Source organism: Ruegeria sp. CDSB029 (assembly GCF_059611125.1).
Genome location: NZ_JBXWOX010000009.1, coordinates 1 through 57,671 on the forward strand (window position 1 = coordinate 1; position 57,671 = coordinate 57,671).

The 57,671-nt window shown below is 57.2% G+C and carries 49 protein-coding genes, 1 other RNA gene and 1 riboswitch; of the genes, 16 read left to right on the forward strand and 34 right to left on the reverse strand.

Annotated elements, in window-relative coordinates:
• Nucleotides 1–137 precede the first annotated feature (137 nt).
• Genes fusA through rpsL form a run of 3 tightly spaced genes read right to left on the reverse strand, consistent with a single transcriptional unit; the run spans nucleotide 138 to nucleotide 3,131 of the window.
• Nucleotides 138–2,255, reverse strand: coding sequence for an elongation factor G (fusA, locus tag AC2FI8_RS12335; protein WP_496768421.1), 2,118 nt, complete (start codon nucleotides 2,253–2,255; stop codon nucleotides 138–140).
• 18 nt (nucleotides 2,256–2,273) lie between these two features.
• Nucleotides 2,274–2,744: a 30S ribosomal protein S7 gene (rpsG, locus tag AC2FI8_RS12340; protein ID WP_008756926.1), complete on the reverse strand. Its 471-nt coding sequence runs from the start codon at nucleotides 2,742–2,744 to the stop codon at nucleotides 2,274–2,276.
• 15 nt (nucleotides 2,745–2,759) lie between these two features.
• The gene (rpsL, locus tag AC2FI8_RS12345) at nucleotides 2,760–3,131 is read right to left on the reverse strand and encodes a 30S ribosomal protein S12 (RefSeq protein ID WP_005621086.1); all 372 of its coding nucleotides are present in this window, start codon (nucleotides 3,129–3,131) and stop codon (nucleotides 2,760–2,762) included.
• 385 nt (nucleotides 3,132–3,516) lie between these two features.
• Between rpsL and AC2FI8_RS12350 the strand changes: the two genes are divergently transcribed.
• Nucleotides 3,517–4,323 carry a putative rhamnosyl transferase gene (locus AC2FI8_RS12350; RefSeq protein ID WP_496768423.1) on the forward strand — a complete coding sequence of 269 codons (807 nt, stop codon included), beginning with the start codon at nucleotides 3,517–3,519 and terminating at the stop codon, nucleotides 4,321–4,323.
• On the opposite strand, the gene AC2FI8_RS12355 is transcribed toward AC2FI8_RS12350, so the two are convergent.
• The 6 genes from AC2FI8_RS12355 to rplJ all read right to left on the reverse strand — a co-directional run bounded on the left by AC2FI8_RS12355 (nucleotide 4,308) and on the right by rplJ (nucleotide 15,505).
• On the reverse strand, nucleotides 4,308–5,177 hold the full coding sequence (locus AC2FI8_RS12355; protein ID WP_496739454.1) for a DMT family transporter: 870 nt from the start codon (nucleotides 5,175–5,177) through the stop codon (nucleotides 4,308–4,310). The two genes, AC2FI8_RS12350 and AC2FI8_RS12355, sit on opposite strands and share 16 nt — an antisense overlap.
• A gap of 87 nt (nucleotides 5,178–5,264) precedes the next feature.
• On the reverse strand, nucleotides 5,265–5,720 hold the full coding sequence (locus AC2FI8_RS12360; protein ID WP_496768425.1) for a macro domain-containing protein: 456 nt from the start codon (nucleotides 5,718–5,720) through the stop codon (nucleotides 5,265–5,267).
• Nucleotides 5,721–5,855: 135 nt separating this feature from the next.
• The gene (rpoC, locus tag AC2FI8_RS12365) at nucleotides 5,856–10,097 is read right to left on the reverse strand and encodes a DNA-directed RNA polymerase subunit beta' (protein WP_496779300.1); all 4,242 of its coding nucleotides are present in this window, start codon (nucleotides 10,095–10,097) and stop codon (nucleotides 5,856–5,858) included.
• A 49-nt stretch (nucleotides 10,098–10,146) separates the two neighbouring features.
• Nucleotides 10,147–14,280: a DNA-directed RNA polymerase subunit beta gene (rpoB, locus tag AC2FI8_RS12370; RefSeq protein WP_496735725.1), complete on the reverse strand. Its 4,134-nt coding sequence runs from the start codon at nucleotides 14,278–14,280 to the stop codon at nucleotides 10,147–10,149.
• Nucleotides 14,281–14,532: 252 nt separating this feature from the next.
• Entirely contained in the window at nucleotides 14,533–14,907 is a 375-nt protein-coding gene (gene rplL, locus AC2FI8_RS12375; protein WP_037314964.1) for a 50S ribosomal protein L7/L12, read from the reverse strand.
• A gap of 79 nt (nucleotides 14,908–14,986) precedes the next feature.
• Nucleotides 14,987–15,505, reverse strand: a complete 519-nt coding sequence (gene rplJ / locus AC2FI8_RS12380) for a 50S ribosomal protein L10 (protein ID WP_170417030.1) — start codon at nucleotides 15,503–15,505, stop codon at nucleotides 14,987–14,989.
• Between the two features lie 481 nt (nucleotides 15,506–15,986).
• Between rplJ and AC2FI8_RS12385 the strand changes: the two genes are divergently transcribed.
• The gene (locus tag AC2FI8_RS12385; protein ID WP_496779302.1) at nucleotides 15,987–16,961 is read left to right on the forward strand and encodes a phosphotransferase; all 975 of its coding nucleotides are present in this window, start codon (nucleotides 15,987–15,989) and stop codon (nucleotides 16,959–16,961) included.
• A 160-nt stretch (nucleotides 16,962–17,121) separates the two neighbouring features.
• Entirely contained in the window at nucleotides 17,122–18,162 is a 1,041-nt protein-coding gene (locus tag AC2FI8_RS12390) for a Hint domain-containing protein (protein WP_496779304.1), read from the forward strand.
• Nucleotides 18,163–18,325: 163 nt separating this feature from the next.
• Here the strand turns inward: AC2FI8_RS12390 and rplA are convergent, their stop codons facing one another.
• Together rplA and rplK are read right to left on the reverse strand one after the other, a co-directional pair.
• Nucleotides 18,326–19,024: a 50S ribosomal protein L1 gene (gene rplA / locus AC2FI8_RS12395; RefSeq protein WP_496726637.1), complete on the reverse strand. Its 699-nt coding sequence runs from the start codon at nucleotides 19,022–19,024 to the stop codon at nucleotides 18,326–18,328.
• 1 nt (nucleotide 19,025) lies between these two features.
• A complete protein-coding gene (gene rplK, locus AC2FI8_RS12400; RefSeq protein ID WP_037314971.1) occupies nucleotides 19,026–19,475 on the reverse strand; it encodes a 50S ribosomal protein L11 in 450 nt (149 codons plus the stop codon).
• A 270-nt stretch (nucleotides 19,476–19,745) separates the two neighbouring features.
• Here rplK and AC2FI8_RS12405 point away from each other — a divergent pair, with 270 nt between their 5' ends.
• The 4 genes from AC2FI8_RS12405 to AC2FI8_RS12420 all read left to right on the forward strand — a co-directional run bounded on the left by AC2FI8_RS12405 (nucleotide 19,746) and on the right by AC2FI8_RS12420 (nucleotide 24,623).
• The gene (locus AC2FI8_RS12405; RefSeq protein ID WP_496726636.1) at nucleotides 19,746–20,936 is read left to right on the forward strand and encodes an adenylate/guanylate cyclase domain-containing protein; all 1,191 of its coding nucleotides are present in this window, start codon (nucleotides 19,746–19,748) and stop codon (nucleotides 20,934–20,936) included.
• Between the two features lie 380 nt (nucleotides 20,937–21,316).
• Nucleotides 21,317–22,537: a peptidoglycan-binding domain-containing protein gene (locus tag AC2FI8_RS12410; RefSeq protein WP_496768436.1), complete on the forward strand. Its 1,221-nt coding sequence runs from the start codon at nucleotides 21,317–21,319 to the stop codon at nucleotides 22,535–22,537.
• A 464-nt stretch (nucleotides 22,538–23,001) separates the two neighbouring features.
• Complete coding sequence (locus tag AC2FI8_RS12415; RefSeq protein ID WP_496779306.1) at nucleotides 23,002–23,862, forward strand: hypothetical protein; 861 nt, start codon at nucleotides 23,002–23,004, stop codon at nucleotides 23,860–23,862.
• The gene (locus AC2FI8_RS12420; protein ID WP_496779308.1) at nucleotides 23,859–24,623 is read left to right on the forward strand and encodes a hypothetical protein; all 765 of its coding nucleotides are present in this window, start codon (nucleotides 23,859–23,861) and stop codon (nucleotides 24,621–24,623) included. The genes AC2FI8_RS12415 and AC2FI8_RS12420 overlap by 4 nt, the downstream gene beginning before the upstream one ends.
• 131 nt (nucleotides 24,624–24,754) lie before the next feature.
• Here AC2FI8_RS12420 and nusG read toward each other — a convergent pair whose 3' ends face one another.
• From nusG to ccoN, 11 genes are all read right to left on the reverse strand, one after another.
• Nucleotides 24,755–25,288 carry a transcription termination/antitermination protein NusG gene (nusG, locus tag AC2FI8_RS12425; protein WP_058272488.1) on the reverse strand — a complete coding sequence of 178 codons (534 nt, stop codon included), beginning with the start codon at nucleotides 25,286–25,288 and terminating at the stop codon, nucleotides 24,755–24,757.
• A 200-nt stretch (nucleotides 25,289–25,488) separates the two neighbouring features.
• Nucleotides 25,489–25,686, reverse strand: a complete 198-nt coding sequence (secE, locus tag AC2FI8_RS12430; protein ID WP_058279820.1) for a preprotein translocase subunit SecE — start codon at nucleotides 25,684–25,686, stop codon at nucleotides 25,489–25,491.
• A 68-nt stretch (nucleotides 25,687–25,754) separates the two neighbouring features.
• Entirely contained in the window at nucleotides 25,755–25,913 is a 159-nt protein-coding gene (gene ccoS, locus AC2FI8_RS12435) for a cbb3-type cytochrome oxidase assembly protein CcoS (protein ID WP_058272490.1), read from the reverse strand.
• A 5-nt stretch (nucleotides 25,914–25,918) separates the two neighbouring features.
• Nucleotides 25,919–28,096, reverse strand: a complete 2,178-nt coding sequence (locus AC2FI8_RS12440) for a heavy metal translocating P-type ATPase (protein WP_496768442.1) — start codon at nucleotides 28,094–28,096, stop codon at nucleotides 25,919–25,921.
• Nucleotides 28,097–28,099: 3 nt separating this feature from the next.
• Nucleotides 28,100–28,558, reverse strand: a complete 459-nt coding sequence (locus AC2FI8_RS12445; protein ID WP_496726646.1) for a FixH family protein — start codon at nucleotides 28,556–28,558, stop codon at nucleotides 28,100–28,102.
• A gap of 1 nt (nucleotide 28,559) precedes the next feature.
• Nucleotides 28,560–29,987 (reverse strand): cytochrome c oxidase accessory protein CcoG, encoded by a 1,428-nt coding sequence (gene ccoG, locus AC2FI8_RS12450; RefSeq protein ID WP_496722131.1) that lies wholly within the window; start codon nucleotides 29,985–29,987, stop codon nucleotides 28,560–28,562.
• A gap of 100 nt (nucleotides 29,988–30,087) precedes the next feature.
• The gene (locus tag AC2FI8_RS12455; protein ID WP_496779310.1) at nucleotides 30,088–30,963 is read right to left on the reverse strand and encodes a LysR family transcriptional regulator; all 876 of its coding nucleotides are present in this window, start codon (nucleotides 30,961–30,963) and stop codon (nucleotides 30,088–30,090) included.
• Between the two features lie 408 nt (nucleotides 30,964–31,371).
• Nucleotides 31,372–32,235 (reverse strand): cytochrome-c oxidase, cbb3-type subunit III, encoded by an 864-nt coding sequence (gene ccoP, locus AC2FI8_RS12460; protein ID WP_496779312.1) that lies wholly within the window; start codon nucleotides 32,233–32,235, stop codon nucleotides 31,372–31,374.
• Nucleotides 32,232–32,468 (reverse strand): cbb3-type cytochrome oxidase subunit 3, encoded by a 237-nt coding sequence (locus tag AC2FI8_RS12465; protein WP_472724514.1) that lies wholly within the window; start codon nucleotides 32,466–32,468, stop codon nucleotides 32,232–32,234. The genes ccoP and AC2FI8_RS12465 overlap by 4 nt, the downstream gene beginning before the upstream one ends.
• An 11-nt stretch (nucleotides 32,469–32,479) precedes the next feature.
• A complete protein-coding gene (gene ccoO, locus AC2FI8_RS12470; protein WP_496739443.1) occupies nucleotides 32,480–33,208 on the reverse strand; it encodes a cytochrome-c oxidase, cbb3-type subunit II in 729 nt (242 codons plus the stop codon).
• A 13-nt stretch (nucleotides 33,209–33,221) separates the two neighbouring features.
• Nucleotides 33,222–34,829 carry a cytochrome-c oxidase, cbb3-type subunit I gene (gene ccoN, locus AC2FI8_RS12475; protein WP_472724515.1) on the reverse strand — a complete coding sequence of 536 codons (1,608 nt, stop codon included), beginning with the start codon at nucleotides 34,827–34,829 and terminating at the stop codon, nucleotides 33,222–33,224.
• Between the two features lie 195 nt (nucleotides 34,830–35,024).
• Between ccoN and AC2FI8_RS12480 the strand changes: the two genes are divergently transcribed.
• Nucleotides 35,025–35,864, forward strand: coding sequence for a universal stress protein (locus AC2FI8_RS12480; RefSeq protein ID WP_496779315.1), 840 nt, complete (start codon nucleotides 35,025–35,027; stop codon nucleotides 35,862–35,864).
• Nucleotides 35,865–35,908: 44 nt separating this feature from the next.
• On the opposite strand, the gene AC2FI8_RS12485 is transcribed toward AC2FI8_RS12480, so the two are convergent.
• Together AC2FI8_RS12485 and fnrL are read right to left on the reverse strand one after the other, a co-directional pair.
• Nucleotides 35,909–36,163 carry a GlsB/YeaQ/YmgE family stress response membrane protein gene (locus AC2FI8_RS12485; RefSeq protein WP_170417060.1) on the reverse strand — a complete coding sequence of 85 codons (255 nt, stop codon included), beginning with the start codon at nucleotides 36,161–36,163 and terminating at the stop codon, nucleotides 35,909–35,911.
• 64 nt (nucleotides 36,164–36,227) lie between these two features.
• Entirely contained in the window at nucleotides 36,228–36,968 is a 741-nt protein-coding gene (gene fnrL, locus AC2FI8_RS12490; RefSeq protein WP_496726626.1) for a transcriptional regulator FnrL, read from the reverse strand.
• A 64-nt stretch (nucleotides 36,969–37,032) separates the two neighbouring features.
• Here fnrL and hemN point away from each other — a divergent pair, with 64 nt between their 5' ends.
• Both hemN and AC2FI8_RS12500 read left to right on the forward strand, forming a co-directional pair.
• Nucleotides 37,033–38,388 (forward strand): oxygen-independent coproporphyrinogen III oxidase, encoded by a 1,356-nt coding sequence (gene hemN / locus AC2FI8_RS12495; protein WP_496779317.1) that lies wholly within the window; start codon nucleotides 37,033–37,035, stop codon nucleotides 38,386–38,388.
• Between the two features lie 177 nt (nucleotides 38,389–38,565).
• The gene (locus tag AC2FI8_RS12500) at nucleotides 38,566–40,494 is read left to right on the forward strand and encodes an elongation factor G (protein ID WP_496779319.1); all 1,929 of its coding nucleotides are present in this window, start codon (nucleotides 38,566–38,568) and stop codon (nucleotides 40,492–40,494) included.
• A gap of 20 nt (nucleotides 40,495–40,514) precedes the next feature.
• Here AC2FI8_RS12500 and AC2FI8_RS12505 read toward each other — a convergent pair whose 3' ends face one another.
• From AC2FI8_RS12505 to AC2FI8_RS12525, 5 genes are all read right to left on the reverse strand, one after another.
• Nucleotides 40,515–42,092 (reverse strand): ABC transporter ATP-binding protein, encoded by a 1,578-nt coding sequence (locus AC2FI8_RS12505; protein WP_282170449.1) that lies wholly within the window; start codon nucleotides 42,090–42,092, stop codon nucleotides 40,515–40,517.
• The gene (locus tag AC2FI8_RS12510) at nucleotides 42,089–43,195 is read right to left on the reverse strand and encodes an ABC transporter permease (protein ID WP_108861177.1); all 1,107 of its coding nucleotides are present in this window, start codon (nucleotides 43,193–43,195) and stop codon (nucleotides 42,089–42,091) included. The genes AC2FI8_RS12505 and AC2FI8_RS12510 overlap by 4 nt, the downstream gene beginning before the upstream one ends.
• Nucleotides 43,196–44,281, reverse strand: a complete 1,086-nt coding sequence (locus AC2FI8_RS12515; RefSeq protein ID WP_496768457.1) for a microcin C ABC transporter permease YejB — start codon at nucleotides 44,279–44,281, stop codon at nucleotides 43,196–43,198.
• 9 nt (nucleotides 44,282–44,290) lie between these two features.
• Nucleotides 44,291–46,195, reverse strand: coding sequence for an extracellular solute-binding protein (locus AC2FI8_RS12520; protein ID WP_496779321.1), 1,905 nt, complete (start codon nucleotides 46,193–46,195; stop codon nucleotides 44,291–44,293).
• A 174-nt stretch (nucleotides 46,196–46,369) separates the two neighbouring features.
• The gene (locus AC2FI8_RS12525; protein ID WP_058272647.1) at nucleotides 46,370–46,876 is read right to left on the reverse strand and encodes a c-type cytochrome; all 507 of its coding nucleotides are present in this window, start codon (nucleotides 46,874–46,876) and stop codon (nucleotides 46,370–46,372) included.
• A gap of 119 nt (nucleotides 46,877–46,995) precedes the next feature.
• Here AC2FI8_RS12525 and AC2FI8_RS12530 point away from each other — a divergent pair, with 119 nt between their 5' ends.
• On the forward strand, nucleotides 46,996–47,829 hold the full coding sequence (locus AC2FI8_RS12530; RefSeq protein ID WP_496779323.1) for a prephenate dehydratase: 834 nt from the start codon (nucleotides 46,996–46,998) through the stop codon (nucleotides 47,827–47,829).
• Nucleotides 47,830–47,841: 12 nt separating this feature from the next.
• Here AC2FI8_RS12530 and AC2FI8_RS12535 read toward each other — a convergent pair whose 3' ends face one another.
• The 3 genes from AC2FI8_RS12535 to nudC are packed head-to-tail and all read right to left on the reverse strand — an operon-like array spanning nucleotide 47,842 to nucleotide 49,824.
• On the reverse strand, nucleotides 47,842–48,309 hold the full coding sequence (locus AC2FI8_RS12535; RefSeq protein ID WP_496768460.1) for a GNAT family N-acetyltransferase: 468 nt from the start codon (nucleotides 48,307–48,309) through the stop codon (nucleotides 47,842–47,844).
• A gap of 26 nt (nucleotides 48,310–48,335) precedes the next feature.
• The gene (locus AC2FI8_RS12540; protein ID WP_496726619.1) at nucleotides 48,336–48,803 is read right to left on the reverse strand and encodes an SRPBCC family protein; all 468 of its coding nucleotides are present in this window, start codon (nucleotides 48,801–48,803) and stop codon (nucleotides 48,336–48,338) included.
• 40 nt (nucleotides 48,804–48,843) lie between these two features.
• On the reverse strand, nucleotides 48,844–49,824 hold the full coding sequence (nudC, locus tag AC2FI8_RS12545; protein WP_496768462.1) for an NAD(+) diphosphatase: 981 nt from the start codon (nucleotides 49,822–49,824) through the stop codon (nucleotides 48,844–48,846).
• Nucleotides 49,825–50,032: 208 nt separating this feature from the next.
• On the opposite strand from nudC, the gene AC2FI8_RS12550 reads away from it, so the two are divergent.
• The 3 genes from AC2FI8_RS12550 to rsgA all read left to right on the forward strand — a co-directional run bounded on the left by AC2FI8_RS12550 (nucleotide 50,033) and on the right by rsgA (nucleotide 53,187).
• Complete coding sequence (locus AC2FI8_RS12550; RefSeq protein WP_496779488.1) at nucleotides 50,033–51,862, forward strand: bifunctional 2',3'-cyclic-nucleotide 2'-phosphodiesterase/3'-nucleotidase; 1,830 nt, start codon at nucleotides 50,033–50,035, stop codon at nucleotides 51,860–51,862.
• A gap of 39 nt (nucleotides 51,863–51,901) precedes the next feature.
• An RNA gene (ffs, locus tag AC2FI8_RS12555) (signal recognition particle sRNA small type) lies at nucleotides 51,902–52,000 on the forward strand.
• 158 nt (nucleotides 52,001–52,158) lie between these two features.
• Nucleotides 52,159–53,187, forward strand: coding sequence for a ribosome small subunit-dependent GTPase A (rsgA, locus tag AC2FI8_RS12560; protein ID WP_496768466.1), 1,029 nt, complete (start codon nucleotides 52,159–52,161; stop codon nucleotides 53,185–53,187).
• Nucleotides 53,188–53,195: 8 nt separating this feature from the next.
• On the opposite strand, the gene AC2FI8_RS12565 is transcribed toward rsgA, so the two are convergent.
• Nucleotides 53,196–54,053 carry an alpha/beta hydrolase family protein gene (locus tag AC2FI8_RS12565; protein WP_496768469.1) on the reverse strand — a complete coding sequence of 286 codons (858 nt, stop codon included), beginning with the start codon at nucleotides 54,051–54,053 and terminating at the stop codon, nucleotides 53,196–53,198.
• Nucleotides 54,054–54,197: 144 nt separating this feature from the next.
• Nucleotides 54,198–54,417: riboswitch (cobalamin riboswitch) on the forward strand.
• A gap of 84 nt (nucleotides 54,418–54,501) precedes the next feature.
• Between AC2FI8_RS12565 and AC2FI8_RS12570 the strand changes: the two genes are divergently transcribed.
• Complete coding sequence (locus AC2FI8_RS12570; protein ID WP_282120274.1) at nucleotides 54,502–54,909, forward strand: hypothetical protein; 408 nt, start codon at nucleotides 54,502–54,504, stop codon at nucleotides 54,907–54,909.
• Between the two features lie 7 nt (nucleotides 54,910–54,916).
• On the opposite strand, the gene AC2FI8_RS12575 is transcribed toward AC2FI8_RS12570, so the two are convergent.
• Nucleotides 54,917–55,414: a protein-tyrosine phosphatase family protein gene (locus AC2FI8_RS12575; protein ID WP_496779324.1), complete on the reverse strand. Its 498-nt coding sequence runs from the start codon at nucleotides 55,412–55,414 to the stop codon at nucleotides 54,917–54,919.
• Nucleotides 55,415–55,571: 157 nt separating this feature from the next.
• On the opposite strand from AC2FI8_RS12575, the gene AC2FI8_RS12580 reads away from it, so the two are divergent.
• Nucleotides 55,572–57,323, forward strand: a complete 1,752-nt coding sequence (locus AC2FI8_RS12580; protein WP_496768474.1) for a DNA polymerase III subunit gamma/tau — start codon at nucleotides 55,572–55,574, stop codon at nucleotides 57,321–57,323.
• The last annotated feature ends 348 nt before the right edge of the window (nucleotides 57,324–57,671 follow it).

The window sequence follows — 57,671 nt, forward strand, 5'->3', positions numbered from 1 at the left end:
GTCTTGCCGTGGTCAACGTGGCCAATCGTGCCGATGTTGACGTGCGGCTTATTACGCTCAAACTTTTCCTTTGCCATGATGGCCTCCTTTTTCGGTAATGAAGGGAGCCCCTGAACAGAGCTCCCTCAAATCTTCGCTTATGCGTATTTCGCCTGGATCTCGTCCGAGATGTTCTGCGGAACCGGATCGTAGTGATCGAACTGCATGGTGAACTGGGCACGGCCCGACGACATCGAACGCAGAGTGTTGATGTAGCCGAACATGTTCGCCAGCGGAACGAACGCGTCGATCGCGATGGCGTTGCCACGGTTTTCCTGACCGGAAACCTGACCCCGACGTGATGTCAGGTCGCCGATGATGCCGCCGGTGTATTCTTCCGGGGTGATCACTTCGACCTTCATGATCGGCTCAAGCAGTTTCGCACCGGCTTTGCGCATGCCTTCACGCATACCCATACGAGCCGCGATTTCAAACGCCAGAACCGAGGAGTCCACGTCGTGGTATTTACCTTCGATCAGGGCAACCTTGAAGTCGATCACGGGGAAGCCAGCCAGCGGGCCGCTATCCATGACGGATCTGATGCCTTTTTCGACACCCGGGATATATTCCTTGGGCACCGAACCACCAACAACGCGGGATTCGAACGAATAGCCTTCACCCGGCTCTGTCGGCGAGATGATCATCTTCACCTCAGCGAACTGACCCGAACCACCCGACTGTTTCTTGTGGGTGTAAACGATCTCGGCTTCGTGACCGATGGTTTCGCGATAGGCAACCTGCGGCGCACCAATGTTCGCTTCAACCTTGAATTCACGCTTGAGACGGTCAATCAGGATGTCCAGGTGAAGTTCGCCCATGCCCTTCATGATGGTCTGACCAGATTCCAGGTCAGTTTCCACGCGGAAGGATGGGTCTTCTGCGGCCAAACGGCCCAGACCCTGGCTCATTTTTTCCTGGTCAGCCTTGGTTTTCGGCTCAACCGCGATCTCGATCACCGGATCGGGGAAGGTCATCGTTTCCAGAACCACCGGATCGCCGGTCGCACACAGAGTGTCGCCGGTGGTGGTGTCTTTCAGACCTGCCAGTGCGATAATGTCACCTGCGAATGCTTCCGTGATTTCCTCACGATCATTCGAGTGCATCATCATCATCCGGCCGATACGCTCTTTCTTGCCCTTGGTCGAGTTCAGAAGCGTGTCGCCCTTGGCCAGAGTACCCGAGTAGATGCGGGTAAAGGTCAGCGAGCCAACAAAGGGGTCGTTCATGATTTTGAACGCCAGGCCCGAGAACGCCATGTCATCATCCGCGCGGCGGGCAATGTTACGGGTTTCTTCTTCGTCACCGGGTTTGAAGCCCATGTAATCGACAACGTCCAGCGGGCTGGGCAGATAGTCGATCACAGCATTCAACAGCGGCTGAACGCCTTTGTTCTTGAACGCCGAACCACCCAGAACCGGAACAAACGCGATTTCCAGAGTACCTTTGCGCAGCAGGGCGCGCAGGGTCGGAACGTCGGGCTCATTGCCTTCCAGGTATTCCATCATCGCGTCGTCGTCCATTTCGACGGCCGCTTCGACCATTTTACCGCGCCATTCGTCAGCCATGTCTTTCAGGCTGTCACGGATCGGTGCTTTTACCCAGCTTGCGCCCAGGTCTTCGCCCTGCCACAGCCATTCTTCCATGGTGACCAGGTCGATCAGGCCTTCCAGCTCGGTTTCTGCGCCGATTGGAATACCAACTGGAACAGCACGTGCGCCGGTACGATCTTCGATCATTGCAACGCAGTTGAAGAAGTCGGCGCCGATCTTGTCCATCTTGTTGACGAACACCATACGCGGAACCTTGTAGCGGTCAGCCTGACGCCACACGGTTTCGGTCTGGGGCTCAACACCGGCGTTTGCGTCCAGAACGCAGACGGCACCGTCGAGAACCGCCAGCGAACGTTCAACTTCAATGGTGAAGTCAACGTGGCCGGGGGTGTCGATGATGTTCAGGCGGTGCTTGGGCGAGTCAGCAGTTACACCGTCTTCGGTGCGTTCCCAAAACGTGGTGGTCGCCGCCGAAGTGATGGTGATGCCGCGTTCCTGCTCCTGCTCCATCCAGTCCATGGTGGCTGCACCATCGTGCACCTCACCGATGTTGTGGGATTTGCCTGTGTAATACAGGATGCGTTCCGAGCAGGTGGTTTTACCTGCATCGATGTGCGCCATGATACCGAAGTTACGGTAATGGTTGAGTGTATATTCGCGTGCCATTTTGATAAGCCTCTGGAATTACCAACGGTAATGGCTGAAGGCTTTGTTCGCCTCGGCCATCTTGTGGGTGTCTTCGCGCTTTTTCACGGCAGTACCGCGGGACTGTACGGCGTCCAGCAGTTCGCCCGCAAGGCGCTCTTCCATGGTGTTTTCGTTACGGCCACGCGCAGCAGTGATCAGCCAGCGGATGGCCAGTGCTTCGCGGCGCTCGGGGCGCACTTCGACCGGAACCTGATAGGTTGCACCACCAACCCGGCGCGAGCGAACCTCGACCGACGGTTTGATGTTGTCGAGTGCTTCGTGGAACACTTCGACAGGAGCGCGCTTGATCTTGCCTTCAACGCGGTCAAAGGCGTTGTAAACGATGCGCTCTGCGACCGACTTCTTGCCGTCGATCATCAGGTTGTTCATGAATTTGGTCAGTACCTTGTCGCCAAATTTGGCGTCAGGCAGGACTTCGCGTTTTTCGGCGGCGTGACGACGTGACATATCAGCCTCTCCTTCTTACTTGGGACGCTTCGCGCCGTATTTCGAACGACGTTGCTTACGGTCTTTGACGCCCTGGGTATCCAGAACACCGCGCAGGATGTGGTAACGGACACCGGGAAGGTCTTTTACACGGCCGCCACGGATCAGAACAACCGAGTGTTCCTGCAGGTTGTGGCTTTCACCGGGGATGTACGAGATGACCTCGAACCCGTTGGTCAGGCGCACTTTGGCAACCTTACGCATAGCGGAGTTCGGCTTTTTCGGTGTGGTCGTATACACACGAGTACAGACGCCGCGCTTCTGCGGGCACTGCTCCAGGTGCATGGACTTCGAGCGTTTTACTTTGGGCTGACGCGGCTTGCGGATCAGCTGTTGAATAGTTGGCATTCCGGTTTCTTCCCCGTTTTGCAACACACATGACATGCACGCGCATTGCGTGCGGCTAAACTTGCTGCGTTCGTGCGTCCACAAGCGCAAAACCCGCGAGCGTTCCCATTCCGAGGTGAACGTCGCGGTTTGTTATCAGAGGGCGCGAACGATAAAAGTGTCCGGGCCTTGACCAGTTCATTACTGGAATCGGTTGTGGGGCGGCCCCCGGCACCGAGATGACGCGCGTATATGGGGAGTCGGCCCGAGTGTCAACAGCACATACCCGACAAGCCGATTGGCAGCGTTTTATCAAGACTTAGCTGCAGCTTTCAGCGCTACTCGCCCGTTGCCGGCAATTGCGGATTTCTGCATAGTGGCCACGAAACTTTTTGATGGACGAAACATGCAAGTCATTGGCCTGTGCCGCTTTTCCTACCCCGCGATCGGCGGCTATCAGGTAGAACACGAAACTGTCGAAGAGCGTCGTCAATACCTGTACAATCCAGAGCGGCTGGAAGAACGGTTTCGTCTGTTCGAAACCACCACCATGCCCGGTTTTCGGGAACAGACAGACGAGGACTTTGAACTGGTGGTGCTAACCGGTGAATGCCTTCCCCAAAAGTCCATGGACCGACTGTATGATCTCACTTCGGGCATCAGGCAGATCCGCATCGTCAAGCGCACACCAGCCCGGCATCGCCCAGTTGTCAAAGAGGTTCTGCACAGCGCCCGCACCGACCCGGATCAGCCGTGCCTCCAGTTCCGGCATGATGACGATGACGCCGTCTCGGTCGACTTTGTCGAACGTCTGCGCCTTGCGGCGATTGACGCTAAAGGACTGACCAGGAATAGCCAAACGGTCGGGCTGGATTTCAACAGCGGGTTTCTGGCGCGTTTTGGACCGGATGGCATTCGCGCCACCCAGGTGTTCCGGTCCCTTTTGGGCGTAGGGTTGGGGATGTATATTGCCGGCGGCTGCAAACACACGATCATGAGCTTCACGCACCATAAGATCGGTCGTTTCATGCCCGTGATCAGCTATCCCGACGCGCCCATGTGGGTGCGTACGCTGAACAACTTCAACGACTCCCCCCATGCCCGCGCCAGCAAGACCGGGCTGTCCCCACTGACACCGGAACAAGAAGGCGAGTTCATTGCGCGATTTGCCATTGAACAGGACAAGGTGCGGCGGGCTCACTCGGCAGGTTGAGACTGCCGTTCCCGGAACAGCGTGAACAGCCCCGCACCCACGACCAGAACAGCGCCCAACATCGTGATCGTATCAGGCCAATCGCCAAAAATGACCCAACCCAGCCCCAAAGCCCAGATCAGGCTGGAATACCGGAACGGCGCGATAAAACCGACGTCGCCTTCGCGCATGACCATGACGCTGCAAAGATATCCGGTCAGAACAAAGACCGCGGCTGAGGCCACCATTATGCCTGCGCCCGGCGTTACCGGCTCCCACCCTGTGACTGCAGTTGCGATCCCTGCGGCCACTGTAATGGAAACCGTCGTCGCCAATGTGACCGTCAAGGACGGAACATGGGTGGACATACGCCTGGTAATCAGGTCGCGTGCGGTGACGGATGCCACGGCAATCAGAGCGTAAATCGCGTAAAGACTGAACCCATCAGGCCCCGGCCGTACAATCAGCAACATTCCTGCAAAGCCCATCCCGATCGCTAGAATGCGGCGCCAGCCGATATGTTCACCAAAGAACAAAACAGCCCCCAATGTCACCGTAAGTGGCAACGCCTGAAGAACGGCCGTTACATTTGCAAGCGGCATATGCAAAAGCGCTGTCAGAAAGAAGAATGTGGCCGACAACTCGGCCAGGCAGCGTGCAGCAACAAGCCACTTGTCGTGGCGCGGAAAGTTCAGGTGCAGCGCCCCAAGATGACGCGCCATCAGAAACACCAATAACGTCGCCAAGAGGCCACGCATCGCAACCATCTGAAACAGCGGCAAGTCTGCCCCCGCAACTTTGATCAATGCATCATTAACGGTAAAGGCTGCCATGCTGCCCATCATCAGCATAGCGCCCTTCACATTCGGGTTCATAGTCGCAGAATCCAATACTCAAAAGAAACACGGATCATTGGCCGTAAGTCCTTGTGAGATGTCAATATGCAACCACGGACCCGTCGGTCAGTCGGGCAAGATCACCAGTGTGTGGTCTATACCGGCAAGGGCCGCGTCTATGCGCTGGGCAATCTCAACCCAATCACCCCCAGCCAATCCTGCGCCAATCATCGGATAGCCGATCCGCGATGCGGGAAATGTGCGTGCAATCTTCGAAAAACAACCCGAGATCGCGTCATATTCCACAAGCGGCCCCGGCCCCTCCCAATGAAACTGGGTATAGGCATTAACCACCGCAAACTCGGTCGTACCCCGCGTGATCTGGACCGAAGAAATCGTTCCGAGTTTTGATCGGGACCCAAGGTCCGTCTGCTTGTCGGCCTCAAGCGCATCAGGGAATTCCACCGCAATCGCCCGTGCTATCCCGGCCCCCATCGCATGGAAGCAATTGCAACCGTGAACGATGACATCAAACTCACCATTCAGTGCAAGCTGTATCAAATCACCTTTGATTGTATGCATCATGCATCCCTTGGTCAGTGGGTCGCTGTCTTCGAGACTATTCAGTTGTATCACGATTGGGCGAAAGCGCACCAAGGGCAAAAGAAAAGGCCCCGCAAAATCGCAGGGCCTTTCCGTATTTCTATGATGAGGAAGTTACTCGCGGCTTTCCGGTGTTTCCACCAGAACGTCCAGCTCGTCACCGACCATATCGTCATCCATGACCGGCGCGGCCAGAGCAGCGGCCGCTTCGGCCTCTTCCCGGCGGGCTTCGATCACGACGTTGTCGCGGCCTTGCGCAACCTGGCGCACGGCCTGAGTGGCCCCACCGGTACCGGCTGGGATCAGGCGACCAACGATGACGTTCTCTTTCAGGCCAACCAGTTTGTCCTTCTTGCCCTGAACCGAAGCTTCGGTCAGCACGCGGGTGGTTTCCTGGAACGACGCCGCCGAGATGAACGAACGTGTCTGCAGCGAGGCTTTGGTGATCCCCAGAAGGATCGGTTCGCCCTGAGCCGGACGTCCGCCGCGGGCCAACGTCTTTTCGTTGGCTGCGTCAAACTCCTGCTTGTCGACATGTTCGCCTTTCAGCAGGGTGGTGTCGCCCGAATCCAGGATCTCCCACTTCTGCAGCATCTGGCGCACGATGACCTCGATGTGCTTGTCGTTGATCTTCACGCCCTGCAGACGATAAACGTCCTGCACTTCGTCGATCATGTAATCCGCCAGCGCTTCAACACCCATGATGGACAGGATGTCATGCGGAGCCGGGTTACCGTCCATCAGGTATTCACCCTTCTGGATGAAGTCCCCTTCGGCGACCGGGATGTGCTTGCCCTTGGGTACCATGTACTCGATGGTCTCCATGGACTCGTCAGCCGGCTCGATGCTGATGCGGCGCTTGTTCTTGTAGTCGCGGCCAAAGCGCACGTAACCATCGGCTTCTGCGATGATCGCGTGATCTTTCGGACGACGGGCTTCGAACAGTTCGGCCACACGTGGCAGACCACCGGTGATGTCCTTGGTCTTGGCGCCTTCACGCGGGATACGCGCAACGACTTCACCAGCCTCGATTTTTTCACCGTCTTCGATCGACAGGATAGCATCCACCGACATCGGATAGTGAACCGGGTTGCCCGCATCATTGCGGACCGGCTCGCCATCTTCACCAACCAGAATGATCTCGGGCTTGAGGTCGCTGCCTTTGGGGGCGGCGCGCCAGTCGATCACGATTTTCTGGGTCATGCCGGTTGCATCGTCGGTCTCATCGCGGACAGCAATGCCCGAAACAAGGTCAACATACTTCGCGGTACCGGCTTTCTCGGCGATGATCGGCAGGGTGTAGGGGTCCCACTCGTACAGCTTGTCGCCACGGGCAACCTTGGCGCCGTCCTTGACGAACAGCTTGGAGCCGTAGCCCAGCTTGTGGCTGGCACGTTCCTCGCCGTGTTCGTCCTTGATCACCAACTTCATGTTCCGACCCATGACCAGGATTTCGCCTACGGAATTGGCCAGAACCTGCGGGTTCTCGAACGACACCACACCGTCTTGGCTGGCTTCCTGGAACGACTGCTGACCACCTTGGGCAACACCGCCGATGTGGAAGGTCCGCATCGTCAGCTGTGTACCAGGTTCACCGATGGACTGGGCGGCGATGATGCCGACAGCCTCACCCGTGTTGACCCGCGTACCACGTGCAAGGTCACGACCATAGCAGGTGGCACAAACGCCTTCCTCGGACTCACAGGTCAGAGGCGAGCGGATGCGCATCGAAGCAACACCGGCCTCGTCAATGGTGTCGGCCATGCGTTCGTCGATCAACTGACCCGCAGCGACCAGAACCTCTTCCGTACCCGGACGCAGAACGTCATCGGCCGAAACACGACCCAGCACACGTTCGGCCAGCGATGCAACAACCTCACCATCGTTGACCGCGGCTTCGGCGGTGATCGCACGTTCAGTACCACAGTCGATCTCACGAACGATGCAGTCCTGAGCCACGTCCACCAGACGACGGGTCAGGTAACCCGAGTTCGCCGTCTTCAGAGCGGTATCCGACAGACCTTTACGGGCACCGTGGGTCGAGTTGAAGTACTCGAGAACGGTCAGACCTTCTTTAAAGTTCGAGATGATCGGCGTCTCGATGATGTCACCGTTCGGCTTGGCCATCAGACCACGCATACCGCCCAGCTGTTTCATCTGAGTGACCGAGCCACGCGCACCCGAGTGGGCCATCATGTAGACCGAGTTTGGTTCTTGTTCGGAGCCATCCTCTGCCCGATCCGAAGACGAGATCGTGCCCATCATCGCATCGGTTACGCGGTCGTTACACTTTGACCAGGCGTCGACAACTTTGTTGTACTTTTCGCCCTGCGTGATCAGGCCGTCCATGTACTGCTGTTCAAAGTCTTTTACCTGACTGCGGGTCTCATCAACGATGCCCCACTTGTCATCAGGGATGACCATGTCGTCCTTGCCGAACGAGATGCCCGCCTTGAACGCTTCTTTGAAGCCCATCGACATGATCTGGTCACAGAAGATAACCGACTCTTTCTGACCGCAGTAACGGTAGACGGTGTCGATCACCTGCTGCACTTCTTTTTTCCGCAGCAGACGGTTGACCAGTTCGAACGGTGCCTTGTTGTTCATCGGCAGCAAGGCACCCAGACGCAAACGGCCCGGAGTGGTCTCGAAACGCTTCTGAACTTCGTTGCCTTCGTCGTCGATCTGCGTGATCCGCGCGGTAATCTTGGTGTGCAGGTGAACTTCGCCTGCATCCAGCGCGTGCTGAACTTCGTCGATCGAACCAAAGACCTTGCCTTCGCCCGGCATGCCTTCGCGTTCCAGGGTCACATAGTACAGACCCAGGATCATATCCTGCGACGGAACGATGATCGGCGCACCGTTTGCAGGCGACAGAACGTTGTTCGTCGACATCATCAGAACACGGGCTTCCAGCTGGGCCTCAAGGCTCAGCGGGACGTGCACAGCCATCTGGTCACCGTCGAAGTCGGCGTTAAAGGCCGAACAGACCAGCGGGTGCAGCTGGATGGCTTTACCTTCGATAAGGACCGGCTCAAACGCCTGAATGCCCAATCGGTGCAGCGTCGGCGCACGGTTCAGCATGACAGGGTGTTCGCGGATCACCTCGTCGAGGATATCCCACACTTCGGGACGCTCTTTCTCGACCAGTTTCTTCGCCTGCTTCACGGTCGAAGACAGACCCTTGGCTTCAAGGCGCGAGTAGATGAACGGCTTGAACAGCTCCAGCGCCATCTTCTTGGGCAGACCACACTGGTGCAGCTTGAGTTCCGGACCGGTCACGATGACCGAACGGCCCGAGAAGTCGACGCGCTTACCCAAAAGGTTCTGACGGAAGCGACCCTGCTTACCTTTCAGCATGTCCGACAGCGATTTCAGCGGACGCTTGTTGGCACCGGTAATCACGCGCCCACGACGGCCATTGTCGAACAGAGCGTCCACGGATTCCTGCAACATCCGCTTTTCGTTGCGGACGATGATGTCAGGCGCGCGCAGTTCGATCAGACGCTTCAGACGGTTGTTCCGGTTGATGACGCGGCGATACAGATCGTTCAGATCCGAAGTCGCGAAACGGCCACCATCCAGCGGAACCAACGGACGCAGTTCCGGCGGAATGACCGGGATCACGGTCATCACCATCCACTCAGGCCGGTTGCCCGACTCGAGGAATGATTCAACAACCTTCAGACGCTTGATGATCTTCTTGGGCTTCAGCTCGCCGGTTGCTTCTGCCAGATCAGCGCGCAGCTGCTCGGCTTCGGCTTCCAGATCGATCTGGGCCAGCATCTCACGGATAGCTTCGGCACCGATGTTCGCGGTGAACGCGTCCATGCCATAGGCATCCTGCGCGTCCATGAACTCTTCTTCGGTCAGCATCTGGCCATAAGACAGGTCGGTCAGACCAGGCTCGATGACGACATAGTTTTCAAAGTACAGAACACGTTCCAGATCGCGCAGCGTCATGTCCAGCATCAGGCCGATGCGGGACGGCAGCGATTTCAGGAACCAGATGTGCGCAACGGGTGCTGCCAGTTCGATGTGGCCCATACGCTCGCGGCGGACTTTCTGCAGGGTGACTTCCACACCGCATTTCTCGCAGACAACGCCGCGATATTTCATCCGCTTATATTTGCCGCACAGACATTCGTAATCTTTGATCGGGCCAAAGATACGCGCGCAGAACAGACCGTCACGCTCGGGCTTGAACGTCCGGTAGTTGATGGTTTCGGGTTTCTTGATCTCGCCATAGGACCAAGACAGAATCCGCTCGGGCGACGCCAAAGAGACTTTGATCTCGTCAAAGACTTTCGGCGGCGTCAGCGGGTTGAACGGGTTATTGGTGATTTCCTGGTTCATTTTGCGTCCTTACAAATTGGGATGGGATGAGTGTGGGGCGTTGCCGCCCCTACTCTTCCTCCGCATCCAGGAGTTCCATATTCAGGCCGAGGCCACGGACTTCTTTAACCAGAACGTTGAACGATTCCGGTACGCCCGCTTCAAAGTTATCCTCGCCCTTGACGATCGACTCATAGACCTTGGTCCGGCCGGCGACGTCATCCGATTTCACGGTGAGCATCTCCTGCAGGGTGTAGGCGGCGCCGTAAGCTTCCAGAGCCCAGACTTCCATCTCACCAAAGCGCTGACCACCGAACTGCGCCTTGCCACCCAGCGGCTGCTGGGTAACCAGGCTGTACGGCCCGGTCGAACGCGCGTGGATTTTGTCATCCACAAGGTGGTGCAGTTTCAGCAGGTACTTGATGCCAACGGTCACAGGACGCGCGAATTGCTCACCGGTACGACCGTCGAACAGAACCGACTGACCGCTTTCCGAGAAGCCCGCACGCACCAGCGCATCGTTGACGTCAGCCTCTTTGGCACCGTCAAAGACCGGGGTCGCGATCGGAACACCGCGGGTCACGTTGCCCGCCGCCTCGATCAGGTGACCTTCGTCCATGCCGGCAATGCCTTCTTCATAGACATTCTCGCCATAGGCCAGCTTCATCGCTTCGCGAACCGGGGTCAGGTCGCCGGAGCGGCGGTATTCACCCAGTGCCTCGTCGATGTTCAAACCCAGACCGCGTGCGGCCCAACCCATGTGGGTTTCAAGGATCTGACCAACGTTCATACGCGAAGGCACACCCAGCGGGTTCAGACAGAAGTCAACCGGCGTACCATCCGCCAGGAACGGCATGTCTTCCATTGGAACAACTTTGGAAATCACACCTTTGTTCCCGTGACGACCGGCCATCTTGTCGCCCGGCTGCAGCTTACGCTTCACGGCGATGAAGACTTTGACCATCTTCATCACACCCGGCGGCAGATCGTCACCACGACGGACTTTTTCGACCTTGTCTTCGAAACGGGCATCCAGAGCGCGCTTGAGTACTTCGTACTGCTCGTTCAGCGCTTCGACGATCTGGGCGTCCTTCTCGTCTTCCAGTGCCAGCTGCCACCACTGACCACGGGTCAGCATGTCCAGCAGTTCCTCGGTGATCACCGATCCTGCCTTGACGCCTTTCGGGCCTTTGACAGCGGTTTTACCCAGGATCAGACCTTGCAGACGCGCATAGATGTTGCGGTCAAGGATCGCCAGCTCGTCATCCCGGTCACGGGCCAGACGTTCGACTTCCTCACGCTCGATCTGCAGCGCACGCTCGTCTTTTTCCACACCATGACGGTTGAAGACGCGGACTTCCACGACCGTACCGTAATCACCCGGCTTCACGCGCAACGAGGTATCGCGCACGTCAGATGCTTTTTCACCAAAGATGGCGCGCAGCAGCTTTTCTTCCGGGGTCATCGGGCTTTCGCCCTTCGGAGTGATCTTGCCGACCAGAATATCGCCCGGCTCAACATCCGCGCCGATGTAAACGATGCCAGCCTCGTCGAGGTTGCGCAGCGCTTCTTCACCGACGTTCGGGATGTCGCGGGTGATCTCTTCCGGGCCCAGCTTTGTATCACGGGCGGCGACTTCGAATTCCTCGATATGGACCGAGGTAAAGACGTCATCACGCGCGATACGTTCGCTGATCAGGATCGAGTCTTCGTAGTTGTAGCCATTCCAAGGCATGAACGCGACGACCACGTTCTTACCCAGTGCCAGTTCACCGATATCGGTGGACGGACCATCAGCGACAACCTCGCCTTTCGTGACAGTGTCACCCACTTTCACCAGCGGACGCTGGTTGATGCAGGTGTTCTGGTTCGAACGTTGGAATTTGCGCAGACGGTAGATGTCCACACCCGCGTCGCCCAGTTCCAGATCTTCGGTAGCACGAATAACGATACGCTGGGCATCGACCTGGTCGATGATACCGGCACGTTTCGCCTGAATCGCAGCACCCGAGTCGATCGCAACCTTTTCCTCGATACCGGTGCCGACCAGCGGCGCCTCGGCCCGCAGCAGCGGAACCGCCTGACGTTGCATGTTCGAACCCATCAAGGCCCGGTTGGCGTCGTCATTTTCAAGGAATGGGATCAGCGACGCGGCGACCGATACCAACTGTTTCGGGCTGACGTCGATCAGGTCCACATTCTCGCGCGGGGCCAGAGTGTAGTCGCCCGACTGACGGGTCGAAACCAGATCGTTGATGAACTTGCCATCCGCATCCAGCGTCGCGTTCGCCTGCGCCACTGTGTGACGCATTTCCTCGGTCGCGGACATGTAGTGAACCTCATCGGTCACCTCGGCATCTTTGACGACGCGGTACGGTGTTTCGATGAAGCCATACTTGTTCACGCGGGCGAAGGTGGCCAGCGAGTTGATCAGACCGATGTTCGGGCCTTCCGGCGTTTCAATCGGGCACATCCGGCCATAGTGAGTCGGGTGTACGTCGCGCACCTCAAAGCCCGCACGCTCACGCGTCAGACCACCGGGGCCAAGCGCCGAAAGACGGCGTTTGTGGGTGACTTCCGACAGCGGGTTGGTCTGGTCCATGAACTGCGACAGCTGCGACGAGCCGAAGAATTCGCGAACAGCAGCAGCGGCCGGTTTTGCGTTGATCAGGTCCTGCGGCATGACGGTGTCGATCTCAACCGACGACATACGCTCTTTGATCGCGCGCTCCATGCGCAGCAGACCGACGCGGTACTGGTTTTCCATCAGTTCGCCGACCGAACGGACACGACGGTTACCAAGGTGGTCGATATCGTCGATGTCACCTTTGCCGTCGCGCAGCTCCACCAACGCCTTGATGCAGGCCACGATGTCTTCGCGACGCAGGGTGCGCAGTGTATCCGGCGCATCCAGAGCCAGACGCATGTTCATCTTCACGCGGCCAACGGCGGACAGGTCATAGCGCTCGCTGTCGAAAAACAGCGTGTCGAACAGGGCCGAGGCCGCTTCGACGGTGGGCGGTTCACCCGGGCGCATAACACGGTAGATATCCATCAGCGCGGTGTCCCGGCCCATGTTCTTATCTGCCGCCATGGTGTTGCGCATGTACGGACCGACGTTGATGTTGTCGATGTCCAGAACCGGAATCTCGGTGACGCCGGCATCGATCAGCTCTTTGACAGTGCCGCCGATCAGATCGCCGTCCTTATCATATTCAAGCGTCAGCTCATCACCGGCTTCGACGTAGATCGCACCGGTTTCTTCATTGATGACGTCTTTGGCGACGAATTTGCCAACGATATGATCGAATGGAACAAGCAGGTTGGTGACAGTGCCTTCGTCGATCAGTTTCTTGACAGCGCGCGGTGTGACCTTCTTGCCTGCTTCAGCAATCACTTCACCCGATTTCGCATCAATCAGATCATAAGTCGGACGGGTACCGCGCACACGTTCCGGGAAGAACGGAGCGATCCAACCCTTCTTCTTGTCCAGCTTGTAGGACACAGTGTTGTAGTACGCGTCCATGATCGCTTCCTGATCCAGACCCAGCGCATAAAGCAGGGTCGTCACAGGCAGTTTGCGGCGACGGTCGATACGGGCGAACACGATGTCCTTGGCGTCGAACTCAAAGTCCAGCCAGCTGCCGCGATACGGGATGATGCGGCAAGCAAAGAGCAGTTTACCCGAAGAGTGGGTCTTGCCCTTGTCGTGGTCAAAGAACACGCCGGGCGAACGGTGCATCTGGGACACGATCACACGCTCGGTGCCGTTCACGATGAACGTACCATTGGGCGTCATCAGGGGCATGTCGCCCATGAATACGTCCTGTTCCTTGATGTCTTTGACGGATTTGGCGCCGGTGTCCTCATCGACATCGAACACGATCAGACGCAGAGTGACCTTCAGCGGCGCGCTGTAGGTCATGTCGCGCTGCATGCACTCTTCGACGTCATATTTAGGTTTTTCCAGATCGTATTTCACGAACTCCAGAACGGAGGTTTCGTTGAAATCCTTGATCGGGAAGACCGATTGGAACACGCCTTTGATGCCTTCGCCGTCTGTGGGCACATCTGCATCGCCGGAGCGCAGGAATAGATCATAAGAGGATTTCTGGACCTCAATGAGGTTCGGCATCTCCAGCACTTCGCGGATTTTGCCGTAATATTTACGAAGACGTTTCTGGCCAAGGAACGTTTGAGCCATGTCAGATGTCACCTTTCGATGTTCTCAGCGGACAAAGACACCGTCGGGCCCCGGTGCCTTGCACATTAGAGACGACACGTCCGGATCAATTCGTGGCCACCGTCCCGAATGGCAGCCTCCCGATCCGCGAACCGCGTCTTAGAAAACACCCCAATTATCAGAGGCCCTTTCTAAGACAGGTTCGGCTGGACCCGGATTTCTCCGGATCCAGCCAAATTCTGCGGCGCATCAGCGATGCACCTGTCGAATGGCTTAGGCCAGCTCGACTTCGGCGCCAGCTGCTTCCAGCTTGCCTTTGACTTCTTCGGCTTCGTCTTTCGACACGCCTTCTTTGATCTTGCCGCCAGCTTCGACCAGTTCTTTGGCTTCTTTCAGGCCCAGACCGGTGATGCCGCGAACTTCTTTGATCACGTTGATTTTCGAAGCGCCGGCGTTCTTCAGAACGACGTCGAATTCGGTTTTTTCTTCCTCAGCTGCGCCACCGGCGTCGCCACCGGCTGCCATGACAACTGCACCGCCAGCTGCGGGCTCGATGCCATATTCGTCTTTGAGGATGGTTTTCAGTTCTTGTGCTTCCAGCAGGGTCAGACCCACGATGCTTTCTGCGAGTGCTTTCAGATCAGCCATTTTATCAGCTCTTTCCGTTTACAGTGTGTGTTCCAACGTCAGGGTGGTTACCCTACGCAGATCATTCAGTGCCAACCGCTTACGCAGCTTCCGCCTTCTCTTCGATGGTGGAAAGGATGCTTGCGATGTTGCTTGCAGGTGCGCCAATTGCGCCAGCGATGTTCGAAGCAGGTGCGCCAAGCATGCCCGCGATAGTAGCAATAAGCTCCTCGCGCGAAGGCATTTTCGACACGGCTTCGACGCCGGCACGATCCAGAGCGTTCTCACCCATTGCACCGCCAAGAATTTCGAACTTTTGGTTCTCTTTGGCGTAGTCCTGGGCCACTTTGGCTGCTGCCACAGGGTCCTCGGAATAGGTCAGAACGGTCATCCCTGTCAGCAGGTCGGCCATGCTTTCACACGGCTTACCCTCAAGGGCGATTTTGGCGAGCCTGTTCTTGGCAACACGCACGGAGCCACCCGCGTCACGAGCACGTGCGCGAAGGTCCTGCATCTCGGCAACTGTCAGACCGGCGTAGTGAGCAACCACTACAACGCCAGAGCTTTCGAAGATTTGGCCGAGTTCCTCGACCACTTTCTCTTTCTGGGCTCTATCCACAGTTCTCTCCAAGTTTGGGGCGATATCTCACCCCGGCTCATATTTGCCGCAGCTTTCGCTCCGGCGTTCAGGTCCGTTGTTACGGGATTGGCCAAAATTCGCCCGAGGGTTGGACCCCCCAGAATTCTTTGGTCTTACCCGTCTCAGGCAGGGAATTAAGGGGCCGCATGGCACCACCCACCGTCTTGGACGAAACAAAATAAAGCGCACGACGAATCGCACGCTTTACTTCGTAGCCCTACTTAGGGCAGATGGGGCCGGTTTCCAAGGGGTAAATTGCGGTTTCCGCAGGTTCGCAACAGCACCTGTCGAAAACGATTTCCACCCCGTTTGGGGCTTAGCGTGTATATAGGCGCGGATTTGCGCAGCACAACGCGCAAACGCCAATTCAAGCAGCTCCAAGCATCGACTTTCCGTTGACACGGACATCGCACTGTTATCCTGTCCGGAGACTGGACAATAGCACTCAGGACTTGGCTCGTTGGCTGGAACGCTGCCCCTTTCAGACGAAGAAAATGCCCGCGTCGCCTTGTATATCGACGAGTTTTCAAATCAGTTCCTGAAAGAACCCATCCGCCGTTATGAATGTATCTACCGATCGCACGCATTCGACGACACGCGATCCGTCGTGATCCTGCATACCGCAGCGCAGGCTTTCGCCCTAAAGATCGATACGCAATCGCCAAGCACCGGGCGATTGAAGAACGAGTATGACCTGCTCGTCGAACTGTACCGATTTTTTGAGGGCAATGAGACCTCGCGCGTTGTCCGACCCGTTTACCTCTCGCCAGGTGGTGCTTTTCTGGTGACCGAATACATCAATCGGCCAACCGCCGTTGATCTGATCTACAACAGCAAGGACGATGATCAGGTCGCCCAGGTGTACCGTCGCGCGGGGTCGTGGCTGAACGATCTCCACAGTCGCAACCCGCCTGTTCGCTACGCCTTTCGCCCTAGGTGGATGACAGGCAGCTTGAAAGAGCTGATGACGGTCGTTCCCAATAATATCGCAAACCAAAGCCGGACAATGGTGAACCTGATGCTGTCCGAAGGGACCCGTCTGAAGGGCACCGAGGACCTGCGCGTGTTTTCACATGGCGATTATCACGGGCAGAACTTGATTGTGGGACAGGGGAAAACGATCGGACTGGATTTCACCGAAGCCCGCGACAAGCTGGCGGTCTACGATATCGTCGATTTTCTGAAGGCGGATATCTTTCGGAATGGCGGCACATTGGGTGTCGACCGAAGCGGTATCCTTAAAAGAAACAAAGACATGTTCTTTCGCCTTTACCGACATCCTGTCAATGTTGAAATCTTGGATTATTGTCTCCGCGGACGGCTATTGAAAGACTGGTTGGCCTTGTGGCGGAACGACCACGAATGCAGCGATTTCGAAAAAGACAAGCGGCAAAGACTGGGCGATCGCCTGCAGGTCGCGTTCCAACACCGTTGAGCTGGATGGATGGTCAGCGTAAATGACGAGATTGTGAGCGACATCGCGCAAATCTTAGTTGACCGAACCATCCCAAGAAACGTTATCCCAAACCATAACCCACGCGGCGTTTGTCAGTTTAGGCCGACAAAAACCGCCACACAGAAGGTAAGTCGCTTACATGGTTCTCCGCAGTTTTTTTGCTCAGGACAGCTCCAGCCTGGTCGCTACATTCGTCCCGGATACAGCTGACGCGAACGATATCGTGGTCGGAGGCTCGATCATCAACAATTCGGACACACCGGATGGCACGATCTTTACCTACTCGGGCGGCACCGGTACCACCATAACACTGGATGACACTGCTGGCGGCCCTGACGTTTTCAACGATGACCTGCCAGCTGGCCACGTTATCACGGATGGTGGCGGCATAGTGACAAACGGCATGCAGGTAGAATCCGAGTCAATTATCACTGTGCGAGCCCTGGATGACGATCTCAACCCGACCGGTCCAGAAATCACCATCTATGTGTTTTCCCAAGGCGGCGTGACGCAGGACGTTTGGGGCTATGCTACATCTGCCCCGCTAGATCCCGGAACGTCGTATGTCAAAACCGGCGGTTCGAATGCCGGGTCGTCGGCTTATGCTGACTATGTTACCTGCTTTGGGCCGGGAACCCTTATCGAGACTGCAGACGGTATCGTCGAGGTTCAAGACCTCATCAAAGGTCAACGCGTCTGGACACGGGACAGCGGATTTCAACCGATCCTCTGGATCGGAACGACCGAGGTTCATGGTCATGGGTCATTTGCTCCGGTGGTGATCGAGGCCGGCGCTATCGGGAACACGAAAGAGCTGGTGGTTTCGCAACAGCATCGAATTCTGATCGGCTCTCCTGCCACTGACATGCTTTTTGGATCATCCGAAGTGTTCGTGGCCGCCAAGCACCTGTGTGGCATTCCAGGGGTTTCGATCTGCCCAACGGATCGCATCACCTACACTCACTTCATGTTCGACCGACACCACATTGTCCGATCCAACGGCGCGCTGACAGAAAGCTACTATTTTGGCGAAAGCGCAAAATACGCACTGTCGTCCCCGCAACGATCTGAAATCCTGGCGCTATTCCCATCAATCGAAGATGTCAGCGATGCGTTTCGACTCACCGCAGCCCCAACGATCAGCGCGCGTGAGGCCGGTGTATTGCGCGCATACATCTAAGCCGTAGAGGTCAGACACGCGCAGTCTTAATCCGCAGCTTCCGCCTGGCGCAGGCCACTTGAATGCGGCCTTCACGCGGACAGCCTGATCATATTTAAGAATAAAAAAATCCCGGGCGGTTCGCACCACCCGGGATTTCATCTTCGCGTTGCAACAATAGGGCTTATTCGCCCGAAGCAGCGGCAACATCCAGAGTCACGCCAGGGCCCATGGTCGAGCTCAGCGCGATTTTCTTCATGTAGGTGCCTTTGGCGCCTGTCGGCTTGGCCTTGGCCACGGCCGAGATAAAGGCACGGACGTTTTCGACCAGCTTGGCTTCGTCGAACGACGCTTTGCCAACACCGGCGTGCACGACGCCGCCTTTTTCCGCCTTGAACTGAACTTCACCGCCCTTGGCTGCTTCCACGGCCGCTTTCACGTCCATGGTCACGGTGCCAACCTTGGGGTTCGGCATCAGGTTGCGCGGGCCCAGAACTTTACCCAGACGGCCAACGATCGGCATCATGTCAGGGGTTGCAATGCAGCGATCGAATTCGATGGTGCCGCCCTGAATGGTTTCCATCAGGTCTTCTGCGCCAACGATATCCGCGCCTGCTTCTTTCGCTTCGTCAGCCTTGGGGCCACGAGCAAATACAGCAACGCGCATCGCTTTACCGGTGCCGTTGGGCAGGCCAACAACGCCACGAACCATCTGGTCTGCGTGACGAGTGTCAACGCCCAGGTTCAGAGCGATTTCGATGGTCTCGTCGAATTTCGAAGTTGCGTTGGCTTTGACCAGGGCAACTGCTTCGTCCACCGACAGGTTTTCCTTGCCAGCGACAGCTTCGCGCGCGGCGCGCGTACGTTTACCGAGTTTTGCCATCTTACTTCACCTCGATGCCCATAGAGCGGGCCGAGCCCAGGATGATCTGCATTGCGCCTTCGACATCGTTGGCGTTCAGATCTTTCATTTTGGCTTCGGCGATTTCGCGAACCTGCTTCGAGGTCACGGTTGCCACGGTCTCACGACCTGGGTTTTCCGCGCCACGGGGGCGGTTACGCTTACCAACCGGCTTCAGACCAGCTGCTTTTTTCAGGTAATAAGACGCGGGCGGCGTCTTGATGTCCATGGTGAAGGACTTGTCCTGATAATAGGTGATCACGGTCGGGCAAGGTGCGCCTTGCTCCATGTCTGCGGTCTTGGCGTTGAACGCCTTGCAGAATTCCATGATGTTGATGCCGCGCTGACCCAGCGCCGGACCAACTGGCGGCGACGGGTTCGCCTGACCTGCAGGAACCTGCAGTTTCATCGTACCAGCAAGCTTCTTAGCCATTTGGTTTCTCCTTTTTCAACACCCCTCTGACGCGTCATCAGGGCTATTCAGTTGTGTGGTCTGGTCCGCGAATCGCGATACGCTCGCCTTCCACAGTGCTTGTCGCTTTCAACGACAGAGCTGCGCCTTACTCGCCTGCACGTCCAATTGCAAGCCGAATTTCTGATCGCCGATCTGCCTGACGTACGAATCTTGCAGTTTCAGCCCAAGACAGTCAGAGTTTCATGATACCGGTCTATACGCTACAGCACGCAGCCTAACGAGAAACGCATGTTGCCCGCATCGCAAAAACCCAGCCCGCAACAAACTAAAGTTGACGCCCTGATCGAATGGATGGTCGATGGGGCCCGCTCGGCAGGAAATGCCATAGGCATCATTGAGGGTATTTGTACGAGTCTAGTGGATGCTGGCGTAGCAATCGACCGGTTCGGGTTGTTCATCTGGACGCTTCACCCCAATCTGACAGGCCGCCGGTTCTTATGGAAGGCGGGTGAGGGAGTGGACAGGGTTGATGCCCCGCTGCAGTTGTTTACGACCGAAATTTACACGAACAATCCCTTGCCCCATGTGATCGAGCGTAAGGAAACTATTCGTCGGCACTTGGAAGACCCCGATTGCCCGGAAGATTACATCATCATAGGCGAATTGCGCGAACAAGGGTTTACAGACTATCTTGCGCAGCCACTGATCTACCTCAACGGCGATACCCACGTGTGCACGTGGTCGAGCGCATCGCCGGGCGGATTCTCAGAACGGGACTTGAATATTCTGGAGAGGGTCCGTGGACCGCTCGCACGCCTGACCGAGTCCTATATGCTGCGACTGGATGCAACCTATCTTTTGTCGACCTATGTGGGCCGGAACAGTGGCGCACAAATTCTGGATGGCAAGATACACCGCGGCGACGGAGGAGAAATCGACGCCGTCATTCTTTTCGCAGATCTTAAGGGGTTCACACAACTCTCGAATTCAGTTTCCGGAGACGCGTTAGTCAAGCTTCTGAATAATACTTTCGACTGCCTGGCCCCATCCGTGATGGATCAGGGCGGTGAAATATTGAAATTTATGGGTGACGGATTTTTTGCCATTTTCCCAACTCGGGAAAACATGCCCCCAGACGCACAGGTCAAAGCCGCAATTGCGGCGGTTCAAGAAGGTTGGCAAGCGCTGGACACGGCAAGCTTCGATCATAAACTGGGCGTCCGCACAGCTATCCACTATGGTCGGTTTCATTATGGCAACATCGGAGGTGGCGACCGGCTGGATTTTACAGCGATTGGGCCTGACGTGAATCTAACCGCCCGATTGCTTACAGCGGCGACAGAGTTAGATTCTGATCACGTCCTCTCTGACGCGGCTGCGGCAATTCTGCCAGAACTGTGCGAACAGATCGGAACGGCGTCCCTAAAAGGGTTTGGCGAGGATCAATCTGTCTGGAAAGTTCGCACAGCAAATTCATAAAAAGGGTGCCCAACAGGTCACCTCAACATAAACTTTCTGCGAAGCCCAAGTATCCCTGCTTCGTAACCTGCGTGAAGTCCAGCTCGGCCGACATCTCGCAGCCAAAGATCGAAACCAAGACCTTCGCTTCTGGTTCTCGTCGTCCACGCCGTCGCCCATACCGACGAATTCCTCGAACGGACCATAATTGACCCGCTCGTCCACATTTCGTGAGTTAGAAGACTTTTATACCCATCGGAAAATAGCCTGAAATTGGCAAAAGTCCGCCAACCAACCGCGCTAAGACTGGGATTCGAGCGTCACTGCAATGTCCAGGTCCGCGTTGAGCAATGAATGTGGTATACTCATCAAATTCAGGCGTTTTGTTTTGGAGGTAAGTTATGTTTTTTCGTTTGATAGTTACGCTCGGACTCGCCCTATCCTTTGCTGCAACCGCTCCTCAGGTGGCGCGGGCCGACGCCGGTGACTTCCTCGGCGGCGCTGTCGTTGGTGGGGTCTTAGGTTACGCGATAGGCCAGGACCAGCAGAAGAAAAAAGCCCAGAGAACGACGCGGTCAACTCGGACCTACCGTCCCGGCATACCGTCGACAACACAAGGTGCGCAAACTCAGACCGCACTCAACTACTTTGGTTACAATGCCGGAAGGGTCGATGGACAGGTCGGCCGCGGAACCCGGTCTGCGATCGAACGTTATCAGGTTTCAATGGGCTACCCTATCAATGGCTATGATTTTCAGCCCTATCAGCGCGACTTCCTTATGCAGGCCTACTATTGGGCGACAAGCGGAGGACAGGCATCGACTCAACTGTCCGGACAGCCTCTTTTGTTAGCGTACCGTCAGCAAGTGCATAGCGGCACCGCGCTGGCGGCGGCTCCGCAGCCACCGGCAGTGGCCGCCCCGGTCGCAACCGCGCAAGAGGTCGAACCCACGACAGACGTTGCCGAAGCACCATCCACTACCCTACCGACCTTGTTTTCTGGCGGCACAACAGGCCCGTCACTCGCCAATCGCTGCAGCGCGGTTATGCTTCAGACGTCGACCAATGGCGGCTACACGACTTTGGCCAATATGTCCGATCCTGATTTTGCACTCAGCGAACAGTTTTGCCTGGCTCGAAGCTATGCCATGGCCCGGGGCGAGGATCTGATGCAGGACATTCAGGGACTGACACCAGACCAGGTCGCAGCTCAGTGTGACGCATTTGGTGAAATGTTGGAGCCGCAAGTTGTTGCGTTGTCTCTAAACTCAAAAACAGAGTCGGAAACTCAGATGCGCAAGCTTGCTTTGGATTCTGGGCTCAGCCCTGAAGATCTTGCCGCGACAAGCAAAGTCTGCCTGGCAATGGGTTACCTGCAGGACAACATGGATACCGCTGTTGGTTCTGCACTGATGTTGGTCGCTATGGGCGAGCCAGCCTATGGAGAGTTGGTTGGGCACCACCTGCGCGAAGGCTTTGGTGTACAAGAACGCCGCGATCTTGCGATGCAATGGTACGATGCGAGCCTTTCTGCGCTGGATGCCGGATCGCAGGCTGTCTTCCTGCCATCCCAATCAGACCGCCCGCAACTCTTGCGTGCGGCTATGGTGCAGGCGAGATAAGTCGATAAACTAAACGCTATCGGCGTCTACCAAGCTGAAACAAAAAAGCGCCGCGTTGCGTGTTGCATCGCGGCGTTATCAATGTAGCCAGAAAACAACCTAGCTCTACTTCGCAAGTTGCTAGAAACCTAGTTCGACCGTGACTTCACCGCCAAAAGTTAGAACAGCAGCTTGACCGGCACGCCCCACCCGACTTGTTTCGCGCGGTCAGATACGAGACCGCGATCCCAGCAACCTCCCACGAGAGAATCTCGCCCGAAAACGGTAAAGGCGGCATGAATAGGGGAATGGTGGGGTTGGCAAGTAGCTCACACCTTGTTTCCAAAGGGCGTGTTTGTGTCCTGAACGAGCCTCTGTGACAGTTGGAAACAGCGAAACAAAAAAAATAAATTGAATGCATAAGTTGCTTAAGAAACGCAGGCGGGTATCTTGGTACGGCTTGGACACAGAAGAGGTGGTCAGGGATGGCATCATCTCGACTGAACAAGGGACTATTGGTCTGCATTCTTTTTGCTATGCTGCCGGGCTGTGGTAGCAAGGCTCAGGATCAGGGCACAGAGCCGAAGGCGGTCACCCAAACCGGCGGGTCCAACAGTTCTTCTTCATACTCCTCGACGGGAATTGATCCTGCCACCTATGCCGGTCGGTTTCAGATCAAATTGACTAAAGAAGTTCCACTGCGCGATATTCCGGTTCCCTTCACTGTCTATGGTGGCCTTGAAGAAGCCAGCCCAACCCGTTTGCAACTGCGCGCCTTTGTGGATTTGCGCGGATTGCAGGAAAAAGCGCCTCAAATCCTGACCGGTCCCCTGGAAGAAAGCTGTAAACGCCAGATCTATCTTGAGGTTCGGGACGTCACCGCCATAGACGACACCGTAAAGATTGAAGGTTCAGCCCGTGCGCAGTTTACGAGATGTAACCGCCATGAAGAACCGGGCTTTCGGTATTTTGGGGCCACGGTAGACGCGGTCGCGGTCGCCAAGGCCGAGGTGAAGGGCCAATGCCTGACATTCAGCATCGAAGGCGTTGATCTAAATCCGCGCGGTTTTATTGGCGCTGTCTCCAATCTTTTCGGACTGACCAACCGCATCAACGAAGCCGTCCTCGAAAAAGGCGGGGAATTTTTGGCTGCGCACCCGGTCTGCCCGCCATTGCCCGCGGAGTTCACTGTACTCGACCCGATTTACGAGTCCGGGGGCACTCGGGAAATTGCGCCAGGCGGGATGGGTGCTGCCATTGTCGGGTCTGCCGATGTCAGCGCTGAGACAATTGTCGAAGTCCTTGGAGGATTGAAGGAGCTTGGCGTATTGGAGTTTGCTGAATGAGACTTTGGTTGATTTTTCCAGTCTTAATGGCAGTAGTTCTGGGAGCCCGAGCACCCGTCGCGCAACAGGTAGATTTTGTCATCGACGCGACACTGCCAGTTCGTGATACGGAATTGCCTTATACGCTTGATCTGAACCTCTCCGCTGTTGCCCCTACCCGGATCGGTGTGGGTGCCCTTCTTGATCTGCGCGAAGTACAGAAAACTGTACCTGAGCGACTGGCGGAAAACGCAATAGTCGACAATTGCGGCCTGCAAGTCCGACTGGATGAATTCGGCTTTAAGGCTCAAGACGACGCGATCGATCTGGATGGGCAAGTGACCATCACAATCTTTGAATGCAGCCGAACCAGTGAGCGCGACTTTCAGCGGGGTGAACAAAAAAACTCTATCCAGGCAAACATGTCCACCGAAGCGACTGTAGAGTTGCGGGACAACTGTGCCTATTTCGAACTTATCGACCTCGTACTCACGGCTCCCGAAGCGCAGCGCGAAAAACTCCTTGAGGACGATACGCTCGAGTCCGTCAAGAAGCTGATGTTGGCTGCCGTAGACCTTGTTTTGAACGAAACCCCTTTGTGTCCGGTACTGCCGGCAGAGCTCGCGTCTCTTGATCCGGTTTATGACTCTGGTGGCCCACGAGAGATCGGAGAAGGTGGACTTGGTGTATTTTTGGACGGTTCGGTGGATGTCAGCCCGTCGACAATTCTGGACATCCTAACAGTTCTTCAACAACAAGAACTAATTCCCGGTCCGCCCTAGCTGCAAAGCTCTTACTTTCCGGTCGATTTCTTCTGCCTTTTGCCTGCGAACTTGAAAAGCTGATGCCATAAAAGCAAAAGCGCCGCGTTGCTCCTAGCATCGCGGCGCTCCAAAATTCGCTGAAGTGGGTTTTAGCCCTGCTTCGTAACCTGCGTAAAGTCCAGCTCGACCGGGGTTTCGCGACCAAAGATCGAAACCGAGACTTTCAGCTTCTGGGCTTCGTCGTCCACACCTTCGACCATACCGTCGAAATCCTCGAACGGGCCGTCGTTGACCTTGACCTTCTCGCCCACTTCGAACGAGATCATCAGTTTCGGCGCGTCTTCACCTTCCTGAACACGGTTGAGGATCTGGTTCACCTCGGCGTCGCGCATCGGCATCGGGCGGCCCTGCGGGCCCAAGAAGCCGGTAACCCGGTTGATCGAGTTGACCAAGTGATAGCCCTGATCCGACATTTCCATATGCACCAGCACGTAGCCGGGCATAAAGCGGCGTTCGGTCGTGACCTTCTTGCCCCGGCGCACTTCGATCACCTCTTCGGTGGGCACCAGTACTTCGTCGATATCGTCCTCAAGGCCTTGCTCAGCCACGGACGTGCGGATCTGCTCTGCGATCTTCTTTTCGAAGTTCGAAAGAACGCTGACCGAGTACCACCGTTTCGCCATGAACCTGTCGTCCTTGTTTGCCTTCGGTGCGTTCGGAATGCCGCAAGCACCGTCATTGAAATTCTGCCACGTCACCCGGAATAAAAAGCGGCGCACAGCCCGAATCGCCGCACGCCCATTCCGAATAGTACTGTGTCAACTACTCTGACATCCCGCGCTGTGCAAGGGGGCTGTGGCGTTTCCGCCCGGCCCAATCCGGTTTAACCGAATGCGCCCAGGATCAGTTGCAGACCGCCGCGAATACCCAGATCGACCAGCGCAAAGAACACAGCGGTCAGTGCCGCCATGATGAACACCATGACCGTGGTCAGCAGAACCTCGCGCCGGGTCGGCCAGACGACCTTCGAGACTTCGGCACGGACTTGCTGAATGAACTGGATCGGATTCATAGTTGCCATTTGGCTCGGTTCTCTCTGCTAGCGGATGGGTCGGACATAACCGGGCATTGCGGCAATTTCAAGAGTGGTCAGGACTTGGGCTTGTCATCCCATTCATCGCTGAGGATACGCCGCGCGTCACCCTCGGGATCATCATACTGGTTCGACCGCACCGTGTAGATAAACGCCACAAGGCCAACCCCGCCCAAAAACAGGGAAATCGGTATGAGATAGGCCAGAACTTCCATATCAACTACCTCAGGCGCAGGGCATTCAGGGACACGGTAATCGACGACGTCGACATCGCCAATGCCGCGATCAGTGGCGTGGCAAACCCGGCCACGGCCAAGGGTACCGCGATGATATTGTAAACCGTGGCGATGCGAAAGTTCTCGCGAATCCTTTTGGTCGCCTTCACTGCTGTGTCACAGGCATCTGCAATCGGGGACAAATCGTTGCCCAGTAATACGATATCCGACGCCACCCGCGCTGCGTCCAGCGCCGAGGCAGGTGAAATTGACACATGCGCCGCGGCAAGCGCGGCTGTATCGTTTAGCCCGTCACCAACCATCAGGACGTGGCGGCCCTGGTCGCTGAGCTCCTGTACATGGGTGGCTTTATCCTGAGGCAGCGCCTCGGCAATCCATGTTTCAATCCCAAGCTTGTCTGCCAGCGTTTGAACCGCGCCTCGTGTATCACCCGAGATGAGAACGACACTCTTTCCGCCGTCACGGAACGCCTGCACAGCCTCGGCCGCGCCCGGACGCAGAGAATCCGAGAACAGAAACGCAACCGGTGACTGCCCCGTGACCGCCAACCAAGCTGCCGTCTGATCACCTTCGGTCGCGCCGGTCCAACCGGCGCGCCCAAGGCGCACACGCTGATCACGGTAGGTTCCTTCGGTGCCATAACCCGGAACCTCGACCACATCCTCAAGTCTGGCAGGCTTGATCCCGGCATCTCTGGCGAACTTGGCAAGCGACACCGACAACGGATGCGAAGACGCCTCGGCCAGTGCCAGTGCAATCTCAAGATCCGCGCGGGAATGATCCTCAAGATTGGTCAATTCCGGAGTGCCGGATGTAAGTGTGCCGGTTTTATCAAAAACGACCGTATCAACCTCGGCCAGACGTTCCAGCGCAGTAGAATGTTTGATTAGCATCCCCTTGTGAAACAATCGCCCCGAGGCCGCCGTCGTCACAGCGGGCACAGCAAGCCCCAGCGCACAGGGGCAGGTGATGATCAGAACCGCCGCAGCGATGTTCAGCGCGGTTCGGATATCGCCGGAATAGATGTACCACCCAAGGAAACTGAGCGCGGACAGAATATGCACCCCCGGCGCGTATAGCTTGGCCGCCTTGTCAGCCAGCGACGTATAGCGCGATCGACCGGATTCTGCGATGGCCACCAGATCCGCCATACGGTGCAGTGACGTATCCTCACCGACCGCTGTGGTCCGGATCGTCAGCGGGCCCGTCAGGTTAACCTCACCCGCGCTGACGGCAAGACCGGCTTCGGCAAAGACAGGCAACGTCTCGCCCGTCAACAATGACCTGTCGAGCTCCGATTTGCCCGATACAATCTCACCATCCACAGGCATACGCCCGCCCGGGCGAACAATTATCAGATCACCAACGGCCAGGCTTGCGACGGACACCTCTTCTTCCGCCCCGTCCACCAAGCGAATTGCACGCGGCACTTCCAGGGCCGTCAGTTCTTCGGCTGCTGATCGGGCCGCAGCGCGGGTGCGATAGTCCAGATACCGGCCTGCGAGCAGGAAGAAGGTCAACGTCAGTGCGGCGTCGAAATAGGCATGCTCTCCGCTAAGCGCGGTTTCCCAAAGCGACGTGACAAGTGCCAGTAGGATCGCCAACACAATTGGCACATCCATGTTCAATCGTTTGACTCGCAGTGCACTCCAGGCGTTGGCAAAGAAGGGCTGCGCGGAAAAGGCAATCGCAGGCAGAGCAATGGCCGCTGAAATCCAGTGAAACAGATCCCGCGTCGCATCCGTAGCCCCTGACCAGACCGACACAGACAACAGCATCACGTTCATCGACGCGAAACCAGCCACCGCCAATCGCATCAGCAGATCACGCCCGGCCTTGTCGGATTGGGTTGCCGACAAAGCGCCCGGGTCCAGCTCATGCGCCTCGTACCCGGCGCGCTCCAAAACGGGGATCAGGTCGGCAGCGTGTGTCTCAGCGGCTGCTTTGACCATTGCACGCTTGAGCGTCAGATTGACCCGCGCGTCCTCGACACCCGGATGGGCGTTCAGCGCGCGTTCAACATTCGCAATACAGGCCGAGCAGCGAATGCCGGGCAGGGATAGGGCAATCTGCACATCTTCAGGAACGGGTCGCGCTGGTTCTGCCGGTGCTGCGATGCAACCGGGGCATGCCGCCGTACCTGAGCTGAGCTGAGCGGTCATCCCCTACCCTTTCACATACAACGGAACCCGCTGCGCAAATTCGGCACCGCTGTTGTCTTTGGCCACCAGACGGATGTTCCAGTTCCCCTTGCCCAGCGCTGCGGGCGTGGAATAGGCGGTCCCGTCAAAAGTGAAATCCGGGGTGAAATCCTCTTTCACATGCGTCGCCCGGCCAACAACTGCCTGCAGCTCGGCCACCTGGACCGGCGCGCCGGTTTGGTCGGTGATGTGCAGGATCAAAAGACCGCCATTGGTCTCAGCCCGGATTTCCCAACCCAAGGCCTGTTGCACTTTCAGGCGCTCGTTGAACTCCTGACTGGCGACGTAAGAGTTTTTGACCTCGAGCCCGGGAAAGGTTTGGACAGCTTTGTAGGCCAGCACGAGATTCACGGAAATGATCACCCCGAAAGCAGCGACAAAGATCGCCAGAAAGTGCTTTCCAGTAAATTGACGCTCGGCCATCTCAGTTTCCTCGTCCATTGAACGTCGTGTCCTTGTAGGCGCGCTCACCGCTTTCGATATCCTCGATCCAGATCCGAACCGGTGTCGCGTCCGCCGCTGCCGGATCCGTGTCTTTCGAGGCGATAATATAAACCCGCTGCAATTGCGCAGTATCCGCCGTGACATTCACCGTATCAAGTGGCGTGCCTTCGATCACGATCCGCATCGCCGGATCACCGGACAGAGACAGCTTGAACAGCCGTTCCTCGCCATGTTTGTTCCGCACGCGCACGTCATAAGTATTGCGGATCGTGCCGTCGGACAGGGTGACAAAGGTCGGGTTGCGAACCGGGGCCACGGTAACTTCGATGTCGGACCGGATGAACAGGGCAAACAGCAGCCCAAAGCCGACAAGTGACCAAAGGGCCGTATACAGGATGGTCCGGGGCCGCAGGATATGTTTCCAGACATTTTTGGGCGGCTTACCTGCCCGCTCGTTGGCTTCGTCGCTCAGCGCCATATAGTCGATCAAGCCACGCGGCTTGCCGATCTTGGCCATCATGTCGTCACAGGCGTCGATACACAGCGCACAGGTAATGCATTCCAACTGCTGTCCGTCGCGAATGTCGATCCCAACCGGGCAGACATTGACGCAGGCCATACAGTCGATGCAGTCGCCCAGCTCGGAGTCCGCAGTTCGTTTGCCCTTGCCGCGCGGCTCACCACGCCATTCACGGTACCCGACGACGAGTGTATCCTCGTCCATCATCGCCGCCTGAATCCGCGGCCATGGACAGGCATAGATACAAATCTGTTCACGCGCGAAGCCACCGAACAGGAAGGTCGTTCCCGTCAAAATCAGTATTGTCGTATAGGCAACCGGATGGGCGTTCCCGGTCACAAGGTCCCGCAGAAGCGTCGGCGCATCGGCGAAATAGAACACCCAGGCACCACCGGTCGCCAGACCGATCAAAAGCCAGGCAGCCCATTTCGTCAGCCGCAACCGCGCTTTGCGAAAGTCTAGCTTTTCCTGACGATGCAGACGTAACCGGGCGTTGCGATCTCCTTCGATCCAGCGTTCGACAAGGATGAACAGGTCAGTCCAAACCGTCTGTGGGCAGGCATAACCGCACCACACGCGCCCCAGCGCCGAGGTGAAAAGGAACAACCCCAACCCGGCCATGATCAACAAACCGGCAACAAAATAGAATTCATGCGGCCAGATCTCGATCCAGAAGAAATAGAACCTGCGGTTGGCCAAATCCAGCAACACCGCCTGATCCGGCAGGCTGGGCCCCCGGTCCCATCTGATCCACGGGGTGATGTAATAGATCCCCAGCGTGACCGCGAGAATGATCCATTTCAGATTGCGAAACGGCCCGGACACGCGACGCGGAAATATGGGTTCTCGTGCGGCGTAAAGGCTGGGTGCGGGGTCGGAATCGCTCACGGGCTGGCTCCAGATGTGGCTATATCACGGTGTCTTTTTCCAGAACACAAAGGTAGCCACTTTGACATGGGTCAAAAGCGCATCGTGCAGACACCTTTTGTCACATCTTACCAGCTTGCCGCCTGAGCCATGCAATAAAAGTTTTTGCCGCCGGACGCAGAGGGAAATCACCAGTAACAAGGTGATATCCGCTGTTTTCGGGCTCGCGAAACAGTTCGATGATTTGGCCCGACGTGATTTCTGCTTCGACAAAATGCCGCGCCGTGACGGTTACGCCCTGCCCCGCGCGCAACCCTTCCAAAAGCAGATTGCCGGGCAATGAGATTCGCCCTGCATTTGGCCCGTGCCCGACACCACGTCGGGCCAGCCAGTTGGTTGCCTCGGTGGTGCCGAACTCTTCAAGCCAAGGCAGTTCGCTGAGCTCGTCTGGCGTCCACAACGTTTTTTCCCCCACCAGATTGTGGGCCGCGACGATCACCATAGGGCTTTGCAGCAACATTTCTGTACGGACACCGGGCCATGTGCCTGCACCATAGCGGATGGCCACATCGACACCGCCGGGATCTAGGCTGACCAGTGCAGGTGACGGATCAAGCGCCAATTGGATATCCGGGTGTTCGGCCTGAAATGCTGGCAGGCGGGGCATCAGCCATGACGCGGCAAATGACGACGTCAAAGAAACATGAACCGGACGATCCTGTTTGGATTGGGTCAGTTCGACCAAGGCATCGCCAATCGCACCGAACCCAAGATGCACGGCGCGCGCCAACCTTTCACCTTCAGGCGTCAAGGTCATGGATTTGCCGGACCGATCCAACAGCGCAACTCCAAGAAATTTCTCAAGCACGCGCAATTGCTGGCTGATGGCAGCGTGGCTGACATTCAGTGAGTTGCCCGCTTCCACAACATTCCGTGTCGCCGCAAAAGCGGAAAAAGCTCTGAGCGATGCGAGCGGCGGCATTTCCATCCAGTTCATATGTAAGCCCTGATTACATATAGAAATGCTAATTGAGTCGCATTTTGCAGTCTGAAAATCAATCCTGATGACAGAAGAACCAAAACTCAGGAGATGTCAGATGCTCTCAATTCTTGCAAAGTCATTCATGATTGCCACCCAGACACATGAGCTGGATGAACCAAAATCATCGGATCGGCCTGACAGACAAAAGCAACGCTGGTTGCCGGAAAGTCATTGGTGGAGGCAACACAAACGCGCCAGTTTTTCGCAATGCAAATAGCAAACCGAAGCCCGCGTCTGGACCGCCTCGCTGGTGGTTTGTAAGGTAGAGAGGCAGCACCGGCTGTTCAGGAAACGCGCGAACAGATGGAACAGCCGGTGCCTCAACCTTCGGACGGCGAACCGTCCGAAGGTATTCTTTTGCGGTTACTGACCGCCACCCAACTGGTGGACATAGGCGGTGACAGCGCGGATTTGCGCTTCGGTCAGGCGGTTTTCCCACGGGGGCATCACGCCAAAGCGGCTATACTGTACCGTTTCGGTCAAAGCCTCTTCGCTGCCACTATAAAGCCAGATCGCATCCGTAAGGTTCGGTGCACCTTGAGTGACGTCACCCTTGCCGTCTTCGCCATGGCAAACCGAGCAGTTGTCCTCAAAGACAACCTTGCCTGCCTGTGCCGCCGCGTCGTCTGTCTGCGCATTGGTCAGCGACATGACGTACTGTACGACCTGCGTGATCTCCTCTTTCTCTAGGATTTCGCCAAAGGCTGGCATTTCGGAATAACGTGCATCGTCGCTTTCTTCATTCCGAATACCATAGGCAATGGTGGTCTCGATATCTTCCAGCGAACCGCCCCAGAGCCATGCGTCGTCCAGCAGGTTCGGGAAGCCCGGCGCACCCTGCGCGCCCGAACCGTGGCACTGCGCGCACCATGTCCGGAATACCGCGCCGCCCGCATTGACCGCATATTGCTGCAGCTCCGGATCTTTCGAGACATCTTCAAGCGAGGTTTCAACCAGTTTGGCGTTCCACGGCGCATTGGCCTCTTCGAAGGAAACGATCTCTTCCTGCACCAATTCTCGTGAAGACCAGCCAAGGACGCCCGCAGTTGCGGATTGAACAAGCGGCCAGGCCGGATACATGATCGTGTAGATCACACCCCAGATGATCGTGACGTAAAAGGTCCACAGCCACCAACGTGGCATCGGATTGTCGAATTCCTCGATGCCGTCCCAGCTGTGGCCCGTGGTATTCGGATCGCCCGGCTGTTTTTCAGGTATCTTGCTCATTGCCGCGCCTCCTTGGATGTGGCGGGTTTGTCGCCCCCACGGGGCGCAGCTGTTTCATCACCCTTGAGGGGCGCAGGGGCATCTTCGTGCCGGAACGGGATGTTGGCGGTGTCCTTGTATTCTTTGCTGGCTCCGGGACGGAAAACCCAGATCACGATGCCAACAAAGAAGACAAACAGTACCAACAGCATCCAGCTATCCGCGAATTGCCTCAGGATTGTGTATTCTTCCATCACACCCTCCTTTAGCGGCTCGGATCCGGGGTGAAGGTCGAGAAATCGACCAGCGTTCCCAGCATCTGCAGATAAGCTACCAACGCATCAGCCTCGGTCAGCTCGGGCTGGCCGTCGAAGTTGCGAACGCTGACCTTGTCACCGTACCGTTCCAGCAAACCGTCATAGTCGCTGTCCGGGTCGGCCTGCGCTCGGAAATCCGCCTGCGCATTTGCCAGCATCTCTTCCGTATAGGGCGTGCCCACGACGGCATTCGCCGACATGACATCACCGATATACTTGCCGTCGATCTTGCGATGCTCGAGGAAGCCGTACTTCGGCATCACCGATTCCGGAACCACCGACTGCGGGTCACGCAAGTGATCAACATGCCACTGGTCGGAATAGCGGCCACCAACACGCGCCAGATCTGGTCCAGTACGCTTGGACCCCCATTGGAACGGGTGGTCGTACATCGACTCGGCCGCCAGCGAGTAGTGGCCATAGCGTTCGACCTCGTCCCGCATCGGGCGGATCATCTGGCTGTGGCAGGTATAGCAGCCTTCGCGGATGTAGATGTCACGGCCCGCCATTTCGAGAGGGGTGTAAGGGCGCATGCCCTCCACCTTCTCGATGGTGTTCTCAAGATAGAACAGCGGGGTGATCTGCACGATGCCACCGATGGTCACGACCAAAAAGCTGAAGATCAGCAGGAGGGTCGCGTTGGTCTCGAGGATCTTATGTTTGTCGAGAATTGCCATTGCTCCGGCCCTCCTATTCAGCCGGGACCGCGACGGTCAGGCTGGCCTCTTTGGCCGGCGCTTTCCGCACAGTCATCCACAGGTTGTAGCACATGATCAACGCACCCGCGACGAACATCACGCCACCCAAAGCACGCACCACATACATCGGGAATTTGGCAGCCACGGTGTCAGCGAACGAGTTCACCAGGAAGCCGTTTGCATCCACTTCACGCCACATCAGGCCTTCCATGATACCGGTCACCCACATCGACGCGGCGTAGAGCACGATGCCGATAGTGGCGAGCCAGAAGTGCCAGCTGACCATCTGCAGCGAGTACAGACGCTCACGCTTCCACAGGACCGGCACCAGGAAGTACAGCGCACCAAAGGTGATCATGCCGTTCCAGCCCAGCGCGCCCGAGTGCACGTGACCGATGGTCCAGTCGGTGTAGTGGCTGAGGCTGTTGACCGCGCGGATCGACATCATTGGCCCCTCGAACGTGGACATGCCGTAGAAGCCGACCGAGATCACCATCATCCGGATCACCGGGTCAGTACGCAGCTTGTCCCACGCGCCCGACAGGGTCATCAGGCCGTTGATCATGCCACCCCAGGACGGCATCCACAGGATGATCGAGAACACCATGCCCAGCGTCGACGCCCAATCCGGCAGCGCGGTATAATGCAGGTGGTGCGGACCGGCCCAGATATACAGGAAGATCAGCGCCCAGAAGTGGATGATTGACAGCTTGTAGCTGAATACCGGACGCTCGGCCTGTTTCGGGATGAAGTAGTACATCATGCCCAGGAAGCCTGCGGTCAGAAAGAAGCCCACGGCGTTGTGGCCGTACCACCACTGGATCATGGCGTCTTGAACGCCCGACCAGACGATGACTGACTTCGAACCCCAAACGCTGACCGGGATGGTCATGTTGTTGACCAAGTGCAACATGGCGACGGTCACGATGAACGCCAGATAGAACCAGTTCGCCACGTAGATGTGGGGCTCTTTCCGCCGGACGATCGTACCCAGGAATACGGCCAGATAGGCCACCCAGACGATGGTCAGCCACAGGTCAACGTACCATTCGGGTTCCGCGTATTCCTTGGACTGCGTTCCACCCAGCACATAGCCGGTTGCTGCCAGAACGATGAACAGCTGATAGCCCCAGAACACGAACCACGCCAGATTGCCGCCCCATAGGCGCGCAGCGCTTGTGCGCTGGACCACATAGAAAGACGTCGCGATCAGCGCGTTACCACCAAAGGCAAAAATCACAGCCGAGGTGTGCAACGGACGCAAACGGCCAAAGTTCAGATAGCCTTGTGCCCACTCGAAGTTCAGCACCGGAAAGGCCAACTGAAAGGCGATAAAGGTCCCCGCAAGGAACCCGACCACCCCCCAGAAGGCAGTTGCGATCACGCCATAGCGGATCACGTCATCCATGTACTCGGCCGAACGGTCGACGAGGATATCTGGCTCATCCGTATTTCTCAGCGTCCAGATGAACAATCCACCGGCGATCAGCATCACCAGAATTGCATGCACCTGATACGCCAAATCGCGTGCGTAATTGGTTCCGATCGCCGCGAATATCGCGATCAGACCAAGCACGATCAGCTTGATGTAATTTGACATATTGCGTCCCTTTGCCATGCCCCGCGCGATTCTTATTTGTCGCGGAACCCTTTTGACTGGCCGTTGTTTTGTCGGACAGCGGCCAACCTCGCTTTGATCTGTATCAAGACAATAGCCCGAAATCTGTGACAATCCTAAGCCTTAGACTGAGTTGCATGGCCGCATGCCACTTAGCCCTGAAGACAAGAGGTCAAAATGGCGTACAAATCTCTTCTCACAGTCGTAACGGACTCGGGACAATCACAATCAGCCTTGGCGCAAATGGTTGCACTGGCAAATGCACAGGATGCGCATGCCGAAGCGCTATGCCTTGGCGTCGATCGCAGCCAAGCGGGTTATTATTACGCGGGTGCAAATGCTCTGGTCCTGCAAGAAACGCTGAGCCGGGCCAACGCAGACGCCGACGAACTGCTGACGCAAACTCAGGAATATCTGGGCAAATCCGATATTCGCTGGTCTGCCGAAAGCGGGGTCGCTCAGATCGCCGATATTGGTCGGCACGTAGCGCATCGTGCCCGGTTCTCGGATCTGGTTGTCCTGCCTAAACCTTATGGCAAAGACCGCAGCGCCGAGGCCGAACCAATTGTCGAAGCCGCCATGTTCGAGGGTCACGCGCCAATTCTGGTCACGCCTGATAGCTCAGCGCCCTTTGAGCGTCCTAGTACTGTGCTGATCGGGTGGAATGAAAGTGTCGAAGCCATGCGCGCCATCCGGTGCGCCCTGCCTTTCCTGACGCAAGCTGATCTGGTCCGAATTGTCATTATCGACCCGCCGCGCCACGGCCCCGACCGCTCTGACCCCGGTGGACTACTGTCTCAGATGTTGGCTCGTCATGGGGCCAAATGTGAAATTGATGTGCTCAGCAAAACCATGACCCGTGTCTCAGACATCCTGAACAGGCACGCCGAAGATAGTGAGGCGGACATGATCGTTATGGGTGCATATGGTCATTCAAGGTTCCGCGAAGCCATCCTGGGCGGGGCGACTCGCAACATGCTGGAACAAGCTTCGGTCCCAGTGTTTCTGGCACACTGATCAGGCGTGTTTCCTATTCAGGGCCTTCCGTTCGGACGGATGGCCTAGACGCGTTTTATGAGACCAATCACAAACAACAGTATGACCGCGCCGATGGTTGCGAAGAGTATTGACGAAAACACGCCGCCGCCAACCGAAAAGCCCAGCGCCGGGAAAATCAGACCTGCAAGAAAGGCGCCCACGATCCCGACTATGATGTTTCCGATCAGGCCGAACCCGCGGCCTTCCATAATTTTTCCCGAAAGCCACCCGGCGATCGCACCGATGACCAGCATTGCCAAAATGCTACTGAATTCCATGCCTTACTCCTGCGTGGTTCATTCACGGATTCAGTAAATCACGGCTGAAGGCAGCAGGATAGGCTTAAATCAGAAAGCCGCCATCCGAGTCGTCGCCAGCCTCGTCCATCAGACGCCGCATATCGGGGATTGTCACGTGGCGTTTGCCTTCCAACTCGATGACCCCCTCTTTCTTCAGGGCCGAAATCTGGCGACTTACGGTTTCAAGGGTCAATCCCAGATAATCTGCCATAGCCTCGCGTGTCAGCGGCAGGTCAAAGACAATCGGGCCAGGTTTTTGCTTGGGCGCAATTGAAGCGTCCCGCCGGGCAATGATTGACAGCAAGCTTGCAATCTTCTCGCGCGCCGTCTTGCGCCCCAGCACCAGCATCCACTCGCGCGCGGCATCCAGTTCATCCAGCGTCATCTGAAGCAGCCGGTGCGCAATATGGGGCGTGTCGTTCATCAGTTGTTCGAATGGCTTCTTGCGAAAACAGCACATGACCAGATCAGTTGTGGCCTGCACATCATAAGGCGCAGAATCACGGCCCGGCCGACCGACGAAATCGCTGGGCAGCAACAAGCCAACCATCTGGGTTCGCCCATCTTCCATCGTCTGGGTCAACGAGGCAATTCCTGACACGACAGAGCCCACAAAGTTCATCTGATCGCCCGACCAGATGACTGTCTGACCAGCTTCGAAGCTACGGTAATACTTAATGCCTTCAAGCTCTTCCAACTCATCAGCATCACAATGCGCACAGACGGCGCGATGCCGAATGGGGCATTCGGAACAATTGGTATGATCAATCTGTGCTTTTAGCATCGTTCGCGCTTTCACTTGATCTCAGTCAAGGTTTCGTAGACGGCCGTGCCTTAACGGTATCGCTATGATAGTGAAACCGCAATTATCAAAGCTTGGACTATTTGACGCGAAAGTCCCGCGTTACACAAGCTATCCCACCGCCCCGCATTTCAGCAACGATGTGGGGCCAAGTCTTTTTGGCGACTGGATTTCCGGGATCAAGCCGGGCAGTTCTGTGTCGCTGTACGTCCACGTCCCGTTCTGTCGCAGACTGTGCTGGTTCTGCGCCTGCCGGACGCAAGGCACCCAAACCGACAACCCGGTGATCGCCTATGTAGATGTCCTCAAGGCCGAGTTGGACCTGCTGGCCGCTCACCTACCTGCGGGAGTAACCCTTTCGCGCCTGCATTGGGGCGGTGGTACACCCACCCTGCTGAACCCCGATCTGATTCGCGATCTGGCCGCCCGGATTCTTGAAATTGTCCCGCTGGGGCCGGATGCAGAGTTCTCGGTCGAAATCGACCCGAATGAGATTGACGAGGGTCGGCTCGATGCATTGGCCGAGGCCGGCATGAACCGTGCGTCTATCGGCGTGCAGGATTTCGACGACGAAATCCAGAAAACCATCGGACGCATCCAAAGTTACGACACCACCCGCAACGCCATCGAAATGATCCGTGCGCGCGGTATCGCCAGCCTGAATGCCGATATTCTGTATGGTCTGCCGCACCAGACCAAGACACGGATGACTGAAAGCGTGCAGAAATTGCTGTCGCTCAACCCAGACCGGGTGGCGTTGTACGGCTATGCGCATGTGCCGTGGATGGCAAAGCGGCAGCAGCTGATCCCAACGGATGCCCTGCCCACACCCGAAGACCGCCTGGATCTGTTCGATACGGCCCGGCGCCTGTTCCTGTGGGACAAGTACGCCGAAATCGGCATTGACCACTTTGCCACGCAGGATGACGGGCTGACGCACGCACTGAACGCGGGAAGGTTAAAACGCAACTTTCAGGGCTACACCGACGATCAGTCCGACGTTCTGATTGGAATTGGTGCAAGCTCGATCTCACGATTCCCGCAAGGATACGCCCAGAACGCACCCGCGACGTCAGCACATACCAAAGCGATCCGCGAGGGCGGGTTCTCAATATCCCGTGGGCATTTGTTCAAAGGCCAAGATATCTTGCGCGCCCGATTGATTGAAGCGTTGATGTGCGATTTCCGGATAGATACCGCCGAGATTCTGCGCGACCACAACATCACCGCCGCGGAATTGCAGGAGATGTATCAGACTGCAAACGCAACCTTTGACGGGTTGCTAAGCGTCTCTGAAGACGACCTGTTCATCCCGCCGGAGGCGCGCGCGCTGACCCGAATGGTCGCCCGCACCTTTGACGCCTATGATCTGAGCAAGGCGGGACACAGCTCGGCGATCTGATATCGACGCAGGACAGGACTTGACGCGGAGGGTGGGTTTTCCCCACACTTGCAGGGCGGGTGGAAATCCGCCCCGTGCCTGAGGCAGGCAGAGTACCAGACAGTATGTGCCGACGCGTTCGCGCTCGACCGCCTTTTTCGTGCAGCCGTTCTGCAACTTGAAAGAGGGACTGCATCTATGCGCGTTTTTTCTGTCCTCGGCCCCAGCCACTCGGGCAAAACAACACTGGTCGAGGCCATCAGCCGCCTTGATGGCCGGCCAACCACATTCGACGTTTCCGGAACCGTGCATTTGCACGGTTTTTCTTATTTGGACGAACCCTGGTGCGCCATTGACGTGAATGGCGGCAGCGACACCATGGCCTATGTCGGCCCTGCCATGGCGATCTCGGACGCCGCTGTCGTCGTCGTACCGCCCGACCCGGACGCCGCCGTGCTGTGCGCCCCGTATCTGCGGCTGGTCGAAGAGGCGGGTATTCCCTGCTTTCTGTTCATCAATCGCATGGACACCCCAAACGGACGTATCCGCGATATCATCGCCGCTCTGCAAACCTACTGCACGCAACATATTGCCCTGCGGCAGGTTCCAATCCGCGATGGCGAGGCGATCATCGGCGCGGTCGACCTGATCTCGGAACGGGCATGGAAGTATCAGGAAGGGCAACCCTCGGCCCTGATCGAACTTCCGCAGTCCGTCGAAGACCGGGAACAGGAAGCCCGAACCGAATTGTTGGAGACGCTTTCAGATTTCGATGATCATCTGCTGGAACAACTGATCGAGGACAAACAGCCGCCCAGCGCAGAAATCTATGATCTGGCCGCGCAGGTTCTGCAAAATCACCAGTTGATCCCGGCCTGCCTGGGGTCTGCCAGCCACGGCAACGGGCTGACCCGTTTGATGAAAGCGCTGCGTCACGAAACCCCAGAATTCAACATCGCCGCCGGGCGGGACGAAGCAGCCGAAGACGCGCGCGCAATTGCCGGGTTCGCGGATGTCAAAAAGCATATCGGAAAAATCATCGTGCTGCGCGGTCTGGGCAAGGGCGTCAAAGCGCATGAAGCCCTTGGTGGGGAATCGGTTGGCAACCTGACGACACTGGATGCCAAAACCCAAATTTCGGAATTGGAAGCTGGCCAGATCGGGCTGGCCGTGAAATCCGACCACCTCAACCCCGGCAACCTGTACGATAGCACCGGAACCACACCGTTACCGGAATGGGCCGAGGCCCATCCGGCCGCCCACCGGCAAATTGTGTCGCCGGCACATGAGCGTGACGATGTACGCCTGTCCAACGCGTTATCCCGACTGGTCGAGATTGACCCCGGACTGCATCTGCAGCACGATGAACTGAGCGGTCATGCCGTTCTGGGATCGCAAGGGCCTCAGCATATGCGCCGGGTCAGCGCCAAACTGGCTGAAGATTTCGGTATCGAGATTGAGACCCAGACGGTTGAGACGGCCTATCGCGAGACCATCCGCGCACCTATCGAACATCGTCATCGCCACCGCAAACAATCCGGCGGCGCGGGACAATTTGCCGATGTGGTGATCTCGATCGCACCGACCCCACGCGGGGCCGGGTTCGAATTCGAAGAGATCGTCAAAGGGGGCGCTGTACCCAGAAACTATATCCCTTCGGTCGAACACGGGGCCAAGGATGCTCTGGTCCAAGGGCCAGAAGGATTCCCGGTTGTGGATGTCAAAGTCACGCTCAGCGACGGCAAGCATCACAACGTCGACAGTTCCGACTATGCGTTCCGCACTGCGGGCAAGAACGCGGTTCGAGAGGCTTTGCCGCAGGCGAAACCGGTGGTCCTGCAACCCATCCTGAACGCCGAAATCCACTTGCCCTCGGATTTCGTGGGCGACCTGGTGCCTACGATCAGTTCGCTGCAGGGTCAGGTTCTGGGCTTTGAAGGCAATCCCAACGCGTCTGGATGGGAGATTTTCAATGCCCAACTGCCTGCTGTGGCCGAAGACGAGTTACACCGCACCCTCGCCAGCGCGACACGCGGCACGGGGTGGGTAAAACTGCAATTCGATCATTACGAAGAACTTCGCGGCCCGGTTCCAAAATCCGCGGCACGCGAAACAGCGAATGCCTGAAAGCCCCAGGCGGGCTGGTTTCAGCCCGCCGCCGCAATCAGTTCGCGGGTATAGTCTGTCTGGGCGTTTTCGAACAGATCTTCGGCTGACCCCATTTCGATCACGTCACCGTTTCGCATGACAATCACATTGTGGGACATCGCACGCACGACTTTCAGATCGTGGCTGATAAATAGGTAGGCCAATCCGTACTTACGCTGCAAATCGCGCAACAGGTCGACGATCTGAACCTGCACAGTCATATCCAGGGCGCTGGTCGGTTCATCCAGAACCAGCAATTTGGGCCTGAGGACCATGGCTCGTGCAATGGCAATACGCTGACGTTGCCCGCCCGAGAATTCGTGCGGATAGCGGTCCATCGCAGCCGGGTCCAAGCCCACTTCGGTCATCACTTCGGTCACCAGTTCCCGTGGCGAGCGGTGCGGGTCGACCTTGTGGATCGCCAGCCCCTCGGCAATGATCTGCTGGCAAGTCATCCGGGGACTGAGGCTTCCGAATGGGTCCTGAAACACAATCTGCATATCCTTGCGCAAGCGCCGCAACTCTCGCGTCGACCAGCGGCGTACATCCTGATCGCGGAAGGTTATCGCCCCTTCGGACGCAATCAACCGCATGATCGCCAGCGCCAGCGTTGTCTTACCCGAGCCGCTTTCGCCCACAATCCCTAAGGTTTCACCGGCGCGTACGCTGAGCGTTGCATCGTTCACCGCCTTCACATGGCCAACTGTGCGTTTCAGGAACCCGCGCTGGATCGGGAACCAGACCTTAAGGTGATCGGTGCGCGCCACTTCTTCGGCGTCGGGTGCCACAGGATCGGGGTGACCAGATGGTTCGGCCGCCAGCAGCTTGCGGGTGTAGGGGTGTTGGGGGTTGTCAAAGATCTCCTGGGTCGCGCCAGTTTCGACAATCTCGCCATCCTTCATCACACAGACCCGGTCGGCGATACGGCGCACGATCCCAAGGTCGTGGGTGATGAAAAGCATCCCCATATTCTCAGATTTCTGAAGCTCGGCCAGCAATTCGAGGATCTGCGCCTGAATGGTCACATCCAGGGCCGTTGTCGGCTCATCCGCGATCAGTATATCGGGCTTGTTGGCAAGTGCCAGGGCGATCATGACGCGTTGGCGTTGGCCACCTGACAATTGATGCGGATAGCTGTCCAGGCGCTCCTCGGGATCGCGAATGCCAACCTTGGTCAGCAGTTCGACGATCCGGGCCCGTGCTGCATCACCTGTCAGACCCTGGTGCAGGGCCAGTGACTCGGCCATTTGTTTCTGGATCGTGTGCAGCGGGTTGAGCGAGGTCATCGGCTCCTGAAAGATGAAGCTGATATCGTTGCCGCGCACATCCATCAGGCGCTGGTCAGACGCGCCGATCATCTCCTGCCCTTCATAGGTGACCGAACCTTCGACAATCGCACTGTCACCCAGCAAAGAAACTGTCGACAGCGCAGTGACTGATTTGCCAGATCCGGATTCGCCCACCAGCGCAACCGTTTCACCCCGATCCACAGTAAAGGACACCCCCTTGACTGCTGCGCTCACCTGCCCGTCCTGACGGAACGAGACCTTGAGGTTGTTCACATCCAGCAGGCTCATGAAAAGGTCTTTCTGGGATCAAATGCATCGCGCACGCCTTCGAAGATGAAGACCAGTAGCGACAGCATGATGGCAAAGGTGAAAAAGGCGGTGAAGGCCAGCCAAGGTGCCTGCAGGTTCTGCTTGGCCTGCAAGGTCAACTCACCCAAAGACGGGGCGGAAGACGGCAGGCCGAAGCCCAGAAAATCCAGTGAGGCCAGGCCGCCGATGGTGCCCGTCACGATAAAGGGCATGAAGGTCAGCGTTGCGACCATCGCGTTGGGCAGCATGTGGCGGAACATGATTGTCATATTGCCCACACCCAGTGCCCGCGCAGCGCGCACATATTCCAGATTTCTCGCCCGCAGGAACTCGGCGCGCACAACTCCCACAAGCCCGGTCCAGCTGAACAGGATCATCAGCGCGACAAGCAGCCAGAAACTTCGACCCAGAATGGCGAACATGATGATGATGACGTAAAGCGAAGGCGTCGCTGACCAGATTTCGATGATCCGTTGGAAGATCAGGTCCAGCCAGCCGCCAAAAAATCCTTGAATAGCCCCGGCAAAAATTCCCACAAGACTGGCCACACCCGTGACCATAAGCGTGAACAAAATCGACAGTCGGAAGCCATAAATTACACGGGCCAACACGTCGCGCTTGGTGTCATCCGTGCCCAGCAGGTTTTGCCCGTTGGGTGGCAGCGGCGCTGCACCGGGGCGATCAACGCTGGTGTTGAAGGAATACGGGATCAACGGCCAGACGGCCCAGCCACGCTCGTACCCCTCTGCCTGGAATGTACCGGCCTTGATTTCGTCGATAATCCCCTCGGGATCGTCAAAACAGTCTTCGATGCCACCGCTGTCGATCAAACACTGAACCTCGGGGTCGCGATAGATCGCCTCGGTCTGGAAATCGCCGCCGAATTCGGTTTCCGCGTAGAAATTGAAGATCGGCGTATAAAACTCACCGCGGTATTTAACGAGGATTGGTTTGTCGTTGGCGATGAACTCGGCGAACAGAGAAAGGCCGAAAAGGACGGAAAAGACCATCAGCGACCAGAATGCACGCCCGTTACGACGAAAATTGCGCCAGCGGCGCTGGTTGAGTGGGGAAAGTGCCATTTACCCCTCCCGCTTTTCGAAATCGATGCGCGGGTCGACCAGCACATACATCAGGTCACTGATGATGCCGACAACCAACCCCATCAAGCCAAATATGAAAAGTGTGCCGAAAATCACTGGATAGTCGCGTGCAACGGCTGCCTCAAAACCCAGACGGCCCAGACCGTCAAGCGAGAAGATCGTTTCGATGATGATCGACCCCCCGAAGAAGACGCCGATGAAAACCGCAGGAAATCCGGCGATTACGATCAGCATCGCGTTGCGGAAAACATGGCCGTACAGAACCTGACTTTCGCTCAAACCCTTGGCGCGGGCGGTCATGACATATTGTTTTTTGATCTCGTCCAGGAACGAGTTCTTGGTCAGCAGAGTCAGCGTCGCAAAGGCCGAAATCGTCAGCGCGATAATCGGCAGGGCAATGTGCCAGAAGTAATCAACGACTTTGCCAAACAGGCTGAGGCTGTCCCAGTTGTCCGAGGTCAGCCCCCGGAGCGGGAATATCTGCCAATAAGATCCCCCAGCAAACAGAACCAACAGCAGGATCGCAAACAAGAAGCCGGGAATAGCATAGGCTACGATGATCGCGCCACTGGTCCAGGTATCAAACTGTGACCCGTCCTTAATCGCCTTGCGAATACCCAGCGGGATCGACACCAGATACGCGATCAGCGTGGACCACAGTCCCAGCGAGATCGACACCGGCATCTTCTCCAGCACCAGATCGGTTACGCTGATCGACCGAAAATAGCTCTCACCGAAATCCAGTGTCAGGTAATTGCCCATCATGTTGAGGAACCGCTCAACCGGAGGTTTGTCGAACCCGAATTCCTTTTCCAGCTCTTCGATAAACTCGGGCGGAAGGCCACGCGCACCGATGTAGCGATCATTCGTGCCGCCGGTTTGCTGCTCGATGTCACTGCCGCCGCCAGCGATTCCTTCGAACACATCACCGCCACCTTCCAACTGGGCGATGATCTGTTCAATCGGTCCGCCAGGAACGAACTGAACCAGCGTGAAGTTGACGATCATAATCCCAAGCAGGGTTGGGATGACCAGCAACAGTCGTCTAAGAATATATGCTCCCATGGGGGCGGATTACCTCAAGGCGCCGGAGGATTTCAACTCGGCTTCTTTCTCTTCGTTGATCCACCAGAGGTCTTCAACACCCAATGCATAAGGCGGCAGATTTTCCGGATATTCATACATGTCCCAGTAGGCAACCCAGTGCTTGCCCAGATACCAAGTGGGAACCATGATCCGCTTGGCGCGCAGGACGCGGTCCAGCGCCCGAACGTTGGCGAACAGCTCTTCGCTGTCTTCGGCGGATGCGATGTTGTCGATCAGCGGTTCGATGTCCGGACCATGCACACCCGACGGGTTGAAGACCGAGTATGAGGCCGCTTCGGTTCCGAATTGCTGATACAACCCTGTCGACGGCTGCAACGACCGCGGGTACCCGCCAACAATCATGTCGAAATCGCGGTCCCGGCGGCGCAAGGTGAACTGGGCGTTGTCCACCCGATTGTAACTTGCATCAATCCCCATTGCCCGCAAATTGGCGACGAAAGGTTGAATGAGCCTGTCCAGCGTTGGCTGGTCAGACAGAAATGCAATGGACAGCACCTCGCCCTTGTCGTTTCGGCGAATGCCGTCATCCCCAACAAGCCAGCCAGCTTCGTCCAGCAGTTTCATCGCCTTGCGCAAGTTGCCACGGTCATTTTGGCGGGCGGCCCGGGATTCATGCGCCGAGACGGGTTCCTCGGTCAGGATGGCAGGGTCCAGCGCGTCGCCCAGTTCTTGCAACACCTCAAGCTCGCGCCCTTCGGGCAGGCCGGTCGCCTCAAGATGCGTTCCTTCCCAGAACGAACTACGCTGCTGGAATAACCCATATTGCAGGCTCTCATTCGTCCATTCGAAGTTATACGCCAGCTGAATAGCTTCGCGAACACGGGGGTCCTGAAACTTTGGCCGGTCAAGGTTCATGATGAAGCCCGACGCCGACGGTACATTTCCGTCTGCCAGTTCAGCCCGAACGACAGAGCCATTCGCAATTGCCGGGAAATCATAGGCCGTTGCCCAGCTTTTTGAGTTGTTTTCCTGTCGAAGCGTAAATGTGCCTGCCTTGAACCCCTCCATCGCAGCGATGGAATCGGCGAAATACTCAACGCGGATGGTGTCAAAGTTGTTGCGGCCCACATTGACGTTGACGTCGTTGCCCCAATAATCGGGGTTGCGCTTGTACACGATGCGCCGGTTGATGTCATAATCATCCAGAACATACGGTCCCGAGCCAATACCCGGATCCAGCCGCGACTTGTCCAACCGGCGGTTTTCAGGGTCTTCCTCGAACCATTTCTTTGAGAAAATCGAAGTGGCCCCAACTTGGGAAATCCGGCCTCGGCGAGGGAAGTCCGGCGAGAAGTAGAACTTTACACGATGGGTATCCAGCGCCTCGGCCTTGGGGATCCGTTGGCGAATTGCGTCGGCATAAGATTTCAGCCCTTGGTCCAGCAGCAGATTATGGGAAAACACCACATCCTCGGCCGTCACCGGTGTGCCGTCGGAAAACCGCGCCTCGGGGCGGATATTGAAGATCACCCACTCATAACTTTCGGGGTATTCGAGACTTTCGGCGAGCAGTCCATAATAGGCAGCTGGTTCGTCATAGGATGGAATCAGCAGGCTTTCGTAGTGATCTGCCGACCGCGCACCAGCCCGGCCCTGCCTGGTATAGGGATTAAAGCTGTCGAACGTGCCTTGCGCCGCATAGGAGAGCTCTCCACCACGTGGCGCATCCGGATTCACATAGTCGAAATGCGCAAAGCCGTCCGGATACTTCAAATCACCGAATTCCGAGAACCCGTGTGATTTGATGATCTTTTCCTCAGCAAAAAGTTGAGTTGCAGCGGCTGCACAGAGCAATGCCCCCAAAGCCAGAATGTGAACTAAGCGTCCGAAATCCCTTGTTCGCGTTAAAGCGGTAACTCGATTGGATTTCATGTGGTTCATCCCCTGCTCGTTGACGTCTTTAATATTGTTTGCGCCAGCTAAAAGACCAGCACTGCCAGTTTCAAGTTTAGAGTGCGTGAACACTTTGTGAAGATTTACTTAGACAAAAAATAAAGCCGCTGCACGGGGCAGCGGCTTTTGAATGCGTCAAAACTGAGCGAAAGATCAGTTGATGGTCTGCAGATAGGCAATCAGGTCGGCCCGTTCCTGCGGTTTTTTCAGACCCGCAAAGCTCATCGATGTACCTGAGATATAGGCACTGGGGCGGGTCAGGAACGCATCCAGCGCTTCGGGTGTCCAATTGCCGCCATGGGCTTGCATCGAAGCTGAGTAGCCAGTGAAACCTTTGGCTGAAGCAACCGGGCGATCCACGATTGCAAACAGGTAGGGGCCAGTGCCGTTGGCGCCGTCTTCCAGCTTGTGGCAGGCAGTACACTTACGGAAAACCCGCGCGCCCTTATCTGGGTCTGCGGCGGCCAGCATATCTTCGAACACCACTTCTTCGCCGTCAGCGCTTTCACCGGAGCTTTCGGTTTCGATAATATACGAGGCCGTCTCACCATGCCCATCCGCATGGTAAAGCACTTCGGCACCCCATTTGGCCAAAAGCAGCACCAGGAAGGTGCCAAACAGGCCTGCTGCGGCCTTGGTAACTGTCATCGTGTCGAACATTGATCGCGAGTCCATTTCAGCTGTCTGCGGGGTGTCTAAGGCTTCCCCTTACAAGAGGCAAGGTATAGACACCGCGACTAAACGCCCAATTATCGAACTTGTTGCACGGAATCGACCAAATGACCAAACGTATTGCATTTCAGGGAGAACCCGGCGCCTACAGCCACGAGGCCTGCCGTAATGCCCGCCCCGATATGGAGGCCCTGCCCTGCCGGACTTTCGAAGATGTGATCGAATCGGTGCGCGCAGGTGAGGCTAAATTGGCAATGCTGCCGGTCGAAAACACCACGTATGGCCGGGTCGCCGATATCCACCGTTTGCTTCCCCACAGCGGGCTGCACATCATCGAAGAAGCGTTCGTGCGCGTTCACATCAACCTTCTTGCCGTTCCAGGGGCCAAAATTGAGGATGTCACCGAGGCACACTCGCACCTGGTTCTGCTACCGCAATGCGCCGGGTTTTTGAAAGAACACAACATCAAGGGACGTGTCAGCCCCGACAACGCGCGTGCGGCCCGCGAGGTCTCGGAACAAGGCGAGGTGCATTCAGCAGCATTGGCCAGCGAGTTGGCCGGCGAAATCTACGGCTTGAACGTACTGGCCCGACACATTGAAGACCGCGACAACAACACCACGCGCTTTCTGGTGATGTCACAGCAGGCCGACATGTCACGCCGCGGAGAACACGGCATGATCACCAGTTTTGTTTTTCAGGTGCGCAACATTCCGGCTGCGCTTTACAAGGCGATGGGTGGGTTTGCGACCAACGGCATCAACATGACCAAGCTGGAAAGCTACATGGTCGATGGCTCGTTCACTGCGACCCAGTTTTATGCCGATATCGTGGGCCACCCGGACGACCGGAACGTACAGTTGGCGATGGAAGAACTGGAACACTTCACCACGAATGTCGAGATTTTGGGCGTCTACCCAGCGGCTCAACCGCGCGGCTGAAGCGACCCCGGCTCAAGTCACGGTGAAGCTTTTGCACAGAGCAACCTCGTGCCGCCGGTAATCCACAAATCCCATCGCCGAATAATAGGCCAGTCCTTCGGCGTTTGTGGCCGAAATGGTTGCATCAATGGCCGGTAGGCCACTCTGCCGTGCCTCCAAGAGCGTTGCACGAAACAGGGCGCGCCCGACACCGCGCCGGGCGGCAGACGGGCGAATATGCGTTCCAATGACGCCCCATCCGACCGGAGCACCATATGGGTTGTTATCGACCGCCCATTTCAGTGATTGAAACCCCAGGATCTGTTCCCCTTGAACAGCGACTGAACATCTGATCCGGTCGGGGTCGGCCACGTAATGCTCGCGAGCAAAATCAACGTCGCAGCGCTTATTACGCTTTCCGGCCGCTGCGATGTCCTGCAGTACCTCTGAGATACCTTGGGCATCCGTCAACACCGCCTCACGAACACTAAAGCTATCCATCTCGTTCTCACCAAGGCATTGGGTAATCAGCCACCATGAATGTGGCGTTGTTCCAATTCCCGTGCGAACTCGGTCAGGCGCAACTGAAATTGTCGGCGAAACCGGGATTGCCCAAGCCGGAGCGATTGTAACAGCAGCCGCGCAGGCAGGGATTTGGCTGACAGGGACATATCAACACTAAGACGCGTGCGACGCTGCGACAGGGCCAAAAGCTCGATCGTGGTGATGCCGTTCATCCCCTTGCTTGCCGCTTCGAACCGCATCAGCGAAGGCGGGTCGCATTCGGCCATCTGCACGGAAATCTGACGTGGCTTTCCGCGCAACCTGAATTCTGTTTCCCAACTGGTGCCCGGAACAACGCCCAATTCGCCCGAAATCCGCCGAACCTCGATCCCACGCCGCATTGCGATCCGTTCGAATCGGTCAAAGTCGGCCACCATTTCGAACACCGAGTTGATGGGAGCTTCGATATCTTCGCGCACTGTAAACTGCATTGTGGTTCGGGGTTCTCTCGCTTTTCAGAACAGTATTTTGTCAGTCCAACGTATCCGCAAGCCAGTTCTGCAAAAGAAAATGCGCAATCGCTCCCTTGCGGGCTGGCAGCAAAACGGGGTGTTCGCCGGCAAAGGCCTGCATCATCTCGGATTTGGTAACCCACATCGCATCTTCGATTTCGACTGGATCGATGGTGATGGCGCGCGACAGCGCCTCACCGGCGCAGCCGAACATCAACGAGGCCGGAAACGGCCAGGGCTGGCTGGACAGATAACGGACCTCACCCACGGGCACCCCGGCTTCTTCCATCACTTCGCGTCGGACTGCAGCCTCAAGCGTTTCACCCGGCTCAACAAACCCTGCCAACAGCGAATACATCCCTTCTGGCCAGCCCGGCGAACGCCCCATCAGAACTGAATCGCCATGGGTAATCAACATGATGACGACCGGATCGGTACGTGGAAAATGCTGTCCACCACAGGACGGACAACTGCGCTGCCACCCCGCCTGCGCAAGTTCACTGGCTGCGCCGCACCGGGCGCAAAACCGATGCGTTTCGTGCCATGCAGTCACCGCCTTGGCCGAGGCCGCCAGTTCGGCGTCACGCGTCGACAAACGGGTCATGATCCGACGCAGTTCGGCAAAGACATGGCCGTGGGGCAAGTCCGGGTGCTGTTGCTCTGACTTATCAATAAAGCCTCCGACACCGGACACGTCCAACCCATCAGCCGTCCAGTCCGAAATATCAAAGGCAAACACAGGCGCGTTGTCTGACAGCCCCAGGAATACAGGCTGCTCGACAGAACCTCCTGGCCCGGTTTCGACCAGCTTATGTGACATCGCGATCAGCCCCAACTGATCCAGCGCCCCACCCTGAACCAAAACCTTACCGCGCCACAACAGCAGGCATTTTGCATCGGGATGCGTTCGCGCCCGCGCGACCGCATCAGCATCTCCACGAATATGCGCCGCACGATCCAGCCCCGAGCTACCAAACGTCACATATTCCGCGTTTTTCATAAGTTATCCTTAGGCTTGCTCCGCATAGGGCTGCCATGTCGGTCAATCAGTTGCAACGGTGTTTCACCCCCAAAATCACAGGTCGCCATCGAATGAACACAGCTAAGCCTTGCAATTCACTGTGATTAATCTTTTTGTTGAAAATGACTAAGACAAAACTGCCAAAAGTAGAAATTTGAAACCTTCCCCTTCTCTGCCATCGCAGACCGTGCAGATCCGAATACTGGCCACCACGGATCTTCATATGAACTTGAGGGGTTTTGATTACTATTCTGACACCCCTGAACCCACAATCGGCCTGACTCGAACCGCCAGCCTGATCCGTGAAGCCCGAACTGAGGCGCAGGCGGAAGGCTCAACCGTGCTGCTTTTTGACAACGGCGATTCGCTGCAGGGAACTCCGGTTGGGGACCTGGCCGCCGAGCAGGCTGATAAGCCGCATGCGCTGATGCAGGCCTTTGGCGCGTTAGAGTATGATGCGATCGGGTTGGGCAATCATGATTTCGGGTTCGGTCAAGATATACTGGACCGCATCCTTTCGCAGGCCCCCTGTCCGGTGGTTTGCAGCAATGTTCATCGCCCGGGTGCCAACGAGGTCTGGCAGGATCAGGCAGTTCTAACCCGCCGGGTTGAGGTCGCGGGGCACCAAGCCTCGCTAACCGTCGGCGTCTTCTCGGTCGTTCCGCCGCAGACCCGGAATTGGGAATCTCATCGGCTGGGTAATGACGTCCGGATAGACGACATTCTGACCTGCGCGCGCATTAAAGTGTCAGAGCTTCGATCCCACGGCTGCGACGTGATCATCGCGCTTGCCCATACGGGGCTGGGGTCCGTCGACCCCGCGCCCGATCTTGAAAACGCGATAATCCCCCTTGCCGCGATTGAAGGCATTGACGCCATCATCGCCGGGCACACGCATCTGACCTTGCCGGGGAAGTCACACGCTGGGCTGGAACACGTCGATGCCACTGGCGGTATGGTGCATGGCACACCTGTTGTCATGCCGGGATCTGCCGGATCTCATCTTGGCGTGATTGATCTGACGCTGTTTGCCTCGGCAGAAAAGGGCTGGTCGGTCGCGGCTCATCGCACTGAACTGCGCCCGGTCTCAGGTGCTGAACCTTCGGCCGAAGACACGCTGTTGGTGGCGCTATTTTCGGATGTGCATTCCGCAACACGAAAACGGGCCGACGAACCGATTGGGCATACGGATCAGCACCTGCACAGCTATTTCAGCTTTTGCGCCAAGGATCGAGGGCTTGCGATGGTGGCCGCAGCACAGGCTTCGGCCGTGCGCCAGATCCTGAAGGGCACACCCCATGAAGCGACACCATTGCTGTCTGCCGTAGCGCCTTCGAAATTCGGCGGTCGCGCCGGGCCTCGCTTTTACTCGGACATTCCTGCGGGCGTAATGCGCATGCGCCACGTGGCCGATCTGAACATCTTTCCAAACGAACTTCGTTCGGTCGCGGTGTCAGGAGAGCACATCAGAGATTGGCTTGAAATGTCTGCGGGCGTTTTCAATCAGGTGAAACCCGGCGCGCAAACTGAATTGGTCAATCCTGATCGAGCCGGACACAATTTCGATGTTCTGTTCGGGCTAAGCTACGTGATCGACCTCAGCGTACCGCCTCGGTTCGATGCGGAAGGGCGACTGGTAAATCCGGCATACCGGCGCATCTCAGATCTTCGTTTCCAGGGCCACGCAGTGACGGCCGAACACCGCTTTGTCGTTGCACTGAACAATTACCGCGCCAGCGGCGGTGGACATTTTCCGTTCATACAAGACGCCGAAGACATCAACGTTCCAGCCTTGCCGATCCAACACGCGTTGAAGGGCTACCTGACCGGTGCAATGCCCACAGAATCGCTGGAACAAGGTCCCTGCCCATTCCGTTTTGCGCCCATGCCAGGGTCCACTGTCCTGTTGAAGACCGGTCCAAAGGCACAGCGTCATCTCGCGGACATCGCAGAGTTCAGCCCAAAGCTGGCTGGCACGGATGCCGAGGGGTTTTTGCACATACAACTGTCACTGTGACGGGTTGTCATCTCTGCGTGTCTTCCCTATATCAAAATTCGAGAGGTTGGCGCGGGCGAGCGCCTCGCCAACCTGGTCAGGTCCGGAAGGAAGCAGCCACAACGAGCCCCGCTTGGGTCGATGTCCAACCTCTCACTTACTTGAACCGCTAGCCGCAGGAGGGCTTTTATGATTGTAGCAAAAACCCTTCAGGCAAAGCGTTTCTGAGGCCGACCCTCACACCTGCCTGAACACATTACCGCTGGATGCGCGACCGCCATCCAGACGGATTGCTGTACCTGAACACAGGCAGAACAATGTCTTTTACACTTTCGGACCTGGGATGGTCCTCACACTTTGCCGCCCAACATGCGGCCAATCCTTCGTGCGTTCCCTTTCGCATCACAGCCGTTCACCGTGATCGTCTGATCGGTGCAAACATCAACGGTGAAACACCTCTGCTCACCCTGGCCCAGCCGACGGGCGACTTCGCCGTCGGCGACTGGGTATTGGCGGATGATCATAACCGCGTTCAACAGCTGCTGGAACGCCGCAGCCTTTTGAAACGCCGCGCCGCCGGAACCGGGGCCCAGGCTCAGTTGATTGCTGCTAATGTGGATGTGCTGTTCATCGTCAGTTCCTGCAATGCTGACTTCAATCTGGCCCGACTGGAACGGTATTTGGCTTTGGCACACCAGGCCGGGTGCTATCCGGTGATCGTTCTAACCAAGGCCGATACCTGCGCCGATCCTGATAATTTCTCCAAAGCAGCCGAGTCGCTGGCTCCGTTTTTGACCGTGCTGGCTATCAATGCTTTGGATGCCCTGGACGTGCAGCAAGTTCTGTCCTGGTGCTCCACCGGGCAGACTGCCGCAATGGTCGGCTCATCCGGTGTCGGCAAGACAACATTGGTCAACGCCATGACGGGCCTGGATGAGGCAACGTCCGGCGTTCGCGCGGACGACGCGCGCGGGCGGCACACGACAACTGCCCGCGCGTTGCATCCGATGCAGAACGGCGGATGGCTGGTCGATACACCCGGCATGCGGGCTTTGCGGTTGCTGGATGCGCAGGATGGCGTCGATGAGGTCTTTTCTGACATTCTGGAATTGGCTCAGACCTGCCGCTTTTCCGATTGTCAGCATCAGGCCGAGCCGGGCTGCGCCGTGCAGGATGCGATTGCAAACGGATCACTGGACACCGAGCGGTTGGAGCGCTGGCGAAAGCTGCGGCGCGAAGATGAAAGGAACTCGGAAACCGTTGCGCAGTCTCGTGCGCGCGACAAGGCCTTTGGTAAGATGGTACGATCGGTGATGCAGGACAAGAAATCCCGCAAAAAGCTGTAAGTACCGGCTCAGGCGATTAACCGGGGCCATATGGCCGCATTTCGGCGCGCAAATGCGCCGATGTGACCGACCTCGGCCAATCCAAAGTCTTTCGGCGACAACTGATGCCGGCGGGCTTTGGGACCGTAAAGATCGGCCAGGCGCCAAACCGCGTTCGGGGGCACCACCTGATCATCGTCCATTGTGAACAGATCGACGGGTGTTTCCGACGCAGCCCAACGGGCGTCTGGAAGGCTTTTGCCGATATCCGGCACATAGCTCAGCGCAGCGGTGCACCATTTGCGCCACTGCCAGTAGACACGTGCCGGAAGGTCCGAGCCGAACCCAAGTGCCTTGCCTGGCAGGTATCCCAATGCCTTAACCAGCAATGGCGGGTGGGCATACCAGAACATTGTCGCCAGTGCGCGATACGGCCAGGGGTGGTCGGATACCGTCACCAAACCTGAACAGACACAGATCATCCGGTCGATCTGCTCAATATCGGGCTGAATTGGCCCCAGCATTCCACCCACCGAATGGCCAATGCTCCACTGCTGGGCGGCGGGAAATCTGCGCCGCATTTCGGCGCGAGCAGCGGGCATGTCGATCAACGCCCAGTCAGCCATCGTGGCCTGCGAATCGCGCAGGCGCCCGTGTAGAGAGTGGCCAAAATCGCGATAGTCATAGGTCAGACAGGCCATACCCTGTTCTTCCACCAACCACCGCGCAAAATGCTGGTAATAGTCGCGCGGTACGCCTGTGGCTGCATGGACTACAACCGCCACATCAGGTGCCGAGGCAGGCATATACAGCCGTGCCGACAGTTCGGCCTCTCCGGCAGAAAACGTGAAATCTTCGGTCAAAACGACCGGAGTGTTGTCCAACATGGTGCCCTCGCAAGCATCTGAACTATTCGGTTCACATATGGCATATCGGCGCTTTTGCGCGACTAGAGTCAACAGATTTTCAAAGTGACCAAGCGTCCACTTGAACGATGGAAAACAGCCCGCTTGACACAAGCCACCTACAACCGCTAGCGATGAGGTGATGGTTCTCGTCCTTATATTGGGGCGGGATGAAAAGGGAACTCGGTGCGGTCCAGCCCGGCAATGCCGGAACAGACCAAGGCCGCGACTGCCCCCGCAACTGTAAGCGGTAAGCAATGCCGAAATACCACTGGCCGAAAGGCTGGGAAGGTCGGCAAAGCAATGACCCGCAAGTCAGGAGACCTGCCATCAAAGTAAAAACCGAAACTCGGGCGGGGTGTCCGGGCAGGTCTTCAGTACGCTGAGTTCCCTGTTCCACGTCCCCCGCTCACCGCGCGGAGGGCGCATTATGATCTGGAAGACAACGACCCACGAATTCACCGCCACCCTGTGCCAGAAAACGGGGAAAACATGCCCCGCATTGGCCCAAATGGCTCGGGCATTGGCCGAGGCGATGGCAACAGCACAACCAATGACGACCAGCGAATTTGAGGTGGACGGCTCCAGCGAACTGACCCATTGCGATGAGGGTTGCACCGCACGGTTTCGCGCCAGCCCGGCCCGGATCAGGGTCTATTGCGGGGCAAACACGGGCGACTCGGCCGACACGTTGGACGAATACGCCGATATGATGTTCAACCCTGACTTTTCCACTCTGCCTGCTGGTGTTTTGGCGGCCTTGCCTTGCGCCATGCTTCAGGCATCGGCCCTTGCACCGCGTCCATCGCATCAGGTTGTTCAACAAGCCACGGCCTGATCCTAGTTCACCGATCGCTCTGGGCCGGTTTCATGGCCCAAGCCATCTGCTCATCCGTTTCCACCGCGCATGGTCGGGCCAAGCGCAGCCGGTTTAGCGCGTGGTTTGGATCTTCACCGCTTTCCACCATGAGCCTCAGCGCGACCATCCCCGACCGCCCACAACCGCCCCGGCAATGCACCAGCACGCGTCCACCGTCGGACAGCACCTGCCGGGCGGCTGCGCTGGCGTCGGGCCAAAGAGTTTCGATTGGCAGGGGCGGCGTGCCAAAATCCTCGACCGGAAGATGCACCCAGGTCGCGGACCTGCTTTGAACGTCTCGACCAAAACCGCCTGCGCCGACCTGCTGCATCTCAGCCTCGGTGGTCATTGAAATCACCAGATCGGGGTTCCAGTCCTGTATCACCCTCAGATCATCCACATACCCACTGCCGCCGCTAGGCAAGGGGGACAGCGCCAAGGTGCCTGTGCCAACAGGCAGCGCGTAGATTGCAAATTTTGCCAAAGCTTATGCTCCTACTGCCACCGGCCCACCAGATTTTGACAGCCTATTTATCCCGCTTACAGACGCTGTCCAAACCGAAATTCCACAAAGCATGCTGTGGACGCGGGCGGCCCGGGTCTCTACGCTGCATTTCTGACACGAATCTGACAGAGCAGACATGACCGAAACGCCCAGCCCCGCCTATCAGGTTCTTGCCCGCAAGTACCGCCCTGAAACCTTTGCAGATCTGGTTGGACAGGACGCAATGGTGCGCACGCTGAAAAATGCGTTCGAAGCGGATCGGATCGCGCAGGCCTTTATCATGACCGGTATTCGCGGCACCGGCAAAACCACCACTGCCCGGATTATCGCCAAAGGTATGAACTGCATCGGTCCCGATGGTGAAGGCAAGCCAACGACCGAACCTTGTGGTCAGTGCGAGCATTGCGTTGCCATCATGGAAGGCCGGCATGTCGACGTGATGGAGATGGACGCCGCCAGCCGCACCGGCGTGAACGATATCCGCGAGATCATCGACAGCGTTCGCTATCGTGCCGCCAGTGCGCGTTATAAGATTTACATCATCGACGAAGTTCACATGCTGTCGACCAGCGCTTTCAATGCGCTGCTCAAAACGCTTGAGGAACCGCCCGAACATGTAAAGTTCATCTTTGCGACGACCGAAATCCGCAAGGTCCCGGTGACAGTGCTGTCGCGCTGCCAGCGGTTTGACCTGCGCCGGATCGAACCCGAAGATATGATCGGTCTGCTCAACAAGATCGCCGCGGCGGAAAACGCACAGATCGCCGAAGACGCGCTTGCTTTGATCACACGTGCGGCCGAAGGCTCTGCCCGCGATGCGACCTCGCTGTTGGATCAGGCGATCTCACATGGTGCAGGGGAAACCAGCGCCGATCAGGTTCGGGCAATGTTGGGCCTTGCAGATCGCGGGCGCGTGCTGGATCTGATGGACATGATCCTGCGTGGCGATGCGGCTGGGGCATTGACTGAGTTGAGCGGCCAGTATGCCGAAGGGGCCGACCCGCTGGCCGTGCTGCGCGATCTGGCCGAGATCACCCATTGGGTTTCCGTGGTCAAAATCACGCCCGATGCCGCCGATGACCCCACCGTCTCACCGGATGAACGTGCGCGCGGTCAACAGATGGCCGAGGCGCTGCCGATGCGGGTGTTGACGCGGATGTGGCAGATGTTGCTGAAAGCGCTGGAGGAGGTCTCTGCAGCACCCAACGCGATGATGGCCGCCGAAATGGCAATCATTCGTCTGACTCATGTGGCCGATTTGCCAAGCCCCGAAGAACTTATCAAACGACTACAGGATGCGCCTCCACCCCCACCGAACGGGGGACCTGGCGGTGGTGTGGCTGTGCCAACTCATGCACCTACGCAGGCGACTTCCTCTACGCATCTCTCGGCCCAGCGCGGGCCGGCAGGGGCACCCACCGCAGCGCTTGCTCAGGACATCCAGACCGCGCTGGCACGCTATCCAACCTTCGAACACGTGGTCGAGTTGATCCGCACCAACCGGGACGTAAAACTGTTGGTTGAGGTCGAAAACGGTGTGCGTCTCGTCTCGTATTCCCCGGGACGGATCGAGTTCACGCCGACGGACAAAGCGCCGACCGATCTGGCGCAAAGGCTTGGTTCAGCCTTGCAACGCTGGACCGGAAACCGATGGGCCGTCTCAATCGTGGCCGATGGGGACGCGGCAACAATCGCCGAGGTTCGAGACGCGGCTGATCTGGCGTTGAAAGCGCAGGCCGAACAACACCCATTGGTTCAAGCCGTTCTGATGCAGTTTCCCAAAGCGCGCATCAAACGGATCGAAACCCCGGAGGAACGCGCCGCCAAGGTAGAAACCGAAGCACTGCCTGAGGTCGAAGACGAATGGGACCCGTTCGAGGAGGATTAACACCTGCACTTTGCACACATCGATGCGGTCTACTACGAAGCATGCGAAGTATTTAACCCTGGCTGGGATGGCGAACCGGTTAGCGAATTGGTCGAAGCAGTTGCTCTCACCTTGCATCCGGTATCCATGGTCTTGCTGGTGTTGTCTGCTATAGCAATCTGGCGCGGAAACCTATGGATCGCATTGGCGACGTCCTTCGCTTGGGCGATTTGGGCGGCTCACATTTTTGTCGACGACTTGATGGATGACTCGCGTAGATCGGCGGCAGACATCGGGTGCATCGGTCATTCCAGCCTGTTCATAGGGCTGACAATTGCGCTATGTGCGTCGATGACACTTTACGCTGTA

Coding starts and splice junctions, on each gene's coding strand:
- AC2FI8_RS12510 (WP_108861177.1), bottom strand. CDS start 43,195: ATGGCACTTTCCCCACTCAACCAGCGCCGCTGGCGCAATTTTCGTCGT.
- AC2FI8_RS12360 (WP_496768425.1), bottom strand. CDS start 5,720: ATGCATACAATCAAAGGTGATTTGATACAGCTTGCACTGAATGGTGAG.
- rplL (WP_037314964.1), bottom strand. CDS start 14,907: ATGGCTGATCTGAAAGCACTCGCAGAAAGCATCGTGGGTCTGACCCTG.
- AC2FI8_RS12455 (WP_496779310.1), bottom strand. CDS start 30,963: ATGAACTGGATGGAAATGCCGCCGCTCGCATCGCTCAGAGCTTTTTCC.
- AC2FI8_RS12465 (WP_472724514.1), bottom strand. CDS start 32,468: ATGGAAGAATACACAATCCTGAGGCAATTCGCGGATAGCTGGATGCTG.
- AC2FI8_RS12350 (WP_496768423.1), top strand. CDS start 3,517: ATGCAAGTCATTGGCCTGTGCCGCTTTTCCTACCCCGCGATCGGCGGC.
- AC2FI8_RS12485 (WP_170417060.1), bottom strand. CDS start 36,163: ATGGAATTCAGTAGCATTTTGGCAATGCTGGTCATCGGTGCGATCGCC.
- AC2FI8_RS12420 (WP_496779308.1), top strand. CDS start 23,859: ATGAGACTTTGGTTGATTTTTCCAGTCTTAATGGCAGTAGTTCTGGGA.
- fnrL (WP_496726626.1), bottom strand. CDS start 36,968: ATGCTAAAAGCACAGATTGATCATACCAATTGTTCCGAATGCCCCATT.
- AC2FI8_RS12410 (WP_496768436.1), top strand. CDS start 21,317: ATGTTTTTTCGTTTGATAGTTACGCTCGGACTCGCCCTATCCTTTGCT.
- AC2FI8_RS12445 (WP_496726646.1), bottom strand. CDS start 28,558: ATGGCCGAGCGTCAATTTACTGGAAAGCACTTTCTGGCGATCTTTGTC.
- AC2FI8_RS12415 (WP_496779306.1), top strand. CDS start 23,002: ATGGCATCATCTCGACTGAACAAGGGACTATTGGTCTGCATTCTTTTT.
- fusA (WP_496768421.1), bottom strand. CDS start 2,255: ATGGCACGCGAATATACACTCAACCATTACCGTAACTTCGGTATCATG.
- ccoO (WP_496739443.1), bottom strand. CDS start 33,208: ATGGCAATTCTCGACAAACATAAGATCCTCGAGACCAACGCGACCCTC.
- rsgA (WP_496768466.1), top strand. CDS start 52,159: ATGTCTTTTACACTTTCGGACCTGGGATGGTCCTCACACTTTGCCGCC.
- AC2FI8_RS12540 (WP_496726619.1), bottom strand. CDS start 48,803: ATGCAGTTTACAGTGCGCGAAGATATCGAAGCTCCCATCAACTCGGTG.
- AC2FI8_RS12405 (WP_496726636.1), top strand. CDS start 19,746: ATGTTGCCCGCATCGCAAAAACCCAGCCCGCAACAAACTAAAGTTGAC.
- AC2FI8_RS12530 (WP_496779323.1), top strand. CDS start 46,996: ATGACCAAACGTATTGCATTTCAGGGAGAACCCGGCGCCTACAGCCAC.
- rpsG (WP_008756926.1), bottom strand. CDS start 2,744: ATGTCACGTCGTCACGCCGCCGAAAAACGCGAAGTCCTGCCTGACGCC.
- AC2FI8_RS12535 (WP_496768460.1), bottom strand. CDS start 48,309: ATGGATAGCTTTAGTGTTCGTGAGGCGGTGTTGACGGATGCCCAAGGT.
- AC2FI8_RS12525 (WP_058272647.1), bottom strand. CDS start 46,876: ATGTTCGACACGATGACAGTTACCAAGGCCGCAGCAGGCCTGTTTGGC.
- secE (WP_058279820.1), bottom strand. CDS start 25,686: ATGGCAACTATGAATCCGATCCAGTTCATTCAGCAAGTCCGTGCCGAA.
- AC2FI8_RS12505 (WP_282170449.1), bottom strand. CDS start 42,092: ATGAGCCTGCTGGATGTGAACAACCTCAAGGTCTCGTTCCGTCAGGAC.
- nudC (WP_496768462.1), bottom strand. CDS start 49,824: ATGAAAAACGCGGAATATGTGACGTTTGGTAGCTCGGGGCTGGATCGT.
- AC2FI8_RS12570 (WP_282120274.1), top strand. CDS start 54,502: ATGATCTGGAAGACAACGACCCACGAATTCACCGCCACCCTGTGCCAG.
- rpoC (WP_496779300.1), bottom strand. CDS start 10,097: ATGAACCAGGAAATCACCAATAACCCGTTCAACCCGCTGACGCCGCCG.
- AC2FI8_RS12580 (WP_496768474.1), top strand. CDS start 55,572: ATGACCGAAACGCCCAGCCCCGCCTATCAGGTTCTTGCCCGCAAGTAC.
- AC2FI8_RS12390 (WP_496779304.1), top strand. CDS start 17,122: ATGGTTCTCCGCAGTTTTTTTGCTCAGGACAGCTCCAGCCTGGTCGCT.
- AC2FI8_RS12355 (WP_496739454.1), bottom strand. CDS start 5,177: ATGAACCCGAATGTGAAGGGCGCTATGCTGATGATGGGCAGCATGGCA.
- AC2FI8_RS12565 (WP_496768469.1), bottom strand. CDS start 54,053: ATGTTGGACAACACTCCGGTCGTTTTGACCGAAGATTTCACGTTTTCT.
- rplA (WP_496726637.1), bottom strand. CDS start 19,024: ATGGCAAAACTCGGTAAACGTACGCGCGCCGCGCGCGAAGCTGTCGCT.
- rpoB (WP_496735725.1), bottom strand. CDS start 14,280: ATGGCTCAAACGTTCCTTGGCCAGAAACGTCTTCGTAAATATTACGGC.
- AC2FI8_RS12500 (WP_496779319.1), top strand. CDS start 38,566: ATGCGCGTTTTTTCTGTCCTCGGCCCCAGCCACTCGGGCAAAACAACA.
- AC2FI8_RS12520 (WP_496779321.1), bottom strand. CDS start 46,195: ATGAAATCCAATCGAGTTACCGCTTTAACGCGAACAAGGGATTTCGGA.
- ccoP (WP_496779312.1), bottom strand. CDS start 32,235: ATGAGCAAGATACCTGAAAAACAGCCGGGCGATCCGAATACCACGGGC.
- AC2FI8_RS12480 (WP_496779315.1), top strand. CDS start 35,025: ATGGCGTACAAATCTCTTCTCACAGTCGTAACGGACTCGGGACAATCA.
- rpsL (WP_005621086.1), bottom strand. CDS start 3,131: ATGCCAACTATTCAACAGCTGATCCGCAAGCCGCGTCAGCCCAAAGTA.
- nusG (WP_058272488.1), bottom strand. CDS start 25,288: ATGGCGAAACGGTGGTACTCGGTCAGCGTTCTTTCGAACTTCGAAAAG.
- ccoN (WP_472724515.1), bottom strand. CDS start 34,829: ATGTCAAATTACATCAAGCTGATCGTGCTTGGTCTGATCGCGATATTC.
- hemN (WP_496779317.1), top strand. CDS start 37,033: ATGATAGTGAAACCGCAATTATCAAAGCTTGGACTATTTGACGCGAAA.
- ccoS (WP_058272490.1), bottom strand. CDS start 25,913: ATGGAAGTTCTGGCCTATCTCATACCGATTTCCCTGTTTTTGGGCGGG.
- AC2FI8_RS12515 (WP_496768457.1), bottom strand. CDS start 44,281: ATGGGAGCATATATTCTTAGACGACTGTTGCTGGTCATCCCAACCCTG.
- AC2FI8_RS12440 (WP_496768442.1), bottom strand. CDS start 28,096: ATGACCGCTCAGCTCAGCTCAGGTACGGCGGCATGCCCCGGTTGCATC.
- rplK (WP_037314971.1), bottom strand. CDS start 19,475: ATGGCTAAGAAGCTTGCTGGTACGATGAAACTGCAGGTTCCTGCAGGT.